A 55114-nucleotide genomic window follows, 5' to 3' on the forward strand; every position below is an offset into this window, starting at 1 on the left:
GTAACGTTAAGCATCATGGTCTCCTCGGACTCTTAGAGTCGTTTGATTAAGGTTTCAGTATTTGATAACCGGCGGCATTCAACTGCAGGATACGCGCCGCACCGGCTGGTACCACGGTCACGCCTTCGGTCAGTGCGGGTTTGCTTCCCAGTACCTTGGTAAAGTGTTTCAAAGTGTTGGCACAGCCGCTGAAACGCACGCCGGCGTTCATGAGCGCCTTAATGCGCGGCGTATTGACGTTGCCTTCCAGCATTAAGCGCAAGCCTGGGCCGAAGGCGACGATTTCCAGATCCAAGTCGCCGGCATCGTAGTGCTTCATCAGATTGTTGGCCACATTCAGCACCAAAGTCTGCTTGAATGGATTCGGGTCACTGATTTGCAGGACGACTTTGTGGGTGGCAAAAGTATCCGGCAATGGCGGTTCCTGTGCCGCCGCCATAATGTTGGCTGAGAACAACAAAGTGGCGAGCCAGCTAAGAATGAACAGTTTTGTTTTAGGTTTGAACACGTTTTATTTCCTCCAAAGTTTCATGCGTCTTCAAGAGCGCTCTCCCCAATAACGGAAAACCTTCCGGCTTTATTCCAACTTTCTGAGATGGTTATTTCTATGATGGGATAACGGCTCCTTATTTCATGAAACAGTTATATTCTGATAGGTAAAACAAAGGCTTGTCGCGGTCGAAAATTTTGCCTATGATGAAAAAAAGGGAGTTTGAATGATTAGCAATTGGATTAAATTAAAAACCAATCAGGTGAAGTTGAATGCGGTGCTGGAATCGCACTACGCCAATCTTTACCGAATTGCTTACGCCTGGAGTCAGGATGAGTCCTTGGCGCAAGATTTGGTTCAGGACACTATGTTGAAATCGTTGCAGAAAGCCGATCAACTGACGTGTTTTGAAAACGTGGACCGATGGTTGTGCAAAATCATGCATAACCTGTTTTACGATAACTGTCGGCAAAATGCCCGTTGGCATCAGGTGGACGTCGCCGAAGTGGGCGAGCAACTGAAAACGGAATCGATTGAATCCTTGTATATTCGCAAGCAGACGATTCAGAACATTCATGATGCCATCGGCAATCTGCCGATCGATCAACGGGAAGTCATCGTTCTGGTCGACCTACAAGGCTATTCCTATCAGGAAGTGGCAGGAATCACCGAAGTGCCGGTCGGCACGGTCATGAGCCGTCTTTCCCGAGCCCGGGAAAAGTTGAAGAAATTGGTCACCAGTGAGAAGCTGATTCCCAGTTATCCAGACAATGTGGTCGTTTTAAAGAAGAGTAGCGCGAAATGACGGAAAAATTGAAAACGACACCGCAGGAAATCCATGCCTACCTGGACGGCGAATTATCGTTGCAGGAACGCCAGCGATTTGAAGAAGCATTGAAGTTGGATCCGGCGTTGCGCCATGAGGTGTGCGAGCTGCGCAAAATCAAGCAGCAGATGCTGGAGCACTATCAAAAGGTGCCGGTGCCGCCGCGTCCGACGTTTGAATGCCAAGGGTCTAACCGAACTTACTGGGCCGCGGCCGCATCGGTTGCGCTGGTGGTGGCATTGGGCGTCTTTGCATTGCCTTATTCGCCCGCCGATTCGGGGATGCAAGGTGTGTCGGTGGTGCAGAATGAGGCGACCGACAGTCGGATTCTGTTGCATATCGATTCCAACCAGCCGGAAAAAACCCAAGCGCTTTTGCAAAAAGCCAGCACCCTGTTGGCGGAAAACAAAGCGCAGGAAGGTGTGCCACCGATGCAAATCGAAATCGTGGCCAATGACCATGGCATCGAGTTGTTCGAGCAGGATAATCAGAGCCGTGAAGCCATCATCAGCCTGTTGGCGCAATACGACAACCTCAAGTTGATTGCCTGTCAACGTGCTTTGGAACGTCGAGCCGCCAAAGGAGAGCCGGCCAAGTTGATTGACGGTGTCGAGTCGGATAAAACCGCGATCGACGAAATCGTCAACCGTATGCAAACAGGTTGGAAGTACTACAAGTTCTAGGGTCGTCTTGTTTAAGGCAGTACTTGAGACGGCGGTGAACCGGCTGGGCGGACGCGAAAGCCTTCCGACAGTAACAGGGTGTCGCCGTTTTGTGTGAAGGCGGATTGCCTTGCATAGACCGGTCTGGCCGGTTCAACCTCGGGCAAGTATGGCCAATCGGTCGATTGGGTGTGGGCGATTTCAAACGGCGTCCGTTGTACATTGGGAAGCTGAAACAGGATTTCGCCCAAAGGACGATTCCCCAGTTGACGCAGACGGTACCAGGCATTGCCCGGCACGCAGTCGGGAATCACGGTACGGCCGTACACTAAAGGCTCATCGCCGCATTTTAGCAATACACATCGTACCCAGGCCTTGCGGTTGTCGGCCAGTTTCAAACGTTCCGCCTCAAAGCGCAACGGCACTTCCCATCTTTCCGATAAAACCGTCACGTGCATTTCCGGGCAGGCCTGGCGGATTTTGGCGGTCAAGGAACCGGTTTCCAGCAACCATTCCCGGTAAGCGGGTTCGATGCCCAGGCGTCCGAACAGCGCGGCCGGGTACCAATGCAAACGGTCAGGCATGTTTGTAATCCATTCGTTCTCCTATCCAGCGGGTATGCAGGGCATCGACAATGTCCGGGTCGCTGACGGCCAGGGTTTCGGCCCAATGTTTTGCGACCGGAATCCATTCCTGATCCCGCTTCAAGTCGGCTATTCTAAATTGCAGGCCGCCGGTTTGTCGAGTGCCGAGAATTTCGCCCGGGCCGCGTAATTTCAAGTCTTCTTCCGCAATGCGGAAACCGTCGTTGGTGTCGCGCATGATGTTGAGGCGCGCTTTGCCGGTTTCGCCCAGTGGGGCCTGGTACAACAGCACACAGTGGCTTTTTTTGTGCCCCCGGCCTACGCGTCCGCGTAATTGGTGCAATTGCGCCAGACCGAGTCGTTCGGCGTTTTCGATAATCATCAAACTGGCATTCGGTACATTGACGCCCACCTCAATCACGGTGGTGGCGACCAGTAAATCCAGTTCATGGTTCTGGAAAGCCGCCATCATCTCGGCTTTTTTGTCGCCTTTCAAACGGCCGTGAATCAAGCCGACGCGTAAATCCGGCCAATGGTCTTTGAATTGTTGGGCGGTGACTTCCGCCGCCTGGGCGTGCAGTAATTCCGATTCTTCAATCAGCGGGCAGACCCAGTAGGCCTGCACGCCGGCTTTGCACTGTGCATACAGATGCTCCATCACCTCAAAGCGTTTTTGATTGTTCAATACCGCGGTGTCGATGGGCTGGCGGCCGGGTGGCAGTTCATCGATGATGGACAAATCCAGGTCGCCGTAAGCGGTCATCGCCAAGGTGCGTGGAATCGGCGTGGCCGTCATAATCAGCTGGTGCGGATGGGTGTCGTCGTCAAGCTGGCTTTTATCGTGCAACGCCAAGCGTTGGTGCACGCCGAAACGGTGTTGTTCGTCGATGATGACCAACCCGAGTCGGTTGAAGGTGACGCTTTCCTGAAACAGGGCGTGGGTGCCGATGATCACTTTGGCCTCGTTGGATTCGATTTGTGCCTGCATAAAGCGTTTTTCGGCGGCTTTCATGCGGCCGTTGAGCCAGGCGACCGGAATGCCGAGCGGTTCCAGCCATTCCTGAAAATGGTTGCGGTGCTGTTCCGCGAGAATTTCCGTCGGGGCCATAATGGCCACCTGGTAACCGGCATCGGCGGCTTGAATGGCGGCGAGCGCGGCAATGACGGTTTTGCCGGAGCCGACGTCCCCTTGCACCAGGCGCTGCATGGGGTGCGGTTGATTGACGTCCTGACGGATTTCATCCAGCACCCGTTGTTGGGCACCGGTGAGCTCAAACGGCAAAGAGGCCAGCAGTTGGTTGGCGATTTGGCTGGGTGGAAAGATCGGTGCCTGGCGTTGTTTTTCGGATTGCCGCAACAGTTGCAAGCTCAGTTGGCTGGTGAGCAATTCTTCCAGAATCAGGCGTTTTTGCGCCGGGTGCTGGAACTGTTTGATCAGAAACAGGTCGTCTTCCGGTTGCGGTTGATGCAGCCGCAACAAGGATTCGTTGATGGGTGGCAGTTGCAGTTCGTCCAATAAATGCGGGGGCAAGGCTTCCGCCAACGGATATTGCTTGAGTAACGTCAGCGCCTGCTGAATCAGTTTCAACAGGGTTGGTTGCCCCAGTCCTTCGGTGACCGGATAAACCGGCGTCAGGGTTTGTTCCAGCGGCGGTGTGTTATCGCGGGCGAAAAGTTGATACGCCGGGTGCACCATTTCCAGTCCACTGGGACCGGAGCGCACTTCGCCGTAACCGCGCAGTATTTGGCCGCGTTTGAATTGCTGGGCCTGCCGATAGTGGAAATGGAAGAAGCGGCAGCTTAGGGTTTGGCCGCTTTCGTCCACCAGTTTGACGATCAGGCTGCTGTTGCGGGTCTGCGTCATGTGGTGGCTGATGATTTCGCCTTCAATCAAGGCTTCCTGGCCAATGAACAGATTGGCGATGGGAGTGAGTTTGGTTTTGTCCTGATAGCGCAACGGCAGGTGGAATAACAAGTCCTGCACCACGAACAGTCCCAGGCGATTGAGCTTTTCCGCCAACTTATCGCCGACGCCTTTCAGGGACGTCAATTTTTGTTGTGCCAAAGGCTGGTTGTCGGTTGCGGGCATAAGGGCGGATTCGAAGCGTGTGAAATAAAATCAATTTTAGCAAAAATTCCGCAAAAACACCCAGGCCTGGGCGTTTTTAACATTTGGCCCCTAATTTATTCCAGCCAGACTTCGTCTTTGTATTGTTCGGTGTGGGCATCGATCAGGTGGTAGCCGGCCGAACCGATGTCGGTTTGGGTGTGCTGCAAAGTCAACTTGCCGGTGACGAGAAACGGAAAATCCACCTGATGCAGCTTGATGCCTTGTCCCGGCGCGGTGTCGACCAGAATGGTCTGGTTCACCGGCGGGGCGGGAACGTGGATGCAGGCGCCGAAATAGGGTACAAATAAAAAGCGGGTGACGGTGCCGTTTTTAATTGCCAGCGGCGCGATGAAGCCGGCCAGTGCAATGGTTTGGCCATCCAGTTTTTCATTCACGGGGGAGTTGGCGATGACGTCCTGCAGTTTTTCTAAAATCGCCAAGCCTTCCGGGCTGTTGTCCGGCAGATCGTTGAGCCGGTTGATGTCGTCTTCGTAGGCCTGCAACAGTTTTTCCGGTTCATAGCCCTCCGGAATCAAATCGCTCCACTTGATTTTACGGGGTTCTTCGGCGAGGGCCACCGAAGCGAGCAGCGCCCATAAAAAAGCGGGGAAAACAATCGTTATAACGGCTTTGAGCCACGCGGGTTGAGTCGTCAACGGCTGAGTCCTTTGGTTAAACTGGTTCGATACGCCATGATACCCGGAATCAGGCTGATAAGCACCCCCAGCAACCAGGCCAAGCCGATAAACAGCCATTGCTGGGTGTCGGGCCAGGGCAACTGGATGAAGAGGCCATAATGCTCCGCCAGATAGGGCGCCAGCCAGGCCAGGCCGCCGTAAAGTAACACGATGCCGAACAGGGTGCCGAGTATCAGGATGAACAGCGCTTCGAAAGCGAACAGCAACAAGACGTCGTAACCGTGAATGCCGATGGCGCGAAGCACGGCGATTTCATGTTGACGCTCCTTGAGCGTGCTGAGCAAGGTAATCAGCATTCCCACCAGGCCTGCCAGCAATACCATGCTGGCAATCGCCAGTAATCCGCGTTCAAACGGTGCCATGATTTGCCATAAGCTGGCCAGCGTGCTGCCCGGCAGAATCGCCAGCAGCGGTTCGTCTTTGAATTCATTGAGACGGCGTTGCATTTTGAAGGTGGTGAGTTTGTTTTTCAAACCGATCAACACCGCGGTGATGGCTTCCGGTTCCACGATGAGTTTTCGTGCCCGGTCGGCGGAAATCTTCAACGGCGATTGCATGCCGCCGCGCCAGTCGATGTGGATGGCTTCGATGGCGTCGAGCGAGACTTGCAAACTGTTGTCTACCGGTGTGCCGGTCGGCGCAAGAATGCCGCTGACGGTAAAGGGTTTGTCGTTATGCTGCGGTGCTAAGCGTCCGGAAGACAAGCCGTGCGACAACACGATGCGGTCGCCGAGTCGGTAACCGTATTTCTGGGCGACTTTCGCGCCGAGCACCACGTCGTATAAGTCCGAGAAGGCTTGCCCTTTCTGGAAAGCGAGCGGTTGTTCCTCACCGTAACGATAATGTTGGTAAAAGCTCGGCAAGGTGCCGATGACCCGAAAACCGCGATGCGAATCGCCCAACGACAAGGGCACGGTCCAGGCGACGTCCGGCATCTTTTGGAGTGTTAAATAGGTTTGGTAATCGATGTTGTTGGTGGCGTTGCCGATGTGGAACACGCTGTAGAGCAGCAGGTTCACCGGGCCGCTGCGAGCGCCGACAATCAGGTCGGTTTGCGACAAGGTGTTGAGGAAACTGTTTTTGGTTTCCTTGCGCAAGGTGTCCACGCCGAGCAGCAATACCACGCTGATGGTGATGGAAAACATCGCCAGCAATAAGCTGCCTTTGCGGCTCCAGGCGCTTTTGAGTGCGAGAGACAGCAAGGTCATGACTCCGCCTCCGAAATACCGGCTTGATTGAGTTGGGCCAGGTCGATTTCCTGTTGGAAGTGTTGTGCCAAATGGGCGTCGTGGCTGACGAATACGAGCGTGGCACCGGATTGCTCCGCCGCGGCGAACAGCCAGTCGATGAAACGGTCGCGATTGTCGGCGTCCAAAGCGGAGGTCGGTTCGTCGGCGATAATCAGTTCCGGCCGTCCCATCAATGCACGGGCAATCGCGACACGCTGTTGCTGGCCGATGCTGAGACGGTTGACGGGCTGGGCCAGGATGTTGTCCGGCAGTTGCAGCAATTTCAACCAGGCCTGCGCCTGGTGTTGCGGGTCGGGTTCCTGTTGACGGCGGTGTTTGGAAAAACTCAGCGGTAACAGAATATTGTCCAGCGTGGTCAGGTAGGGTAGCAAGTTGAATTGTTGGAAAATGACGCCGAGATGGTCGCCGCGAAACCGGTCGCGTTGCAGGGCCGATAAACTGGCCAGCTCGGTGCCCAACACGTTTAAATGCCCGCTTTGGGCGGTGAATACGCCCGCCAGCAAATTCAGTAAAGTGGTTTTGCCGCTGCCGCTCGGCCCTTTGATGAACAGGTGTTCGCCACGTCGGACATGGAGTTCAGGCAAGTTCAGCGTGTCTTGCGCTTGGCCGGGCCAGCGATAGCGAAGCTGTTCGATTTCAATCACGGCGGATGCATGCATGGCGGAACGACTCGGCGGTTATTGGAATGAAATGCTCGGTTGCTTGCGCGATAAGGTGCCGCCGGATTGCTGGTCACTGAGCAACCATTGCGCACGAACCGTTTCCAGTTGTGGCCAGTGTTGGAAAAGATTCTTCACATCCAGAGAGGACAGCGCCTGCGGATTCTGGCAACGGTAAGTGTATTCGATGTGGACATCTTTATGAGTGTGCGCAGACTTTTCATGCTCATGCTCATGCTCATGTTCATGTTCGGCATGAAACGGATTGCGGACTTCAACCGATTGACGCTGGCATTGCGCTTGCGGATTAAAGGCCACCAGCGGTTCGGTTTTGATTTGTTGAAGCCGTTGTTTGACGGTGTCTTTTTCCGTTTCGGAATGCGGCGGATGTTCAAAGCCGAAGACATTATGCGCCGGGCTGTTGATTTCCAATAAGATGTCCGACTCCACTTGAGCCAGATTGAGTTCGGCCACGCCGTGTTCGTGGGCGGCATGGGTTTCGGCTTGAACATTGGCCGCGAGCAGACCGGGGACGGCACAGATTAGAAGCGTGAGCGGGCGAAGTGTCATGTCATTTCCTTCGATAGGGTAACCGTGTTTAAAATTCGTTTTGAATGGCTTTGTAGCCGCTGACCAATTGATTATTGGCCTGAACGACCGATTCGGAAAACTCCGACAGTGTAGCGGTTTTGGCCGGGAAAAGGCTTAAATCAGTGTGACGGTCGATGTGTGCGGTGGACGGTACATAGAAGCCGTGCGGCAAGTCGCAGCCGTCAACCACGGAGTTATGGCGCACCACCACTTCGTCGGACACGGTGCAATTGAACAGCACGCTGTTGAAACCGATGAAAACGCCGGAACCGATTTGGCAAGGGCCGTGAATGATCGAGCGGTGAGCGATGGAGGTGCGTTCCCCGATGGTGACGGCGGCCCCCGCTTTGGAGTGAATGACCACGCCGTCCTGAATGTTGGAGTGGGCGCCGATGACGATGGGATCCATCTGGCCTTGTTCATTGACTTCGTCGGCGCGGATAACGGCGTAAGGGCCGATGAAAACGTTTTCGGCCACGACGATTTTACCGCACAGAATCGCGGTCGGGTCCACAAAGGCGGATGGATGAATTTGCGGCAAATCGCCGCTGGGGTTGTGTCGAATCATGAATTAGGCTCCGTGTTGCTGGCAGGTGCGGCAGGTGCCGTGAATTTCCAGGCTGGGTTGGTCAATGTGAAAATGAGTGAGTTCGGCATTGGCTTGAATCGCCTGCCAAAGCGCATCGGATAGCGGCGTTTCTTCGATGCCGCCGCAGTGGTCGCACATCAGAAACTGGGTGAGTTCGCTGTGTGGGGCTTCTTCATGCGCATGGTGGCACGCCACGTATTGGCGCGTCGAGGCCAGGCGGTGAATCAGCGATTGCGCTTCCAAAAAGCTCAGGGCGCGGTAGATGGTCATCGGCTGAGTGCCGCTTTGTTCGTCAAGTTTGTACTGCTCCAGCAGTTCGTAAGCGCTCATGGGTTTGTCGGCTTCCAGCAGCAAGCGCAACACCTTTTCGCGAATCGCCGTCAGGCGCTGGCCGCTGGCCTGGCAGGTTTCGTGGGCAAGTTTTAAGCGTGATTTGATATCGGTCATGGCGATCTCCTGTCAGGCAGTCGGTGCGACGGGGTCGGCAAACGGATCGTCCATTTGCATCCAATAGGTCACACCGGCGTAAAGTTCTTCATCGGTCAATAAACAGGATTCTAACTGTTTTCGAGTGGCTTGTTCATCCAAACCTTGTCCGATGAACACCAATTCCTGTCGCATGTCGCCGAAAGGTTCCACCCATTTGGCGCGGATGAAGTCACGGGATGCTTCATCGTCCGGCCAGCGCTCTTCCGGCACGGCTTTCCAGAACATGCCGGCCCAGTGGTGATGGGCGATGCCTCCGGCCTGGCTCCAGATGCCGGCCATTTGCGGTTGGCTGGCGAGCCAGAAATACCCTTTGGAACGGATGAGTTTGCCCGTTGGCCAAGGTTGGGTCAGAAAACGGTGGAACTTGACCGGGTGAAACGGTTTGCGGGCGGTGAAGGTGAAACTGCCGATGCCGTATTCTTCGGTTTCCGGCACGTGTTCGCCGCGCATTTCCTGCAACCAGCCCGGCGCTTGTTGGGCTTTTTCGAAATTGAATTTTTGGGTGTTGAGCACCGTTTCGAGCGGAATCTTTCCGTGTTGCAAGGTGTGGATGTCGGCTTGCGGATTCAGGGAGTGCAGAATGGCGCGCAGTTCTTCGATTTGGTCGTGTGTCATTAAATCGGTTTTGCTGATGAGCAGTACGTCGGCGAATTCGACCTGATCGATGAGAAGGTCGGCAACGCTGCGTTCGTCTTCATCCCCGAGGCTTTCCCCGGCTTCCTGCAAGGATTTGGCCTGACGGAAATCGGTGAGGAAATTGCCGCCGTCCACCACCGTGACCATGGTGTCGAGCCGTGCGACGTCGGACAGGGAGAGGCCGTTTTCGTCTTCGAAGGTGAAGGTTTCGGCGACCGGCAGCGGTTCGGAAATGCCGGTGGATTCGATGACCAGATAATCGAATTTATCGGCCTTTGCCAGAGCGGACACCTCCAGGAGCAAGTCTTCGCGCAGGGTACAGCAAATGCAGCCGTTGGACATTTCCACCATTTTTTCTTCGGAACGATTCAGGCTGACTTCACCTTCCACCAAACTGGCGTCGATGTTGATTTCGCTCATGTCGTTGACGATGACGGCGACGCGTAAATTTTGGCGGTTGTTCAGAATGTGATTGAGCAGGGTGGTTTTACCGGCGCCGAGAAAACCGGACAGCACGGTGACGGGAAGTTGTTTCATGGTGAGTCCTCTCGAATGGATGAATAATGATATGTTATAACATAACATATAAATTTCAAGCCCTGTTGAGCGTTATTTTTCAGTGGGTTCGATGGCGTCACTGGAAGGCGGAAAACCACCAGGCCTGGTGGGGTTGTGCCATCGGGCGTAAACCTTATTTTTTTCAAAATCCGGCATGGTCAACCGCGTATGATGATGAAAAACGGAGGAAAAGCCATGAAACGGGTATGGAAAGCATGGGTGTTCGGCAGTGTGTGGGTCTGGAGTTTGTTCGGGGCGCCGAGTTGGGCCGAGGGCTCTGGTGACGATTTCTGGGCGGCGTTGCAGGAAGGCGGCAAAGTGGTGTTGATTCGGCATGCGCAAATTGACCGCGAGTTCGGCGATGCGTTTTTGTTGGACAGCAGTTGTTTCAGTGAACGCAATTTAAATGAAGATGGTAAGGCGCAGGCAAAGAAGATTGGTGAAGAGTTTCGAGCGCACAGCATTCAAGTGGATCAGGTTCTGGCGAGCCCGCATTGCCGAACTCAGGACACCGCGCGTTTGGCGTTTGGCGAATTTGAAGTGATGCCCGAACTGCGCCTGATTCGGGCGTTGCCGGAAGAGAAAGCGAAAGCGAATTTGCGTGTCACACGCCAATGGATCAGTCAATTCAACGGTGAGGGAAATTTGATTCTGGTCACGCATCGCCCCAATATCGGTGAGCTGATTTACCAGCGATTGCAGCCGGGAGAAATGGCGGTGTTGGAACCGCTGGGCAGCGAGCCGGGTGATACGGTCTTTGATTTGATTGCGCGTTATTCCGTTGCGCCTTAGGCGTTCTTCAGGCTCAGTCGGTCACAGAATGACCGACCATTAAGCAATCACCCACTGTCCTTTGCCGCGGCGTTTCGCTTCGTACATGGCTTTGTCGGCCATGTTCAAAATATCGTCGACGTTCTTTTTCGAACCGCCGTCAAAGACCTTGAGGCCAATGGAAGCATTCACGCATCCGGTGACGTCGTTTGGCAGTTGAATCGGCTGTTTGATGGAGTGGATGATTTTGTCCGCAACTTGGGCGGCGAAGCTTTCATTCTGAATGTTTTCCAGCAGAATCACAAATTCGTCACCACCGAAACGCGCGGCCAAATCGGTTTTGCGGATAATGGTTTGGATGCGGTTGGCGGCTTCCTTCAGCAGGATGTCGCCGGCATTATGACCGTACTGGTCATTAATGGCTTTGAAGCCGTCCAGATCGATGAACAGAATCGCATTGGTCTGGTCCTGGCGATCCAGACGAAGAATGGAGCGTGACAGTTCGTTCACCAACAGGCGGCGTTTCGCCAACCCGGTCAACTGGTCATAATTGGCCATGTGATAGGACTCTTCGATCAGTGCTTCTTTTTCGTCGTTCAATTGATTGAAGGCTTGGGTCACGTGGTTGTAATAGGTAGCAATCAGGGAAGCGTCTGAATAAGGTTCCACCATGATTTTTTTGCTGAAATCCTGGTCTTGGGCCTGGGCGTTCATGGCGCGCGCCAAGTCGAACATGGACGTGGAAGCCTGGTGCTCGCTGATGTTCAAGCCGAGAATTTCTTTGGCTTCGGAGACGCGCAAGGCGTAAAAGTGGTTGATGATTTTCAGCATGATGTAGGTGACCGTGAAGGTCAGGAGGCCTACGAAAAAGATACCGATGGTTTGGGTTTTGAACTGCTGCCAGAACAGCGCTTCCTCCACCAGAAACGCCACGGCCAGGGTGCCCGCGATGCCGGCAAATAAATGGACCGGAACGGCCTCGATGGCGTCGTCAATCCGCCAGCGGATGAGTAGAATCTTGCCGACCAAATACGCCAGATAGCCGATGGCGCCGACCACCATGGCGCTGAACGGCGAGGCCAGATGAGCGCAGGCAGTGATGGCCACCAGTCCGGCCAGAATGCCGTTGATGATGTCGATGACCTGATAGTAACCGGTCATCAGGCGGCTGGCGATGAGCCCGGCAATGCCGCCGACCGCACCGGCAATCAAGGTGTTCAGCACCACTTTCCCGGTTTCGATATTCAAGGCCAGCACACTGCCGCCGTTGAAGCCGATCCACCCCAGCCAAATCAAAAAGACGCCGAGGGCGCTGTAAGCGAGGTTGGCCTGTTCAAACGGACGTTCGTTGTTTTCAAAGCGGCCTAATCGCGGGCCGATAATCAAAATGGCGGCCAGAGCCGCCCAACCGCCGACCGAGTGCACCACGGTGGAGCCGGCGAAATCGATGAAGCCCATCTGAGCGAGCCAACCATCGCTGTTCCAAATCCAGTGTGCTTGAACCGGGTAAATGAACAAGGAGACGATGATGGCGATGATCAGGTAAGAGGTGTATTTGGTGCGTTCGGCAATGGAACCGGAAATAATGGTGACGGCCGTGGAGGCGAACATGGCGTGGAACAAAGTCAGCACTAGGCCGGATAAAGAGTCTTCGTAAAAGAACAGCTTGTCCCAGCCGATCCAGCCGTTTTGGCTGCTGCCGAGCATAATGCTGGCACCGATGACGACGAAAATCATAAAGGCGATCAGGAAGTCACTGACATTTTTGATGGCGGTCGAAATCGAGTTTTTGGTTCGGGTGGCACCGGCTTCAAGGGCGGTAAAGCCAGGTTGCATCATGGCGACGAGAACGGCGCTGATGAGAACCCATAGAATATCAATCGGTTGTTCACTCATCGTTATCGATACCTACGCTCAGGGTAAATATCTTTGACAAGCAAATTTTATACCTTTATTAAAATGTGCTTGTAAAATAAAAGTGTTTGAAACAAAACGGGTTTCCGGTTGAAAAATGTGATGTCGGAGTGCGCTTTTTTGGTGTGGTATTGTTTTTTTTGAGTGCGAAAGTGCCCGGAAATCGACTTGTTTGAGGCCGATTTCCGTCTGATGCCTAGGGCTTTAGGAGGGTTCTACGTCTTTAGTAGGCGGATAAAATCATCACGCCGTCCATTTCGACGTCCGTGCCTTTGGGCAGTTCCTTGACGCCGACCGCGGCTCTGGCCGGATAAGGTTGTTCAAAATACTGCGCCATGATTTCGTTGACGGTGGCAAAGTGACTCAAGTCGGTCAGGAAAATATTCAGTTTGACGATGTCTTGCAGGGTGCCGCCCGCCGCTTCACAAACCGCCGACAGATTTTTGAAGACTTGATGGATGCGCTCGGAAATTTCACCCTCTTTCAGTTCCATGGTGTCGGGAATCAAAGCGATTTGACCGGAAAGATAAACGGTGTTGTCGACTTTGACGGCCTGGGAATAAGTGCCGATGGCTTGCGGAGCTTTGTCGGTGGCGATGATTTCTCGCATGGTGGTGTCCTCGTTGGATGTGTAAACAGTGGTTTGGATTTTAGCACAGAATGTCGGACCTGTGACCGACGAGAAAACCGGCGGCGGCCTCAAAAGCTTATAACGGTTTTGACCAGGCCTGGCGGTTTTGGTAATGGGCATTCAAGCTGTTTAAAGGGTTTTGTGGGTGTCTTGCTTTATGCTATACTTTGGGTATTTAAAATATTAGTCTAGGCTAAATTTTCAATAAGATGAGAAAAATATTGTGAAGACGTATTTGAGCAGATTGATCTTGGTGTGCATCGGTTTTATGGCGTTTCAGGTGCAGGCCAAGCCTTTGAATGTGGTGGTGACCACCGGCATGATCGGTGACTTGGTGACCAATATCGGGCAGGATAAAGTGACGATGACCGCCTTAATGGGTGCGGGGGTTGATCCGCACTTGTATAAAGCCACCCACGGTGATTTGCGGCGACTGCAACGAGCCGATGTGATTTTTTTCAATGGCTTACACCTGGAAGGCAAAATGCAGGAAGTCTTTGAAAAACTGGCGCGGAAAAAGCCGGTTTATGCGGTGACGTCGGAATTTCCAAAGGACGCGATTTTGCACTTTGGACAGGCGCCGGACCCGCACGTGTGGTTTGATGTCAGCCTGTGGGAGCAGGCCGGCCGTTTGGTGTTGGAAAAATTGATTCAGCACGATCCGGCCCACCAAGAATTTTATCGTCAAAATGCGAAAGTGTATTTGCAGCAGTTGATGGATTTGAATGCTTGGGTGAAAAATCAGGTGCAGACGATTCCGGCCGGGCAGCGCGTTTTGATTACCGCGCACGATGCTTTCGGGTATTTCGGGCGCGCCTACGGCATGGAAGTGCGAGGGCTGCAGGGTATCAGTACCGCCACGGAGTTCGGATTGCATGACATCAAACGTTTGAAGGATTTGATTCTGGAGCGTCATATCAAGGCTGTGTTTGTGGAATCGAGTGTGCCGAAAAAATTCCTGAAATCGTTGGTGGCGGGTGTGAATGAAGCCGATGGTCATCTCGCCATTGGCGGCGAATTGTATTCCGACGCCATGGGGTTGTCCGGTACGCCAGAGGGCACCTATATCGGTATGGTGAAACATAATGTGAATACCATTGTTGGGGCCTTGAAATAATATGGACGCTTGGAAAACCATTGAAAATCCACCGCTGATCGTCAACCAACTCAGCATGCGTTATCAGTATAAGCCGGTGTTGACGGATGTCAGCTTCGCCATTCCGGAAGGCCAGAACATCGCCATCGTCGGGCCAAACGGAGCGGGTAAGTCCACTTTGCTGAAAGGCATTATGGGCTTGGAGCCCTTGATGAGCGGACAAGTGCGTTTTTTTGGGCAGTCATTGAAGCAGAAGCAGTTGTCGGTGGCCTATGTGCCGCAGCGTGAGGAGTCGGATTGGGATTTTCCGATCAACGTCATGGATGTGGTGTTGATGGGGCGGCACGGCCATTTGAAGTTTTGGCAGCGTCCGTCGCGCGACGATGTGATGATTGCTGAGCAGGCGTTGGCGCGGGTCAGTATGTTGGATTTTAAAGACCGCCAAATCAGCCAGTTGTCCGGCGGTCAGCAGCAGCGTGTGTTTCTGGCGCGCGCCTTGGCGCAAAAAGCCAGCCTGTATCTGATGGACGAACCCTTTGCCGGAGTGGATGTCACCACCGAAAAAGCGATTATCGAATTGTTCCACGAACTGAAATCCCAGAACAAAACCATTGTTTGTGTGCATCATGATTTAAACACCGTCGGTGATTATTTCGATTGGGTGCTGCTGGTGAATGCGCGTTTGGTGGCGGCCGGCCCGGTGCAAGACGTGATGACGCCGGAAAACCTCAATAAAACCTACGGTGGCCGCTTGTCACTGTTGAGCGAAATGACCGAAAAGCTCTATCGTTCTAACCTGGATAAGGTGCACGATGACGAGTGATTTTGTCGCTTATTCGCCGGATTACTGGGGGTTGTTTCTGGAATTCTGGCGGTTTGAAGACGCCAACGCCGTTTGGGTGATGGTCGGTTCGATTTTGCTGGGCATCAGCGCGTCGGTGATCGGCGGATTTGCCTTTTTACGCAAGCGCTCCTTGATGGGCGATGCCTTGGCGCACGCCGCTTTGCCCGGCGTGATGACAGCCTTTATTCTGTTTCATGCCCATACGCCGCTGTTGATGTTTTTCGGTGCTTTGATCAGCAGTTTTTTCGGTTTGTTCCTGATGGACTGGATTCCCAAGCACACCAAAATCAAACCGGATGCGGCCATGGCCATTACCTTGTCGTTTTTCTTCGCGCTGGGGCTAATGGAGTTGTCGTACATTCAGGGCATGGAAGTGGCGGGCAAGTCAGGCCTGGACAAAATTCTGTTTGGGCAGGCGGCGGCCATGCTGCCGAGCGATATTTATCTGTTGTCGGCGGTGGCGTTGGTGGTGTTGCTGACCGTGGCGGTTTTCTTCCAAAAATTCCGTTTGATTGCTTTTAACCGAACCTATGCCCAATCGTTGGGGTTGAACATTGCGTTTTACGAGCTGGTGCTGGCGTTGCTGATTGTGATGTCGGTGGTCATTGGTTTGCAGATTGTCGGGGTGGTGTTGATGGCGGCGGTCTTGCTGACGCCGGTGGCGGCGGCCCGTTTTTGGGGGCACAGTCTGTCGGTGATGTTGCTGACCGCCGGGTTTATTGGCGGGATCAGCGGATTGTTCAGTGCCAATATTTCTTATATGGCACCGGCCATGCCAACCGGGCCTTGGATGGTGGTGGTCTTGTCGTTGGTGTTTGCGGTGTCATTTCTGTTCGCCCCGCAACGCGGTCTGATTTCCAGTGTGTTGAAGCAGCGTCGGCTGCGCCGTCAGGTGTGTGACGAAAATGTGCTGCGTACCTTGTATGTATTGAATGAGCGTCATCCCGCCAATCGCCATCATGCCCAAAACGCTTTGGCGTTGGACCTGCCGTTTGCTGAAGAAGATATTTTGGCGTTGCGCACCATGCCGTTGGCGGAATTGAAAGAGACCCTGGCGAGAATGAAAAAACAGGGGTGGTTGACCGCGACGGATACGGTGCGGGCCGTGGCCCTTTCACCGGAGGGTGCGGAACGGGCCGTGGCGTTGACACGTCGTCATCGCCTGTGGGAAAACTATTTGACTGAGCAGTTGGACTTGACGCCGGATCGGGTGCATTCTCAGGCCGAGCAGATCGAACATTTATTGACGGACGAGGAAACGCGGGCTTTGGAGCGGGAGTTACAAAGCGATCAGAACGGTTCATTGAAAGACCCGCATGGACGACGGATCCCGGCGGCGCAGGTTGTGTCGGAGCAGAAAGGGGCTGAATCATGATGGGGGATATTTGGATTCTGACCACGGCGAGTCTGGTGGCGGTCAGTTGTTCGATGGTGGGCGTTTTTCTGGTATTGCGCCGCATGAGTTTGTTGGGGGATGCCATCAGTCATTCGGTCTTGCTGGGTATCGTGTTGGCGTATTTGGCCGTTGGCAGCCGCTCGGTGGTGGCGATGATGATTGGTGCGACGGTCATCGGATTGTTGACGGCTTGGCTGTCCAACACCTTGCATCGGGTCAGTAAGTTACAGACCGATGCCAGCATCGGCATTATCTTCACTTGGTTTTTTGCCGTCGGGGTGATTTTGATTTCGGTGTACGCCGGTCAGGTGGATTTGGATCAAGAATGTGTGCTTTACGGCGAAATCGCTTTTGTACCGTTTGATACGGTTGTTTGGGGAGAGTCCGATATTGGGCCGCGCGCTTTTTGGTTGATTCTGGGGGTGTTCCTGTTGAATCTGTTGATGGTGTTGATTGGTTTTGAACGTTTTAAGCTGGTGGCGTTCCATCCGGCGCTGGCGGTATCCCTAGGTGTGAACGTGGTGTTCTGGCATTATCTGTTGATGACGATGGTGTCGTTGACGACAGTGGCGTCTTTCGACGCGGTGGGGGCGATTCTGGTGGTGGCCTTGTTGGTGATTCCGGCCAGTGCGGCTTATTTGTTGGCCAAGTCCTTAAAAGGCATGCTGTGGCTGGCGGCCGGCTATGCACAGCTTTCCGTGCTGGCAGGCTATGCGGTGGCCGTCTGGTTGGACAGTTCGATTGCGGCGTCGATTGCGGTGATGGCCGGACTGTTGTTGATGACGACGGTGTTGGTTTTGCAAGTTTTGAAAACACGTCGTCAAGGCCGTTTGGTCCGCGCCTGACCTCGGATATGAAAAAGCCTGCTCGTTAGCAGGCCTGGCGATTTTCAGTAGTCGTGCTGGTTTCCGGTTTGGAACCGGGTTTGGCTTTAAATGCCGGTAAAGACCAGTGACAATACGTTGTTGGTGTAACCGTCACCGTTCTTGTATTCCCGGTAACCTTCCGACATCTTGTATCCCATAATGTATTTGCACTCGCCAATGTCCCAGCGCAAAGAACCGGAATCGCCGTTGGCACTGTGTTTGACTTTGTCCGGCAGGATGATTTGCGTGCCGACCGGGTAAGTGTCCGTGGTACTGGCAATGATTTCACCATCCGGGGTGGTGAACAGACAGAAGGTCGATTCGTCGACGGTCTTGTTGATGTATTTCGGCTTGGTGTCTTCCAGCATGGCGAGGAATTCCGGCTCACTGTCGAACACCAGTGCGATGCCGCCGACGTTTTTATGCTCGCTGTGCCAGTGTTTGACGGCGGCGTGGTAAATGTAGGTGTAACGGCCATTGTAGAGTTCGGTTTTATGGAAGTCGGAGACTACATAGGCTTGGGTGTCCTGAATGCCCAGGCAGGCGGAAGTGTCTTGCGGTTGAGGTAAAATCGTGCCGATAAGGTGGGCTTCCGCCGGATTGGAAACGGCGAGAATCTTGCCTTTGCGGTCATACAGCATGATGTTGGTGTAGACGGTGTAAAGCTGGTTGATGTATTGGAGGATGTCGGTCAGCGTCTCGTTTTCTTCTTCCTCGATCGGAATCTGGTCTTGATGATCCGTCAAAACCTTTCGGAAGGTGCTGTTCAGTGCCCACCAGCGGCAATCGTTGGCTCGCTCATACAGGTTTCGGTCCATGATTTCGATGGCCAGGGTGGCGCTGAATTTGACCTTATTCTGAATGGTTTCCACCAAAACGGTGTGAATGTGGTGAATGAAGTCGCTGAAAATGGCTTGGATGTCACGGCTGATGTCTTGGAAGCTGTCGAGTACCGGCAAAAAGGATTTCACGTCTTTTTTCAGCGAGGTGATTTTGCCGTTGAGAATCACGATCAGTAGCAAGGTGCTGACTTTCAAGTTGGTCTCATCGAGGTCTCGGAGGTAAATCGGTGATTCTTCATTGATGGTCACGCCCAGGTCTTCGGTGGTTTTGCTGCTGGCAAAGGCGACGGAATGCGCCGCGTGAGTGTAGCAGAACCATGGTAGTCCCTTGAAACCTTGGTAACCGTGGGTTTGGGTGATGTAATTCAAGCCTTTGTCATCGCCTTTGGGAGTGCGCATCTGTTCCGGAACCGGGAATTTTTTGTCCAGCGGATGAATGACCGGGTTGTTGGTGGCGATGACACTGCCCTGGTCGTCCAGAATCATGATTTCATAGCCTTCTTCCGCGCTGCTCAGTTTGGGGAAGATGGATTCCATTTCTTCGTCGAACTCAAAGCTCAGGCACAGGACACCGACGGTTTGGCTTTCCCCGCTCACCGTCGCTTCGATGCGTTTGGCGTAAATCAAACTTTTCGGTTTGTTTGGAAATAAATCCGAATGACGATACACCTCGGTATAGGGTTCGTTGGTGGTCAAGGCTTCCTGGATAATCGGATCGCGACTCATGGTGACCGGGTTGTTTGGATTCAGCTTGGCGCGAACTTGACCGCGGGTGTCCAGTAAGAGAATGTCGTCGTAGACGCTGTATTTGGCAACGTACTCTTCAATACGGCGATGGATAAAATCGGCGTCGTTTTCAGTGGTTTCCGGGTTGGCGAGAAAGTCGACCAGATCGTCGTCGGTGGCGAGAAAGCCTACGTCAGCGGTTCGTTCGAACAGATTTCGAATCAAGATGTCGATCGTGGCCTGAGATTTCAATACGATTTCGCTGTTAGCTTGGTTCAGGTAACGGCTGACCAGAGCCTCAATCATCATGTTGCGCAGGCTTTGGAATTCTTTTTGGGTGTCGACAATCGATTCCAGCAATTGCGGGTCGATGTTTTCATTGTTGATTTTTCCGACCATGGCCACGGTCGTCCACCAGAGATCCTGGTGTTCCAGTTCGCCCAGATAGCGTTTTACTTCCGGCAGATACTGAGTGTATTGCTTAAGTTCTTGCATGAGTTACGTTCCATAATTTTTAAATCTATTCGTTCAGATCGAATCGGGTTGCCAACCGTTTGTTATGTGTTTGAAGTGGTTGGTCAATATATAATTATTTACTGAAGTTTAAGCAGTAATAATGCCATGTTATGGTTTTGTTTTTAAAACAAGCGTTAGGTACTATTTTGAACGGTTTTTCAGAAGGTTATGTTACGGAAGTGGAGCACTTTTTCAGGTGAGAATTGATTTGTTTTGGTGCGTGAAAGCTTCGTTAAATTACTTAACTTAACCTTTCTTTGGGTATGGTTTTAGAGGCGTTGGATTTTTTCGACGATGGAAAGGCGTTTGAGTTTGCGCATGACGTCCGCCAAGTGCTTGCGGGTGTGTACGCGAATGACGATATTCATCAAACTATAGGTTTCATCCTTGTCTTCGGAGCGCACGCGGTCTATGTCGGTTTTCATTTCCGCGATGTTGCTGGCAATCGTCGCCAGCGCCCCACGACGGTTGTGGACTTCAAGCTGCAATTCCACGTCAAAGGTCTGGGTGATGTTTTCTTCCCAGTTCACATCCAGCCATTTTTCAGGATGGTTTTTGAAGTGTTTGACGTTTTTGCATTCCTGACGGTGAATCACCAGCCCTTTTTCCGCACTGATGAAGCCGATGATTTCATCGCCGGGAATCGGATGACAGCAACCGGCGTAATTCACGGCCATGCCTTCGGTGCCGGTAATGACCAAGGGTTGCATGGATTGGTCAGGTTCCGGATGGCGTAACACCGAGTCTTCTTTTCCGAGTACCACGTCGTGAATTTGTTTGGCGACCAGTTTGGCAAGGCGTTTGCCAAGCCCGATTTCTTCCAATAAGTGGTCCCAGCTTTCCAGTTTCAGTTCAATGACGATGCCTTCGCGGATGGCATCGGTCAAGCCGTTATAGGACATATTGAAGTTACGCAGGCCTTTTTCCAGTAAGCGTTGCCCCAGTGCTTGGGCCGATTCGGATTGTTGGTTTTTCAAAAAAGCACGAATTTGCGAACGTGCTTTCGCCGTGGTGACAAAATGCAGCCAGGACGGGTTCGGCTGCAGCTCCTTGCTGCGGATGATTTCTACGGTTTGACCGCTTTCCAGATGGGTGCGTAATGGAATCAGTTTTTTGTCCACACGGCAGCCAACGGTGGCGTGACCGATATTGGTGTGAACCGCGTAGGCGAAATCCACGGCGGTCGCGCCGGCTGGGAGTGTGATGATGTCGCCTTTTGGGGTAAAGACGTAAATGACATTCGGGAACAGGTCGATTTTGACGTTTTCCAAAAAGTCCAGAGAGTTCCCGGCCCCTTGCTGGATTTCCAGCAGGTTCTTAACCCATTCCTGAGCGCGTACTTCCACGGCGGAAAGCGGGCGTTCGCCGTGGGTTTCATGTTCGTCGTCCAGGCTCTGTTTATACACCCAATGGGCGGCAATGCCATGCTCGGATACTTCATGCATCTCATTGGTGCGGATCTGGATTTCAATGTAGGCGCCGAAGGGACCGAATAACACCGTGTGCAATGATTGGTAGCCATTAGCTTTGGGGATGGCAATGTAATCCTTGAAGCGGCCTGGAAAGGGCTTGTAAAGCGAATGCACGGAACCGAGTACTCGATAGCATTCGTCGGCGCTGTTGACCACGACCCGGAAGGCGAAAATATCGAGAATCTCGTCAAAACTCAGCTGCTTATACTTCATTTTCTTGTAGAGGCTGTATAAGTGCTTTTCCCGGCCGATGACGTGGGCGGGAATATTGTCTTCCTGCAGTCGTTGTGTAATGGCTTCGTTGATTTGTTCGACGATTTCCGCGCGATTGCCGCGGGCTTTTTTTACGGCGTTTTCCAGCACGGCGAAGCGGAAAGGGTGCATGGCTTTGAAACCCAAGTCTTCAAGCTCGATCCGAATGGCGTTGATGCCTAGGCGAGCGGCGATAGGGGCATAGATTTCCAAGGTTTCGCGGGCGATGCGGCGTTGTTTGTCCGGGCGCATGACGCCGAGTGTGCGCATATTATGGAGACGGTCGGCCAGTTTGATGAGGATGACCCGAATGTCACGGGCCATCGCCAGTACCATTTTGCGGAAGTTTTCCGCTTGCGCTTCCTGCGGGTTGTCGAATTCGAGTTTCCCGAGTTTGGTGACGCCGTCGACGATTTCCGCGACGTTTTCGCCGAAACGATCAATAATGTCTTGTTTGGTGAAGGGGGTGTCTTCAATGACGTCGTGCAGGATGGCGGCAATCAAGCTTTCGTGATCCAGCTGGATTTCCGCAAGGATTTCGGCGACTGCTACTGGGTGCCAGATATAATCGCCACCCGATTTACGGGTTTGCCCTTGGTGGGCTTCCGCCCCAAATTCAAATGCGGCTCGGAGTTGTTTCAGGTGTTTTTTTTTGAGATAGACCGATGCTTTCTCAATTAAGCCGTCAAGTGAAGTTGGGGTGGGCATAAATAATAAAGGAGCTCCTGTGGATTAACCGAAGTATGGCGGTGTATCTGGGTCGGACATAACCACGTCTTTATTGATGGTGTTTTCCGCCAATTCGCGCAGGGCCATGACCGTCGGCTTGTCTTTGTCCCAATCCAAAGTCGGCTCGGCGCCGTTGGACAATTGACGCGCACGTTTGGCGCCTAAAATGACCAGTTCAAAACGGTTTTCAACTTGATCTAAACAATCTTCTACAGTAACGCGTGCCATGAGCGATATTCTTCCTTAAAATTCAGTAAATTATTATTTTACCGAATAACCCCGGTGACTTTCAATAAGTATTAAGAATAAGAGGGATTATTTGTCCCGATTGGCGGGGCGAAGGTGGGCTAAATAGTCGTCGAGAATGTGGCTTTTTTGCTGAATGACGTCAAAAGCGGCTTCGCCCATTGTCTGGCGTTTGTCGGCGTCGTCTAATAGTGGCGGCAGAGCCTGGTATAGATCATCCAGTTGGGTCAATTGAATTAAGCCGTTGTGATTGAGGAGTTCTTGCGTCTCTTCTTCAAAATCCGACATGTCAGGCCCGGTCAAAATACAGGCTTTCACTGACGCCGGTTCCAGTACATTGTGTCCGCCTTTGGGGGCGAAGCCTCCGCCCATAATCACCAGTTTGGCATGTTGATAGAGCGGCATCAGGGCACCAATTTTGTCGTAAAGGTAAAACCGGGTGTTTGTCGTGATGGGTTCGTTTAAACTCAGTACCGCGAGTTGTGACCGGTTTGCGGTCAGTGTTTTTAAAATGTGGTTGCGGCGCTTCGGGTGTCTGGGAACGATGACCAGCAGTTCCGGGCGTTGTAATGTTTGCCAGAGTTGGACCAGTGCTTCTTCTTCTCCGGCATGCGTGGAAGCGGCGAGCACATAGTCCGAATGTACGCTTGACGCTTTTTTAATGGGATTGGGGTAATCCGTTTGTGATGTTAATCCGGCGTACTTCAAGTTGCCGAGAACATGGAGTTTGTCGGCGTCGGCACCCAGTGAGCGAAAGCGTTCCGCTTCTGAAGCATTACGGGCATAAATATTTTGTACATAGCCGAGCGTTTCACGATAGAGGCGTTTCAGCCAAGCCGGACTATTGAGGGTTTTGACCGATAGGCGAGCATTAACCAGTTGGATGGGAATGCCTGCCTGGTGAGTCAGGCGGTATAGGTTGGGCCAGATTTCGGTTTCCACCACCCAGAGGGCGTGCGGTCGTTGTTTGTTTAAAAATCGGCGGATGGCGTAAGGATAGTCCAGTGGGAGATAATGATGTCGTACGGTTAGACGGAACAGGTTTTCGACCAATTGTGCGCCAGTGGGGGTATTGGTGGTGACGAGCAGGTTTTCGTCTGGCTGTAGGCGCCGAATCAGCGCTTCCGCCGCTTTGACTTCGCCGACCGATGCGCAATGAATCCAAAGGCTGCCCGGTTCCGAGGAGCGAGGTGATGAGAGGCCCAGCCGCTGTGCAAAATAACGCCAGCCACCGTGACGTTTGGTGGCTTCCAGGACCGTAATCAGGAAAACCAGCGGGCTGAGCAGGCGAATCAGAAGTTGGTACAGCATCTTGGAATCATCTTTGGGTGCAACAACGGGCTTTAATGGCCGGCGTTGAGCAGAGCTTCCATGATTTCGATATCGCCGGGCAAGTCCACTTCTGGTGAATCCCATTGGCTTTCGACCACTTTGATTTTATGACCGAATTCGAGCGCGCGTAATTGCTCCAGCTTTTCGATGTCCTCCAAACGTCCCATCGGTAAGGTGTTGAAGGTATCGACAAACCGTTTGGTGTAAGCGTAAACGCCCAGGTGTTTGAAAGAGTCGTGGTCCCAGTAGTCGCGACCATGCGGGATGGTGGCGCGTGAAAAATACAGTGCAAACCCATTGACGTCGGTGACGAGTTTGACGTCTTTCGGGCTGGTGATTTCGGCCTCGTTGACAATTTTGAAAGACAAAGTACTCATTTCGAAGGAGCCGTCGTAGTCCGCGGCTTTGAACGGCGCGATGACCGCTTCAATCGACCCTTGGTTGACCAGCGGTTGGTCGCCCTGCACATTGACAATCAAGTCGTCATCGCTTAACCCGACCTCTTTGGCGGCTTGGGCGATACGGTCCGTGCCCGATTCGGCCTCTGGTGGCGTCATGACAACTTGGCCGCCAAACCCTTCCACAACCGTTTTGATGCGTTCATCATCGGTGGCGACGTATACGGCTTCGATGCCGCGCGCTTTCGAAATACGCTCGAAAACGTGTTGAATCATGGGTTGGCCGTTAATGAGTTTTAATGGCTTGCCGGGTAGACGAGACGAGCCGTAACGGGCCGGAATAAAAACATAGGTTTTCATAGAGAATTCGTGTCCTTGAATCGGCCCGCTCGCATGGGGTCGGGCCTGTTAGGCGACAGGTTTTACATTTTCAGGTAAAGGGAACGTAACAATTCCGGTGTGACTTTTTCTTTCCAGTTCGGGCCGTAGACATTGTCCCAAAGCGGTGCCAAGCCGGATGCGACCTGAATCATCTTGTCCATTTGTTCGTCGGAAAGGTCCTGACAAATGCCGGTCGGCAAGTTGATGTTGTGTTTTTCCATCATTTGGCGGAAGATTTTCACGCCTTCCGGGTAGAAGTCGTCCAATACGTTGAAGACGATGCAGTTACCGATTCCGTGATGGTAGCCCAATACATACGCCAAACCGTAAGACAGGGCGTGACAGGCGCCTACCTGGCTGTAAGCAATGGATTGGCCGCCCATGTAGGAAGCCATCATCAATTTTTCGTCGGCTTCCGGGTGGTCCTTCAAGAACACTTCGTCGCACAGGTCGGATGATTTTTCACCGAAAGCACGGGCAAATTCGTTGATGTAAGTGCCGTTCAAAGCTTCGACATTGTGGATGTAGCAATCCATGCCGGTGTAGAACCATTGGTCTTTCGGTACACCGGCGACCAGGTCCGGGTCCATGATAATCTGGTCGAAAACCGTGTAATCGGAGTTCATGCCCAGTTTTTTGTCAGGCCCGGTCAAAACCGTGGTGCGAGACGCTTCGGCACCGGTACCGGAAATGGTTGGGATGCCGATGTGGTGAATGGCCGGGTTTTGGATCAAATCCCAACCTTGGTATTTCACGGCACCGCCCGGGTTTGTCAGCAGCAGAGCCACGGCTTTAGCGATGTCCATGGAGGAGCCGCCGCCGATCCCAACGACGCTGACCGGGTCTTTGCCGTTGCCGAATGCCTGAACCTGTTCGGTCAGTGCATCGACATAAGTGGTTTTCGGTTCGTCGGTGACGTCCAGCCAGATTACCAGGTCATGCGATTGATTCGGGATACGGTCTTTAAGCGGTTTGTCTTTGTGAACTTCGTCCACCAAAAAAACCACATAGTCGTCGGCATTTTGGCGTTCTTCCATCAAAACGTCATCCAGTTGATCGAAGGAGCCGCGTCCGAAAATCATTCTGGGCACGGTTTTAAAGTTGCGATGTTTCATTGGGTTATTCCTGTTGATAATTCGTGTTTAAGCGTTTATTTAAAGACTTTGGCAAAGGCATCAATGCGCATCTGGATGTCTTCATCCGACCAAGACAGGTTGATCAGCATGGAAAGTGTCCGGCTCATGATGTCGTCCGATTTTGGCGTCGAGACTTGGGTGTAGTCGGGACGGTCAGCGATTAGTTCAATCGGCAGTTTGGCTGGGCCCGTCATGTTTTGGATGTGGTCCCAGTTCTTGAAGTAATGCCAGTTGTTGGCATACCAATAGAACACGCCCGGTACGCCGGCTTCGCCCAAGGCTTTAACCACTTCGCGGGTACGTGTTTCCGATGGCAGGATGATGCTTAAGAATCCTGCGTTATCACCGGCTTCATCCGGGATCACCCGGAAAGCGACTTCGTCGTATTGCGACAAAGCGTTTTTTAAAGCTTGTTTGTTTTTGCGCTGGATGTCAAGAATGCGATCCAGCTTTTTCCATTGCGCCACACCGATGGCGGCATTCATCTCGGAGATGCGGTAGTTGGTCCCCATGATCGGGTGGCTTTCCGCACCGCGGTCTGCCCCGATGTGGTCGTGCCCATGATCCGAGTATTGGTGCGCATGAGTGTAAATCGTGTCGTCATTTGTCAGGATGGCGCCGCCTTCGCCGCAGGAAATGGTTTTGACCGAGTCAAAGGACAAGGCGCCGACTTGGCCGATGGTGCCCAGGGCTTGACCTTTATAGGTGCCGCCGGTCGCTTGGCAGGCGTCTTCCAGCAGCACCAGACTGTGTTTGTCGCAGATGGCTTTGATTTCGTCCATATGCCCCATGGAACCGCACATGTGGACGAAGTTCACGGCTTTGGTTTTTGGGGTAATGACCGCTTCGATGCCTTCCGGCGACAAGGTCAGGGTTTCGTCGATTTCCGCAAACACCGGAATGGCTCCGGCCAGTACAATGGCTTCCACTGAGGCGACGAAAGTGAACGGCGGTACGATGACTTCATCACCGGCTCCGATGCCGGCGGAAGCCAGCGCGGTTGACAACGCATTGGTGCCGCTGGACACCAAGTGAGCGTGTTTGACTTTCAAAGTGTCGCAAATCAAGCCTTCCAGTTCACGGGCTTTCCAGACATCGTTACGCATGCCGTCGAAGTTGTAACGAAAGGTGAATCCTTTCTCCATGACTTCGTTAATCTGTTGTTTTTCGGCATCATCAAAAAGTTCAAAACCGGGCATCGTTCGGGTCCTTTGGTTAGTTTTGTTGGGTCAATTCGTTAATCATATTGGCGTGTTCCGCATATTGTCGCTTCAGACGCTGGCGGGTGGCCATGAAAATACTGTGCAATTCGTTGAGGGCGATATCAAAATTGTTGTTGATCACCAGATAGTCGAATTCGTCGAAATGCTGCATTTCGCTGACGGCATCATCCATCCGGCGCTGGATAACTTCCTGGCTGTCGGTTCCGCGGCCGGTCAAACGGCGTTCCAGTTCTTTCAAGCTGGGTGGCAAGATGAAAATGCTGATGGCGTCCGGAATCAATTTTCGCACTTGTTGCGCGCCTTGCCAATCGATTTCCAGAATCACATCTTTCTCCGCCGCCAAGGTCGACTCGACCGCGCTCTTCGACGTGCCGTAATAATTGTCGAACACTTTGGCATGTTCCAGGAAATCGCCGTCGTCGATTTTCTGTTGGAAGGCTTCGGTCGTCAGAAAGTGGTAATTGACACCGTCTTCTTCGCCGGGACGAATCGGCCGGGTCGTGCTGGAAATGGACGCTTGGATGCGGCTGTCTCGTTCAATCAGCTTAGTTACTAATGACGTTTTACCGGCACCGGACGGTGCGGAGATAATAAAAAGCGTGCCAGCCATAAGAGTTTGATTCCTTAGCGTCTCGTCTGTTGCAATCGTTCTGAAAAGGATGCTGGACGGATAAGGCGCTTGATTCGGTAAGCGTATTGGCAGCATCGCTTATTTTAGACACGACATTTTAACAGAGTTTACCTAAATTTGTTGCGATTAGGCTACAATAAGAAATATGCAAAATAAAAGTATTTTTTTAGTGGGTCCGATGGGTGCGGGCAAGTCGACGGTCGGCCGTTTTCTGGCGGAAAAGCTCCGCTATGAATTCGTCGACAGCGACCATGAAATCGAAGCGAAAACCGGCGCCACCATTCCGATGATTTTCGATATCGAAGGCGAGTCCGGTTTTCGAGCGCGTGAGGCCGGCGTGATTGACGAGTTGACGCAGCGGCCGGAAATCGTGTTGGCGACCGGTGGCGGCGCGGTGCTGATGGCGGAAAACCGCAAGTGTCTTCGGACACGCGGGTTCGTGGTGTATTTGAAATCGTCGGTGGAAGCTTTGGTGCAGCGAACGCGTCACGACCGCAACCGTCCGTTATTGCAAACCGAAGACCCGAAGGCGGTGTTGCGTCAGGTTATCGAGGAGCGTGGTCCCCTGTACGAAGAAGTGGCCGATTTGGTGATTGAAACCGAGCAGGTGTCGGTGCATCGCGTGGTGAAACAGATTGTTGACCGCCTTCAGCAACAGCAAGTGATTTAAGGATGAGCAATTGAAAACTCTTACAGTCGATTTAGGGGATCGCAGTTACCCTATTTTCATCGGTCAAGGCCTGATTGACCAGCCGGAATTGATTCAACCCTATGTGACCGGCACGCAGGTGCTGATTGTCTCCAATACCACGGTAGCGCCGTTGTATCTGGAGCGGGTCAAACAAACTTTTTCCGATTACGATGTGCAAACGGTGGTGTTACCGGACGGCGAGCAGTATAAAAACCTGGAGATTTTGAACCGCATTTTCGACGTTGCCATTGAACATCATTTCGACCGAAAGTGTACCTTTGTCGCCTTGGGCGGCGGGGTCATCGGGGATATGACCGGGTTTGCCGCGGCGGCCTATCAGCGCGGGGTGAATTTCATTCAAATGCCGACGACATTGTTGTCTCAGGTGGACTCTTCGGTCGGCGGTAAAACCGGGGTGAACCACCCACAAGGCAAAAACATGATCGGCGCGTTTCATCAGCCCGAGTGTGTGGTCATCGACACCGATACCTTGAACACCTTGGAAGACCGCGAACTGTCCGCCGGCTTGGCGGAAGTCATCAAGTACGGCCTGATTGTCGATTATCCTTTCTTTGAATGGTTGGAGCAAAATCTACCAGGCCTGCTGGATCGTAAAGCGGATGTTTTGGCGGAAGCCATTGAGCGCTCCTGTCAGAACAAAGCGGACATTGTCGCCAAGGATGAAAAAGAGGCTGGGCTGCGAGCGCTGTTTAATTTGGGGCACACGTTCGGCCACGCCATCGAGGCCGGAATGGGCTACGGCGTCTGGCTGCACGGCGAAGGTGTGAGTGCCGGGATGATGCAGGCGATTTACATGTCCAAGTTGATGGGCGATTTGACCCAAGCCGACCAGGAACGTGCCGCCGCGATCTTAAGTGCCGCCCGCTTGCCGGTGTTGCCGCCGTCAACCGATGACATGCCCAATGAACGCTTTTTGGCATTGATGGCCGGGGATAAAAAAGTCCAGGCCGGCAAGATTCGTTTGGTGTTGCTGAAAGCCATTGGGCAAGCGTATGTCACCGGCGATTATCCGCCGGCACTTTTGGAAAGAACCCTGACCGAGTACCGTTGAGTCAATCAGACCTTTCCTAACCGTCCTTAAGGAGTGACCATGCAGAGTGTCGAAGCATTGCAACAAACGTTTTCCGTGGAAGGCGTACGCTTTTACCGCCAAGACGGTTTGGTGATGGTGGAAGTGAGGAATGCGGCTGCAAACGCTTTATTGACGACACACGGCGCCAGTGTGCTGAGCTTCACGCCTTTGTCGGAAGCAACCTCCCAGCAAGATTGGTTTTGGGTGTCGGAGTCCGCGGTTTACAGTGGCGAAAAGCCGGTCCGTGGCGGTATTCCAGTTTGCTGGCCGTGGTTCGGGCAGGCCGATAAACCGGGGTTGCCGGCCCACGGGTTCGTGCGTAACCAAGTCTGGGAGCTGGCATCGGTTTCCGCCGTGTCGCCGACACAAACCGAGCTGGTGTTGACTACAGCATCGTCGCCCGACACTTTGGCATTATGGCCGCACGCTTTTGAACTGCAATTGACGGTCACCATCGGGGAGTCTCTGGCATTGTCTTTGACGACGCATAATTTGAGCGACCAGCCGGTCGATATTACCGAAGCGCTGCATACTTATTTTTCGGTGTCGAATGCGCCGGAGGTTGTGGTTGACGGGCTACAGGGCAGTGAGTGTTTTGACAAGCTTACTTACGCCGAAAGTTATTTCCAAACCGCACCGCTTAAAATTCAGCCGCCGATTGACTCGGTCTTCATCGATCAGATGGAGCCGGTAATGATTCGGGATCCGGGTTATAACCGCTGCATACGCATTGAAAAAGAATCGGCCGTATCGTCGGTGGTGTGGAACCCGGGGCCGGAAATCATCAAAGGTTTTGCCGACATGAATGACCAGGCCTGGCCGAAAATGCTGTGTGTCGAAGCGGGGAATGTGTTGCAGAATGCGGTGACGGTACCGCCCAACGCCGAGCATGCTTTTCGGATGGTATTGACGGAACAGTCGTATGTCGCGGAGTTAAGCGATTGACTCGGCATTTGATATGGGGCGGCAATAAAAAACGGCGCTGAAAAGCGCCGTTTTGGTTTGTGGGTCTGAAGTGAATTTAGCCGAAGACCATATTGGAGCGCAGTTTTTTCATCGCCTGTTGTTCGATTTGGCGGATGCGTTCCATGGACACGCCGTATTTTTCCGACAATTCTTTTAGGCCGGTTTTGCTTTCGCTTAACCAGCGTTGTTGCAGAATGTCGCGGCTACGTTCGTCCAGGCTCAGCAACGCTTGTTTCATCTGGCTCAGCTCATAATCCGCTTGGGATTCGTTTACCAGTTGCGTTTCCGGATCCAGTTCCGGGCTGACCAGTACCGGATAATTCTTTGCCGGTGACTCGTCATCGTCGGACGGCAAATCAACGGACATGTCCTGTCCATACAGGCGGGTTTCCATTTCCAGTACGTCTTTACGGGTCACGCCGAGTTCTTCTGCCACGGCGTCGGCGTCTTTATCACCGAACCATTCCAACGATTTTTTCGTGCTGCGCAGTTTAAAGAACAGTTTGCGCTGCGCTTTGGTGGTGGCGGTTTTGACGATACGCCAGTTACGAATCACGTATTCATTGATTTCGGCGCGTACCCAATGTACGGCAAAGGTCATTAAGCGGACATTCTCAGCCGGATTAAAGCGTTTCACCGCTTTCATCAAGCCAATGTTGCCTTCTTGAATAATGTCACCCAGCGGCAAGCCGTACCCTTTGTACGAACGGGCAATCGGCACCACATAGCGTAGAGAGGACAGAATCAGCTGGCGAGCCGCTTCCAGGTCCTGCTGATAATACAATTGTTCCGCGAGCGTTCTTTCTTCCTCAGCCGACAATTGCGGTATGGTCTGAACGGTTCTCAAATAGCTTTCAAGGTTCTGGCCAGGAGTAAGATTATTCGCGAACGGAATCAGTTGATTTGTCATGCGCTTTCTCCTTGTGTATTCGGTTTAATCATTAATGTCATCATACTACACTTTTTTTAGCAGTCAAGTCAAGAGAGTGCTAATGTTTTTTGACAAAAAATGACCAAAATATTAAAAGATTAATATTCTTTAAAAACATAAACTTGTTTTTAACTATTAAAGTTATGTGTTGGGTGTGTATGGGCTGTTGGAGGCTGCCGTGCTTGGCGAGTGCTAAAGGGACATTAAAGTCGGTTTGGAAGGGTTAAAACGGCCGAATAAGACTTCGGCCGATGGGTGAAACTGGGGTTAGTCGTCCATCGCGACTTGACCGGATTGTTGCATCATTTCCAGCCAGGCGTCACGGACTTCAGTCAGAATTTCAATGGCACTGTCCAAATAAAAGGTGTCTTTTTCAAAAACCGCTTCTTGGATTGATTTGTCCGCATAGCGGTAAAGTTCATCCAGATCGAACGCCAGCGGGCTGTTTTGTGTCAAGCTTAAACGGTCACGCAGGGCGTCCAGGATGGTGGTCATGCGGCCCAGGTGGAACCCTTTTTCAACCAGAGCATTGCTCTGGTGGCAGACTTTGGCCAGGTTGCCTTTATCGACCACGCCTTGCAACAGCAATAGGATGGTTTTGCTCGGGTTGTCCGCCAAGTGGGATTCCGCATTTGGGTTTTTGTTGTATTCCTGAAGAATCGGGGCTTTTACTTCGGTCGCCATATTGTGGTTGGTTGTCATGGTTCAACTCCTGTGTGCAAATGAAAGTCACATCCGCCCTTATTCATATTGTGTTGCTGAGCGATGCGTTGTCGTGTTGGGAATTGTTCAGCAGAGAGCGTGCCACAAAAGTCATTTTTAACTTAACCGGTTGAATATTAACGTTATTTCGTTTTTTAAAAACGGCCAGGCCTGGCAATTTTTGTGGAAAAAAGTGGGGGTGAAAAGCGATTGCCAAAAAAATGGCAGGTTTTAGTTTAGGGTTCTGTCGGGACTAAAATGGAAGGCCGTGAACCGCCAAGGTTCACAGCGAGATTGAGATAACGGTTTGGTTGCTGGGGAGGGGGCGTTAAAAATCTACCTGCACCGCAGAGGCGGCCCGTTTGGCTTTTTCGATGGCCTCTTCAATGGTTTCGCCGCGTGCTAGGGCAACCCCCATGCGGCGGCGTCCGGCGATTTCCGGTTTGCCGAACAGACGCAGTTGGGTGTCCGGTTCCGCCAGCGCGTTTTCCAGACCGGAAAAGCGGGTTTGGGTGGATTGCCCGGTCGGCAAAATCACGCTGGAAGCCGATGGGCCGTGCTGAGTGATATTGGGAATCGGCAGGCCGAGAATGGCGCGTACGTGCAAGGCAAACTCGGAAACGTCTTGTGAAATCAATGTCACCAAGCCGGTATCGTGCGGGCGCGGAGAGACTTCACTGAAAATGACCTCGTCGCCTTTGATGAACAATTCCACGCCGAATAAGCCGAGTCCCCCTAAGGCATCGGTGATTTGAGTGGCAATGTCTTCGGCTTTGGCGATGGCGGTGTCGGACATCGGATGCGGCTGCCAAGATTGGCGGTAATCGCCGTCTTCCTGATGGTGGCCAATCGGTGCACAGAATGCAGTGCCATTTTTATGACGGATGGTCAGTAGCGTGATTTCATAATCGAAGTCGACAAAGCCTTCAACGATGACTTTGCCTTTTCCGGCACGGCCGCCTTCTTGGGCGTATTGCCAGGCCGATTCGATGTCATTGGCGGTTTTGATGACGCTCTGACCTTTACCGGAGGAGCTCATAATCGGCTTCACCACGCACGGCATGCCGATGCGTTCCACGGCGGCAAAAAAGTCCGCTTCGTTATCGGCAAACGCGTAAGGGCTGGTCGGCAAGGAAAGCGTTTCCGCAGCCAGGCGGCGGATGCCTTCGCGGTTCATGGTCAGCTGGGTGGCTTTGGCCGTGGGGACGACATTGTAGCCTTCCGCTTCCAACTCCGCCAAGGTGTCGGTGGCGATGGCTTCGATTTCCGGCACGATGTAATCCGGTTTTTCCGTTTCGATGATGGCGCGTAAAGCATCGCCATCCAGCATGCTCAGGGTGTAGCTGCGGTCCGCCACCTGCATGGCAGGGGCATTTTCATAGCGGTCCAAGGCGATGACTTCCAGGCCGAGACGCTGGGCTTCAATGGCCACTTCTTTGCCCAATTCGCCGGATCCGCAGAGCAGAATTTTAGTGGCGGTCGGTGAAAATGGTGTCCCAATCTGTAACATGGCATCCCCTTTGCTTATGAGAAGTTAACGAAAAAATAGCATTATATATCGGCCGCTAAAGCTGAAAGTTGAGAGCCAATTATAGAAGATTTCATGTTCCGCTAAAAACAAAATCCGTCAAAAGAACCGGGTTGATTATGCGGAGACAAGGGAAAGAGATTATGACTCAGTTAGCACACAATTTGACTCAGGAACCACGACTGGAGCAGTTGAAAACCGAACGCCGCAGTAAAAAAGCGCCGGGTGAGCCGGAACTGTGGGGGACGGAATCAACCGACGATAAAGCCAATTTTCATCGGCTGTTGGGTGAATTGCAGTCTCGCTTTTCCGATTCGGTGGATGTGGCTTATTTGATTGAATCGGAAGTGAATCAGCGCACGGCGGACTTGTACCGTAAAGCGAATTACGATTCCTTGACGCATTTGCCGAATCGCGGCTATTTTCATGACATTCTCGATAAGCTGGTTCAGGGCGCGACGGAAAAGGACACCATTTTTTCATTGCTGTTTTTGGATCTGGACGGCTTTAAGCAGGTCAATGATACGCTTGGTCACCACATTGGTGACGAGCTGTTGCGTTACGTCAGCGGCCGTTTGGTCTCGTCGGTGCGCGACGGCGATATTGTCAGTCGCTTAGGCGGTGACGAATTCGTGATTTTATTGTCGGATGTGTCGTCCCGCGAGGACATCGAAGTCATTTGTAACCGCATCGTGACCGAGATTTCCCGTCCTTATTGGTTTGACGGCGTCGAAGTGCTGACGTCCACCAGTATCGGGGTATCGCAATTCCCGCAGGATTCCAAACTGTCTTCCGAATTGATTGAACAGGCCGACGAAGCTTTATACGTGGCGAAATCGAAAGGCAAAAAAACCTTCCGTTTTTACGACGACGTGAAATTCGAAGTGCCGGTGAAGTCGCATGAGTTGCAACAGGCTTTCGAAGACGCGATTCAAGCATCGCAGTTTCAGACGTATGTCGAACCGCAGATTGACTTAAAACAAAGCCGTATTGTCGGCGGTTACATTTCATTGGAATGGGTCAAAGCGGATGGCAGTCGTCAGCCTTTTGAAGATTGGCAGGTGTTGCTGAAAAACAGTGGTTATGAAGAGACGCTGGGTTTGTGGCTGTTGGACACGGCCTGTTTTTACCTGAGACAGTGGTCGCAATGTGATGCGGAGCTGGTGGTGACCGTGCCGGTGTTGGATGCATTATGGCAAAAAGACGACTTTTTGACATTGTTGCTGCAACGTCTGGTGCAATATGGCATTACCGCCAATCAACTGCAATTGGCATTCGCCATGGACAAATTCGATCAGTTTGACGGTCAGTTGGTCGAGAAGCTGAAAGAGTTGTCCGAAGCCGGTTTTCAGATGACCTTGACCGGATTGGGCGCAACGCCGCTGAATTTGCCGGTGCTGTCCGGATTGAATGTGCAGGAATTCAAATTCGACCAGGCCTGGCTGAAAACGCAAATGGCTTCGGCCGCCGGTCGAAAATGGATTCAAGCGTTGATTCAGATGGGGCAGGGCTTGGATGCCTGCATGATTGCCACCGGGTTGGATGAGGAGTCTGAAGCCGTGGCCCTGAAACAATGGGGCTGCTCTCTCGGGCAAGGGCCTTATTGGACGCAACCCATCGATGCGCAATCCTTCGAGCAGCTTCTTACCTAAAACGTCGTTTTTCTTAACGATGAAGGCCGCCTGAAGCGTTCGCCGTTTAAGCGGCGGATTGCGTTTTCATTTCCTTTAACATTTCCAAAATCAAACGGGCCGAATGAGTCGCCGCCTGATCGAGATACTGTTCGAATGTCACCGCGTTTTCCTTGCCGGCAATGTCCGACAGTGAGCGGATAATAACAAACGGGACCTCGAAGGCATGGCAGGTTTGCGCCACGGCGGCGGCTTCCATTTCACAGGCAATCATGTCCGGAAAATGACCGCGAGTGGTTTCCACATCGTCCGGCAGGTGCATGAAGCGGTCGCCGGTGGCAATCAAGCCATGCATGTGGCTGACTTCCTGTAAGGCATCAATGCTGTTTTTGGCGATTTCCACCAGGCCAGGGTCGGCGGTGTAGTTTTCCGGGTGGCCCGGAACTTGGCCGCGGGCATAGCCGAAAGGCGTGACGTCCACATCGTGATGGCAGACGGCCGCGCTGATGACAATATCGCCCACCTCCAAGTCCGCATGAAAGCCGCCCGCCGAACCGGTGTTGATGACGTAATCCGGTTCGTACAACTTAATCAGCAAGGCGGTGCCGATGGCGGCGTTGACTTTGCCGATGCCGGAACGTAGCAACACCACGTCCAGTCCGTCAATTTGACCGAGATAATATTCAAACCCACCGTGGACTTCGGTGGTCAGGTTTTGAATCTGGTTGCGCAGCAACGCCACCTCTTCTTCCATGGCTCCGATAATGGCGACTTTCATGTGAATTACACCTCGTTGCCAAGCTTGCGCAAGGTGTCGGTGTCCATCGCCAGTTCGTCGTTTTTATTGATGCCGATGCCGTGGTCGATGATATTCTGGGCGATGGCTTTGGCTTCGTCCAGCGAGTGCATCTTGTAAGTGCCGCACTGGTATTCGTTCAGTTCCGGAATGTCTTCCATTTTGGCCACGTTCAAGACGTCTTGCATGGCTTTCATCCAAGCATCGGCCACGCGTTGCTCGTCCGGCGTACCAATCAAGCTCATGTAAAAACCGGTGCGGCAACCCATCGGCGATACGTCGATGATTTCGACATCATCGGCATTGAGGTGCGCACGGATAAAACCGGCAAACAGGTGTTCCAAGGTATGGATGCCTTTTTCGCCCATCATGTCGACATTCGGCTTGTTGAAGCGCAGATCGAACACGGTGATGGTGTCGCCGCCCGGGGTTGTCATGGTTTTGGCGACGCGAACCGCCGGGGCTTTCATGATTTTGTGGTCAACGGTGAAGCTGTCGAGTAGTGGCATAAGATTGTCCTTTCGTGTTTTGTGTTAAGTAACGTGCGCTTAACACCTTAATAATATTAAGGTTTTTGGTTGTATTGCGTGAGCTTATTGTAACGAATCATGCTCTGTAATTCTTTGACATATTCGTGTTTTCGGGCGGAATAGTTGACCAATCCTTCAGCCATTTCCAGACCGGTCAGGGGTTGGTTGTCGGCGCGGGTTTTCGCTCGGATGCTACGCAGCTTGGCATAAGTGCTGTGGCTGTTCAGATTGTGGATGTAACTGACCACCGAATCGTAAGGGTGCTTGAAAGCCCGGACTTCATGAATCGCGCCTTTGCTACGTTGTTTCGGGACCAAGCCGCAGCCTTCGGTAAAACACCATTGGCCGAAATAGTTATTGGCCTGGCGGGCAAAGCGGGAGGTTCCCCAGGCGCTTTCATTGGCGCCTTGCGCCAGCGCCAAAGCGGTTGGCACCTTGTCGATGCGTTTCAGCAGCGCGGTGCGGTCGGCGGCCTGGTTGAAATCAAACGGCTCCACGCCGTATAGGTCGGCCTGCGCTTTTAGCCAGGCCTGGTCGTTTTGGCTGGGGTCGTTTTTCAGAATAATCGATTGCAAGCGGTGGCGTTTTTCCAGTACCGCGTCATTGGCGCGGTGAACCAAAGGAGTCATGAAATCGAAAAACGCTTGCTTGCGCGGCGGACCGGCCGGGAAGTCGATGAATTCCGGAATCGCCGGCAGGGCTTGTTGTTTGACGTCGACTTTGGCCGGTGTCGGTGGTGCGATTGGCTTTTCGGGTGTGGCCGCCGGTTGTTCAGCGGGTTTCGCCGTTTGTGCTGTGTCGGTCGTGGGCGTTGGCGCGGGGGTGTCGGATTCGGAGCAGCCGCTGATGAGCAGACCGAAAGCAATGAAAGAAAGAGGGACAAGTCCGGGCGTGCGAATCATGAAAAGCGGCTCCTTAAAATGCGGTTGAAAACCGACATTATAAAAGAAAACCGCAGGTGAAGATATGACCCGAATGGTTTCGGGTCGTTTATTTAACGGTTATTTTTTGCTGTCGAAAGGACCGTATTTAGCTTTTTCCAGCGCGGCTTTGTCACCGTTGAAGTAGGCCGGAACCGGATAATCGGCCGGGCGGAAGTCCGGATTCGGGAAATCCTTGGCACGATCCGGATGGGTGGCGCGCGGCAGAGATTCCACATAGGCAGCAATATCATAAGCCTGGCCGACGCTCAGCACCGGCGATTTATACGTCGCACCCAGCGGCATATTGGCGTGAATGAACTTGGTGGCGGTGATGATGCGGCTCATGCCCGCGCCGTTATTGAAAGAGTCGTCACCGGCCAACGGCGGGAAGGTGTAACTGCCGTCTTTGCCGTAAGTCGCGGTTTTCAACCCTTGGCCGTTGGCTTGGTGGCAGGCGACGCAGTGTTCCGTATACAGAGCTTTGCCGGCTTTCGGGTCGGCGGCGCGGTTAGGTAGGTCAACGTTGGGTAGGCCGATGTATTGCATGGCGTCATGCGGATTGGTGCCCTTGGCCAGCCAGGTGAAATAAGCGATGATGGCTTTCATTTCGGTGGAATCGTTTGGCATGGCCTTGCCGCCGCCCTGGCTACGCGTCATACAGCCGTTGACTCGGTCTTCTGGCGAACCGATGGTCATGCTGCGTTTGCGAAAATTCGGGTAGTCGTTCATGACATTGACGAATGGAATGCCGAACGGCATGGTGCCCGGTAACCCATCGGAACCTTTGATGTGGCAGCTGGTACAGTTCAGGGAGTTGCCGGAGTAACGAAGGTTCGGGTTTGCAACTTTCGGACCGACGGTTTCCACGGTTTTATCAAGCAGCTGAATGCCGTAACGAATTTCCTTGGCGTTCGGCTCTTTGTCGATATCGGCGGCTTTCGGGACTTGCCAATCCTGTACCTGGCGTTCCTTGAAGCGCTTTTCCATTTCCTTGGCCTGTTCGGCATTGAGTTTTTCGCCCACTTTATAAGGACTGATGTCCATTGCGAACAGTGAGCCGGAAAAGCCGACGGCCGCAATGAGCGTAAGGGCTGTTTTCATGTATCTCTCCTCTTTGAGAGACCTTTGTACGAGTGAATGCACGAATTAAAATGGCTAAAATTCCACATCTTTCAGCCAAAAAACTACCTAATAGCTGGCTATTAGGCATGTTTTTTCACTAAAACCTGTGAAATTTTCTCTCATTTTCCTAACGCGCCTCACTCATACAAAGGTCTCTTGAAATAAACCTATCGTTTGAAAGGCTAAGGGTTTTGGGAAGCAAGTCAAGTGTAAAAAATTTCGCAGTGGTGTCGGCGGTGACGGTTTTTGGGTAGAATGGCGTCAGTGATCTCGGATAAACGGTGATGGAATGAAAGATGCGAAGCTGCGTTACGAAACGCTTTTAGAGTTGGTTGAAAATGCTCAGGACGGAATCGTCATCGCGGAAAAGGAAGACCAGGACACGGTGTTGATTTATGTGAACCCGGCGTTTGAAAAATTGACGGGGTACACGTCGGATGAAATCCTCTATCAGGATTGCCGATTCTTGCAAGGCGACGACACCGAACAAGTGCCGGTGCAACAAATCCGCCAAGCGATTGACGAGAGTGCGCCGGTGCGTACCATTCTGAAAAATTACCGTAAGGACGGCACGCCGTTTTGGAACGAGTTGAGCGTCACGCCGTTTTATGACAAGACCGATGGCTTGACCTATTACATTGGCATTCAGAAGGATGTGACCGAAATCGTCGAGTTGAAGCAGTCACTGGAGGCCGCGGAAGCGCGCATCGCTGAATTGGAAGCGCAGCTTTCGGCAAAGTAAGTGGAATCGGAAGTAAGCGGAACCGATTAATGCGTGCTTGTGCCGAGGTAGCTGACGCTGAAATCGGCCGTTTCGTTCGGCGCTTTTGAACCGGAAGGCATGAACATTTGTACGCTCAGGCCGGGGTGGGCTTCCGCCCATTTTTGCCAGGCCTGGGCATTTTGCCAATCGGCATCGCTGGCGCCCGTGATGACAGCGATGTCGGCGCAACGGTTGGCTTCGAGCTGCGTCGCGGCTTGCGCATCCGGATGCAACGTCCAAGAGCACAATAACGGGCGTCGCCCGGCCTGTTCCAGTTGCAGCGCGATGAGCGCTTTCAATACCGCATCCTGCGGTGCCAGATTCTGAACCCAAATCGATGTGCCGCTTCGCCGTCTGCGATGGCGTTGCGTCAAATACAGGCGGGAATACAATCTTGGTAGCACGGCACTTTCCCAGAAAACCACTATGGCCGTTTCCTCGTCACGCAGCATCAGATGGGTGTTGACCAGCGCTTCCCGCCAAAAATCGTCCGGAAAATCCGCCAGCAAGGTGTCGAGTAGTGCATTGAGGCTGTCCAAATCCTGCTGCTGTGCCGTGGTCTTCAATTGCGTTGCAATGTCACCGTTCTGGTCCGGTAAGGACGCTTTAGGCTCCGGAAGCAGCGCTTTGATTTGGCTGATGGGAATGCCCTGCTCGGTGAGCTTGATGGCTTCCTGCAACATTTCGATGTGTTCGGGAGTGTAAAGACGGTGGCCGGATTCGGTGCGTACTGGTTCGATCAAACCATAACGTCTTTCCCAGGCACGCAGGGTGATGGGGTTCAAGCCGGTGATTTTGGCCACTTCCCGGATGGGAACGAGGCGGGCGTCGGATGTCTTCGTATTCATAGATCGTATCTTATGCAAAACCTATACAAGCGTCAATTCAATCTTGCAGGCGCCGTTGTTTCAGCGCCTGAACCTTTTCCAGATGACGTTGACGGCTGGCCTCCAGATCCACGATGGGTTCGGGTGTCTCCGACCATAGATCGGGTTGTGCGCCGCTGATCCAGGGCGCGTGTATCCGTTTGCTAGGCCAATTTTTCAAGGCCGGTAACCACTGTCTGAGGTAGCGACCGTCGGCATCGAATTTCTCGCTTTGACGAACCGGGTTGAACAACCGGTAATAGGGCGCGGCATCCACGCCGCAACCGGCCACCCATTGCCAGCCCATCACATTATTGGCCGGGTCGGCATCCACCAACGTGTGGCGAAACCAGTGTTCGCCGGCCCGCCAATCGATGTCGGCGTTTTTGGTGAGCCAGGAAGCCACCAGCATCCGCACCCGGTTGTGCATCCAGCCGGTTTCCCAAAGTTGTTTCATGCCGGCGTCAATCATGGGCACGCCGGTTTCACCGCGGCACCAGGCCTGGTAGAAATCTTGATGTGCTTCATCCTGTTCCGATAACGGGGTGAAAAAGCCTTGGAATTTGGGTTGAAACGGTGTGGTTTCGGTGTCGGGAAAATGCCACAGGATGGCGCGAGCGAATTCGCGCCACGCCAACTGGCGAATCCAGCCCGCCGCCGCAGTGGGGGTGTCAGGGTTGAGCGGTGATAAGCTCAGTAAAACCGCCCGGCTATGGAGTTCGCCGAAATGCAGGTGCGGGGAGAGTTCGCTGGTGGCGGCCAAGGCCGGGAAATCGCGGTCATGGGCATAATGTGACAAACGGTTTTCAACGAAATCATCCACTTTTTGCCAGGCCTGGGCTTCGCCGATGCGCCAGTGTTTGAGCACCTTTTCCGCCCAGGGTTGATGGCGAAGCGCCGACAAATGTTGTGGCAGGCGGTCGTGTTCCGGCGGACAGTTAATGCGTGCTGTGGTATGGAAGTCCAACGGTGTTTCGTCGAAAGGCTCGACGTCACCGATGCGTTGCATCAGGGCGTTGTAAAAGGGGGTGAAGACTTTGTAAGGCTGACCGGATTGGTTGCGAACCGTTTCGTAAGGTAACCAGTTTTCGGTCTCGAAGGGCGTTAAGGTGACGTTCCGTTCTTTGCAGATGGTCAGCGCGGTTTGTTGCAGGGTTTTAAAGGGTTCGCCCAGTTGAAAGGTGTAATGCACCCGTTTGATTGAATAAGTGTCGAGCAGGGTTTGAAAGCGCTCGGCAAAGTCGCCCTCAATTAACCACAGCGCACCGCCTTGGGCGGCCAGACGTTGTTTCAGGTCGAGCAAGCTGTCCGCCAGCCAGGCCGAGTTGGCGTCTCCGACGGTGTGTTTCGGGTCGTGAAAATAGGCGACAATCACCGCATCGTCGTTTTTGGCGGCGGTGCTTAAAGCGGTTTCCAGCGCCGGATGATGCTGAAGCCGTAATTCGCGTTGGAGCCAAACCAATGTCGTCATAAGCGCCTCAATTGGATGTTGTTGGCAAGGCGTCGGTCAAGTCGGCTTTGACCGCTTCGGATAAGGGGTTGTCGCCCAGCCAGATGCCGAAATAAACCGCTTTGAAGCCTTGCGTGCGATCCTGGTATTTCAGTTCGTTGTTTAAACGTAATTGTACGCCGGTTTCCGGTTGATACGCCAATTCATAACAGTCCTTCGGTTGCACGGCTTCATAGTGCTGGTGCAAGCGTTCGGTTGCCAGACGCAGGGCGACCGGAAGTTGTTTGGGCAGGGCTTGGTCGGCGGCCTCGATGAATTCCTTTTCCGTCAGGCCAACGCGATAGCACAGTTCGAGTTTCAATGGAGTTTGGTCGGACAAAAGATCGGTTTGCGTGGTGCCGGGCTGGGCCCAGAGGGTGGCGTCGTAAACCGGAATCAGCCCGGCCCAGTAACCGGTGGCTTGGCCGACCGGCTGGAGCGCAACGGTTTGCGCCAGGCCTGAGGATAAGCCGAGGCCGCTAAAAACGAACACGAGTAGGCGTTTCATGCGCTGCCGCCTTTGCGGAAAAACAAGGTCACTTCCCCGACTTTGAAGCCCCATTTCGTCACTTCCGCCCGATTAATCAGCGTGGTGGCGTCTTGTAGGTACATCCAGTCGTCAAACTGAACGTGGAGGGTGCTGTCCTGATACGGTAAATCAAGGGTGTATTGCCAGTTCAGCGCCGGGCCGGCGGATTCCCCACGGGCGAACCCGATGACGTCACCGGCTTGCCCGCGATACTGGTTTGGGGCGGTTTCGACGATGGTCCAGATGCGGGTTTGGCGTTCCCCGTCGTCATAGACGAAACGTTCGTCGAGGATCAGTTGCGGCAAACCGTCTTCGGTTCGGGACACGGTCCCGGTAATGTCCACCGTGAAACGGCGTACCAGTTCGCCGCTGCGGTTCTGGAATTGTCCCCAGGCCTGGGTGTTTCCGGCAAAGTATTCAAACAAGTCGAACTTGGGTTCCAGCGATGCGTACTGGCTGACCGGTGTGTGACTGCAAGCGGTCAGGGTTAAGGGCATGAGGCACAACAGTATACGTTTCAACATGCGCACACCTCCTGTGGGGATTGTTTTTGTAAGGTGATTTGGTAGACGGAAATGTGTTCCTGCTCAAACCCAACCCGACAATAATCCAGGTAATAACGCCACAATCGGCGGAAATGCACGTCGTATCCGAGCGATTCGAGGGCGAGCGTGTGTTTATTGAATTCGGTTTGCCAGTGTTGCAGGGTGGTGGCGTAATCCTGACCGAAAGCGAAGTCGTCCAGCCAGTCAAAATGGTGACGCACCGCCAGCTGTTTCAGTTGTGTCAGGCTCGGAAGCAGTCCGCCCGGGAAAATGTAGGCCTGGATGAAATCGACGCTGTTTTGGTAGTCTTCCGCCACGGCTTCGTCGATGGTGATGATTTGCAACACCGCCTTGCCGCCCGGTTTAAGGTTTTGCTGCAGTTGCGTGAAGTAGGTGTCCCAATACTCACGACCGACGGCTTCGAACATTTCAATGCTCACGATGTGGTCGTATTGCCCGGTTTCGTGACGGTAATCCTGTAACACCGGTTGGGCAAAGACGGAGAGTTCCTGTTTGGCGAGGCGTTCTTCCGCGTATTGCCGTTGCTCTGTCGACAGGGTTAAGCCTTTGGTTCGCACATTGCGTTGCGCCGCGGCTTCCAGAAAACCGCCCCAGCCGCAACCGATTTCCAGAATCGTTTCGCCCGGTTGCAGGTCGAGTTGTTCGAAAATGCGTTGGTATTTGCGGCGTTGGCTTTGGGGCAAATCCGTCGAATCGTTTTCGAAAATACCGCTGGAATAGGTCACGCCCGAGTCCAGCCACAGGCGATAAAAATCGTTGCCGAGGTCGTAGTGGGAGGCGATGTTGCGGCGACTGTTTTGCAGGGAATTATGCCGACGGCGGTGTTGCCACAGATGCCACCAACCGAGCGGCTTTTGGGCGTTTAGCAGATGCGCCAGCGCTTGCCGGTTCTGGTGAGCGAAGGTCATCAGGTGGTACAGAGACGGGCTGTCGATGGTGTGTTCGACGTACGCCTGGGTGACGCCGAGTTCGCCCTGGGTTTTCAATAAAAACAGAAAACGCAACATGGCGGTGATGGTCAGATCGGCGTGGACGCCGTCTTCGGTGCCTTCAAAGCGATAGGCTTCATTGCGGTAACGGATGGTCAAGCTGCCGAATTGAATGCGGTCGAACGGCAGGCGTTTAATCAGCCGTTGCCAGACAAAGTTCGGCAGGAGTTGTTCGAGCGGATGAGTGATTATTTTGAACATAGCGTCATCTCCGAGTGGCTGTGTTGAATGTCGTTCAAGTGTTCCGGGGTGCGGTGAAATTTCCCGCCGCGTAGCCAGATTTTCAGCGCCCACCAGTGAATCAGTCCCAGCACTTTCAGAGCGTGGAACGGAAAGCGCAGGAAGGCTTTCAGTAACACGCTGTCTTTCAAGGGCAGTTGTTTGCCGGACTGGGTGGCGAGCAGGCGGGGCGTACCGCCTTCGAATTGTTTGATGCCGAGTCGATAGTGTTCACCCGGGGCGGCGAAGCGGAATTCGTAATGGCTGTTCATGCCGATAAACGGCGAAACGTGAAAACGTTTTTCCGCACAGCTTTGGATGGTGTGTGCCTGTTCATCCAGCGGTTGTCCCTGGTTGGCGAGCACGTAATGATGCCACTGCCCAAAGGTGTTGCTGACTTCGCCGATGATGGCGATGAGTCGGTTGTCGGCATCAAAGGCGTACCAGACCGCCAAGGGGTTGAAAGCCATTCCCAGTACCCGTGGGATGCAGACCAGTTCGACTCTGTTCGGTGGTGTTTCGATGGCGTATTGCTTTAACAGTTCATTTATCCATTCCCGCCAGGCCTGGCCGTTTCGTGCCCCGAAATCCGCGGTGTTGACTTGAATCAGGTTGAAGCGGTTCAGTGAGAGCCAGCGCAGTGGCCGCACTTCCTCTTCGAAACGGTCAATGTCGATTTTGAGGCCCAATACCCGGTATTTGAAACGATACGGCACATCGCCAAAGCGTTGGTGCATGACTTGGCCGTCGTAGAGGGCGCTAGGCATGGCGCACCTCTTTCGGTTCACCCGAAGTCGTTTGCCAGGGCGGAGTCACGCCGAAGGCTTTGGCAATGTTGACGGCGCTGCGCAGTCCGTCTTCGTGGAAACCGTAGCCGGTGTAAGCGCCGGCAAACCACAGGTTGTGGCGGCCTTGTAATTGTGCCAACGCGTCTTGTGCGGCCATGGCGGCCTGGTCGAACACCGGATGATCGTATTCGAAGATGGCCTGGGTCAAGTGCGGTTCGGGTATTTGCGTCGGGTTGAGGGTGACAAACACATCCTGCTGGGTGGGCAGGGATTGCAATTTGTTCATCCAGTAGGTGACGGCGACGCGGTTTTCGGCCACATCGGTGTTGCGCAGGTAATTCCAGGCGGCCCAGGTCATGCGGCGTTTCGGCATGAGTGCGCGGTCACTGTGCAGGTAAGCGATGTTTTTTTGATATTGGAAAGCGCTTAAGGCTTGGAATTCGGCTTGCAGCGTGTTCGGTATCAAGGCATAGCTTTCGTCGGCGTGGCTGGCGAACACCAGGTGATCAAAACCTTCGTACACGCCTTGCGGGGTTTGGATGCTGTAATGGTTTCCGTGCCGGGTGATGGCTTCGACTTGGGCGTTGGTGTGGGCGTTGAGAGCGCCGCTTGAAACCACCCTGTCGAAAATGGCGTGGATGTATTGGTGACTGCCGCCGCAGATGGTCTGCCATTGTGGCCGGTTTTCGATGTTCAGCAAACCGTGGTTTTCAAAAAACTGCAAAAAGCTGCGTACCGGGAATTTGAGCATGGTTTGGGTCGGGCACGACCAGATGGCCGCCGCCATCGGCAGCAGGTAATGATGAATCAGCGGGTCACTGAAGCTGTTGTCCGTCAGGAAGGTTTCCAGTGTTTGCTCGGGCGTGTAAGCCGGGTCGGCGGCCAGAGTTTGCTTGCCCAGTCGGTTGAAACGAATGATGTCGGTCAGCATTTGCCAGTGGGTGGGCGAAAACAGGTTGCGACGTTGGGCAAACAAGGTATTGAGGTTGTTGCCGGAATATTCGATTTCGCCCTGATTGATCGACACGGAAAAACTCATCTCGGTCGGTTGGGTGGCGATGTTCAGGAAATCCAGCATGTCGGTCAGCAACGGATAATTGGGTTCGTTATACACAATGAAACCGGTATCGACGGCCACCGGGCCGCAATCGGCCGTCTCCAGCGACACCGTATGAGTGTGTCCGCCGAAGTAATCGTTTTTTTCCAATAAGGTCACGTCGTATTGCTGGCTGAGCATCCAGGCGCTGGCCAGTCCGCTGATGCCGCTGCCGATGACGGCGATTCGAGGGGTTTGCGTTGTTCCGTTTGTCATAATCTTCGTGCCTCTTAGCAAGAAATCGCTTTAAAAAGCCTTTTGTATAACTTCTTGTATATATTTATACATAAGTTGTACAATGTGTGCAAGCCATTCAAGAATGTTTTTACAAATTCAATCGGATTAAGGAGGCGATTATGGCGGTAATATGGATTGTCGGGGCGTCGTCCGGTATCGGTTTGCAGCTCACGGAACGCCTGTTGCAGGCAGGTTATCAGGTGGTGGCATCGGCCCGGAATGCCGAGAAAAGTGCCGATTTGTCGGCATTGAAATCACGCTTTCCCGGGCAGTTGGCCTGTTTGGATGTGGATGTTTCGGTGCCGGAATCCTTGCCCGATAAAACCGCCCAGGCCTGGCGGATTTTCGGGCAGGTGGATGTGTGGTTCTACAATGCCGGAACCTATACGCCGTCGCCCTGGCAGGAAGCCAAATGGTCGGATTATCTGACGATGACGCAGGTCAATTACCTTGGTTGTGTGGCGTTGCAGCTGGCGGTGCGCGATATGTGGCTGCGCCACGATAAACCGCCGATGCGCTGGGTGTGGAACCTGAGCATCGCCAGTCAGGTAGGGTTGCCGTATGGTGGCGGTTACTCCGCGCCGAAGGCCGCTCTTTTCAATCTGGCGGAATCGCTTCAGCCGGAGTTGCAACAGGTCGGCATTCGGCTGCAAGTGGTGAATCATGGTTTTGTGAAAACCCGTCTGACGGCCAAGAATTCCTTTGAGATGCCGGGGCTGATGACACCGGAAGCGGCGGCGAAACGCATCGCCGATTGGCTGGCGAGCGACTCTCGTGGTTTTGAATTACATTTTCCGAAAAAATTGACGTGGGTGTTGAAGTTGTTGCGGTGTCTGCCCTCGCGTTGGGTGTTTGCCTTGACCCGGAGAATGTTGAAACATGCGTGACCATACAGCGGATTTGGACGCTTATGCGGCGGCGTTTGAAGCCTTGACGCCTCAAAATCTGGCCAGCGATTTGGGGCCGTTTTATGCCGAACAGGCCTATTTTGAAGACCCGTTCAATCAGGTTTATGGTTGGGAGGCGATCGAAGCGATTTTCGAACACATGTTTCACACCGTACATCACCCGAAGTTCGATGTGTTGACGCGTGCCTTGAGCAGCGATACGGCGTTTTTGGAATGGCAATTTACGTTTTTTGACCGCCAGTATCAAGGGCATAAAATCTACGGCACGTCGAAAGTGGTGTTTGATGCACAGGGTCGGGTATTGTCTCACGTCGATTATTGGGATACCGGCCTTTATATTTATCAGAAAGTGCCGGTGTTGGGTGCCATTATCCGTTGGATTAACCGCAAATTGAGACCCGCGACATGAAGTTTAAGACTCTGTCTGTCGGTCGGAAAACCGGGGCTTCCTGGTCGATGGACGTCGGTTATGGCTTGATGGGCTTACCGCTGGCGTTGTTGGGGTTGCCGTTTTATTTTTACATGCCGAATTACTGGTATGAAAACTGGGGCGTGAGCTTGGCGGCCATCGGTTTGGCGCTTTTCGTGACTCGAATCGCCGATATGGTCACCGATCCTTTGGTCGGGTTGTATTCCGACCGTTGGGAGTCGCGTTTCGGTTATTTGCGGCAAACGCAATTCGGTGCGGTGTTATTGATTGTGGGCACCTGGCCGTTGTTTTTTCCTTTAGCGTCTCTTTTTCAGCAGTATACGTTCGGCTATCTGGTGGTTTGGAGTTTCGTCGCTTTTCTGGGGTGGACCTGGCTTGCGGTGCCGTATCAAGCTGTGGTGTCCCGATTGACGCATGATCCTGACGTGAAGACCCGTTTGACGTCTTTTCGTGAAGGTTTCGGTCTGGTTGGGGTGATGTTGGCGTTGAGTCTGCCGGTTATTCTGTCGGAGACGCCGACGTCTCAGCCGGTCTTTGAGGTGTTGTTCGGGGTGTTGCTGGTGACCCTGCTGGTGGCGCTGGCTGTTCAGTCCGGGCGATTTCATGAGACCTTGAAACGGAAACGCCCCGATTCGGTTCGGGTGACGTCAATCCGGTCGTTGTGGCGTCATCATCGCTGGAGTTTTGGCATTATGCCGGCGTATTTTTTCAATGGGTTGGCCAATGCCTTCCCGGCGACGCTGTTCATGTTCTTTGTGAGCGATGCATTGCAGATGGAAGCGCAAGCAGGCGTGTTGCTGGCGGTGTTTTTCGTGTCCGGCGTGTTGGGGTTGCCTTTTTGGTTCTGGCTATCCACCAAGGTGGAAAAGTACCAGGCCTGGGCGTTTTCCATGTTGTTTTCCGCCATCAGTTTCACCGGCTTGATTTGGGTGGAGGTCGGCGATTTTTACGCTTATTTAGCCATCTGTGTGTTGACGGGTTGGAGTTTGGGTGCTGACTTGGCTTTGCCGTCTTCCTTGCAAGTCGATTTGGTGCACCGCTTGGAAAAACAGTCGGCTCAGGCGGCCGGTACCCTGTTCGGGTTCTGGGGCCTGCTGACAAAACTCGCCATCGCGTTGTCGTTGGGTATAGCCTTGCCGCTCCTGGATTTATTGGGATTGGAGCAGGGTTCCACATCGGCTATAACGGCCTTGTGGTGGATGTACGGGGTCATTCCGGTGTGTCTGAAGTTGTTCGCGGTTGGGTGGGTGTTGTGTTTCGGGCGCCAGTGGACATAAACCCGTTTTAAGGCATCAGTCGATCGAGAAAGACAATCAGCAGTAATAAAATAATGCTGGCTAAAATCGGCGGCCAATAACGGGGTTTGGTGATTGTGATTCTTCTGTGGGTTTTGGTCGGGGTTGGCAGGTCTCCCTTATAAATCCGCACGGCTTTAATGAACTCGGCGTCCATGGTTTTGCTTAAGCCTTTCACCATTTTTTTGGCATCGTTCAGTGGGTATTTTTTGGCCATCGCACGGGCGAGCGAATTCATATTGCATTGCTGCAATTCTTTCTGGCGTTGCTCCAGCGGAAGGGTGAGCAACCAGTCGATGATTTCGTAATCCAGCTCGGTTTTAAATTCTCGTTTGCCCATAGCGGCATACCCAGTGACAGGTTTTTCGGGGTTTCAATGAACCGGTTTGCGGTTCGGGGGAGTTATTTAACTTTATCACAAAATGTATCGGCAGGGGATAGCAGAAAATGACTAAAAAATGGATGGTGAGTGTCAAAGAGAGGGTGAAAGCGGTGAATCGCCTTCGAGGATAATGGTGCGGATGGGGAGACTTGAACTCCCACGGGTTTTATCCCACAGAGACCTGAACCCTGCGCGTCTACCAATTCCGCCACATCCGCATGATGTTTGGAAGGCGCATTATTATCAATGGCTGTGCGCTTGTCAAGCGGGAAAAGATGATTGAATAGGGGGGAGAGGTTTTTCCGGGGCCGGAAATGAAAAAGCCCGAGAAAACTCGGGCTTTAAAGGTGGTGCGAGCGGAGAGACTCGAACTCTCACACCAAAGGCACCAGAACCTAAATCTGGCGTGTCTACCAATTCCACCACGCTCGCAAAAATGTGGTGGCCACACCTGGAATCGAACCAGGGACACAAGGATTTTCAATCCTTTGCTCTACCGACTGAGCTATGTGGCCGTATTTTGATTTGGCGTATTATAGAGAGGGGGTTTCAGGCTGTCAAATCTTATTTTAAAATTCTTCAAAATATTCTCTTGTGACAAATCTGCGACAAATTTGTGCCAAATTTTTATTCCAAAACAAAAATTAGAGTAAAAGACTAATTTAACTTGAATCAACCGTCCTGAGCCAATCTAGAAAAGGCTATTCTTTTATAAATTCAAATAGCTCTTCAATACGGCAATCAAAAAATTCACATAATTTATTTATCACTTCAAGATCAACTCTTGTAGCGGTTTCTTTATATAAACGAGTAATAGTCCCTCTATTTATACCTGTCGACTCTGCAACATCAGATATTTTGAGCTTCCTATCCCCCATTAATCGAGACAAATGACACTTAATCATTAAAAAATGCTCTCCTGAAGATAAAAATGACTTGCAAATATGTTTTTCTATGCTAAATTATGTTCTACAGAAGATTGTTTATGTCTTCTGTAGAGCATTTATTATCTATTTAGCAACAAGAGGTAATCATACCATGAACTATACATACCTAACCACCGATGAATTAGCAGAACGTATTAAGTACAACGCAAGAACCATCCGTAATGAGTTAAAAGACAGCGTTCTTCTCGAAGGCCGTCATTACATTCGTCCATTCGGTCAACGCAAAATCCTGTTCATTTGGGAAAACATAGAAGAAGACATGGGGCAAGCTTCTAGCACATCAGCATACGCTATTCCTCTATCCTCCGGTGTTGTTCAACTATCTCACCATTAATTAAAGGAAATTTAAAATGGGACATATTAGACATCGAAAAGAAACTGGTACTTTGTACTTTGATTTCCAAGTTAATAAGCAACGTTGCCGAGAACAAACAACCCTTCCCGACACAAAAGCCAACCGTAAAAAGTTGACGATGATTATGGATCGTATCAAAACTGAGATTACTTTGGGCACTTTTGTTTATGGCAAGTATTTTCCGAACAGTCCAATGGTGGAGAAGCTGGCTAAGTTGGAAGCTAAACAGGCTGGGAATTATCGGAAAACACCTTTATTCAAGGACTTTTGTGAGGAGTGGTTTTCTGAGATGGAGCCTTCCTGGCGGCAATCGACTGCTTTGGGTTATCGGCAGTATTTGGATAAACGGCTAAAACCACATTTTGGAGAAATGGAGGTCAGCCAAATCACTAAGGCCGATATTCTTAAGTACCGTTCCAGCGTCGCCAAACAATCGGACGGTAGCTTAAAACCCAAAACCATTAATAAGTTCATCAAGTGCTTGAATATGATCATGAGTGAAGCGGCTGACCGTTTTAATTTTACGCCACCTCATTTGAATATCAAACCCCTTAAAGAAGAGAAGGTTCATATTGAACCTTTCTCTATTGATGAAGTGAACCTGATTCTGCAAAGAGTTCGTCCTGATTGGCGGGACTATTTATTGGTGCGGTTCTTTACGGGGATGCGTACCGGTGAGATTGATGGTCTGAAGTGGGAGAATGTGGATTTCACTCGTCGTGAGATATTGGTTAGAGAAACCTATTCTTTAGGTAAGTGGGAATACACCAAGAATGATGGTTCACAGCGAGAGATTGAGATGTCTTCATTGGTGTTCAACTGTCTATGGGAGCGATATAAAAAACGTGATCCTGATATTGAAATGGTATTCCATTCAAGAACCGGAGAGCCGGTCCATACCCCGAACTTTTTAAGACGAGTATGGAAACCTTTATTATCCCATTTGCATTTGAAATACCGTAAGCCTTATCAAACCAGACATACCGCAGCAACACTCTGGTTGGCTGCGGGAGAAAATCCGAACTGGATTGCCAAACAGATGGGACACAGCACCACCAATATGCTGTTTTCTGTCTATGCACGTTATGTGCCTAACCTGACTCGTAAAGACGGTTCAGCAATGGAGCGTATGTTAGCAGCGAAGGTAGAGGGCTTTCATGGCGAGATAAGCTCTCATCAAGAACCAGGTTCGGCTCAACCAGAGCTCGAATCACCCGAAGCTTCTGAGGCGGCTTTTTGGGATCAATTCATCACTGGACCTACATCTCATTCACGTAATCCTATCGGAGGTAGACAATGAATCGTTTATCAACTGATGTAAAAACAAATGCTGACAACTATTCAGCGATTGAGTTATTAAAAAGACAACACCCTGGTCTCACCACAGCTAGTGAAATGACCGTTTCTAGTACTTCGGGAAATGGAGAACGATCATTTGCTATTCATTCAGATATTGCTATTGAAGACCCCAGAGTGATCAAACGTTTGGTTCATAGCTTAATGGTGTGGTTCAAATTACCTTACAACGATGCCCTGCCTTTTATTCTGGGATATGGATATTGTTTAGATAATGAATCGGCTTTGACTTTATGGGTAGAAGAGCAGTTGAATGAATTACATATTAATTCACCAGAGGTGTTTTCAGATTTGTCACAACGTTTAGAAAAGCATTTGTCTTATTCAAATGGGGAGTGGTTGTCATAATGAATTTTTCTGTATTAGATAAACAATCGATTGCCACTCAGGGCAAACAATCATTGGGATACTTGGGCGTGTTGTCCAAAACACCCGATTATCCGTTTAAGGCTTATTGTTATGTTGGACAGGATATGCACAACGGCCAATCCAGACATTTTTTATTGGACGATTCGGTTTATAAGCAATTAGTCGATGAAGTGAAAAACACAGCGCTTGAGGATCATGAATATTTCTATCTTTGGGCACTAAGTGATGACCATGGGCATTTACTGCAACACAAGCTGTTTAAGCTGCCAATGCCCTTGCATGACTTTAATGCTATCTATCAGCACTGTTATAACGTTGAGCATTTATTGTTGTTGGTGCAGTTTGGGCATTCTATTAAGAACGATTCTTTGAAGACGTTCTTTTGGAAGCTATTTACCAATGTTGAGTTGATGAAGAAGTTTGTATCAATTCCAGCCAGTAGAGAACATCACCATAGTTTTCCTGGTGGGCTATTGGCTCATTCCTTGGAATGCATGATGATTGTGTATCGTAACCTGAAATCAATGAATATAGTTAGTCAAAATGAAGTGGAGGTGACGGCAGTATCAGCCTTGCTTCATGACATAGGCAAAACAGAAACAATCAATCAGATAGGACATACTTTAACCGGATTCATGCTAAATCATGAGCAACTGACCTTATCGATCATTGCAGAAGCGCTTGCTGGACTGAATCAGACATGGCATCAAGGGGCTTTAACCTTACAGTATTTACTGACGTGGCAACGCAAAGATAAGTTCAGTCGATATGTGGGGGGCAATTTGATTAAGATGGCAGACCAGTTGAGTACCCGTGGATCCCTGCATGAAATGGCGTTTGTGGATAAGCCTGAGTATTTTAGTTTTGCGACACTGGAAACATCCAATGCTCAACACAAAATCAACAGGCTTATTTGAAGCCTCCCCCCCTATAGTCAATCAACTATATAGTTGATTGACTATACAAACAATATCTACTAAATTAGTGTCTATTCACACTTTCATTGTCTCATCAAAAATCCAAAACACGCCAAAAAACAGAAATAAAATTACACAACTTAATGCCAAACCGAAATATTTCTGTGAGCTATCCATTGCGATTTTTTCAGGTATTGCATTGAATACTTTGGGGCGACAAGTGGTTCCTTCAAAAGGGAGATAACCCGAAAAAAAGGTCAAATTTCGATAATGCAAACGATGTTGATAGCAAACAATTGAGTCAGCAGTGTCCGGGTCAATCTTTACATGATAATTGGTATCGATAACGGCTGAAAACCGCTGTTTTTGTTGGTGTAAATCTTGATAAAAACCAACTGACAAAATAGACGAAATCACAATTATCATGACCGCGTAAAACAACGTGATATATTTGGGTATAGATGTGCCTTCCAATAAACTTTCAATATTTTCTTTCATCATGTTTACCTCATTAAATAGTATTAATCAACTTTGAAACAACCTATATAGGATTGCTCCGACACAAAACAACAACCCGGCATTGGCTATGCGATTAGGAATAAATTTCAGTTCCAATAAATCATTGGTACTAAAAATAAAAGGTAAAACTCAATATTAGGAATGCTCAGCATATAAGCAGCTTTTACGGCTCTGAATAATGCATCATTCATCAGTATTCTGTTTTTCATGTTCACCACAAGTTTTCTCCTTCTTTTTGCTTCGCATCTTGTCCACAACTTTCCAATAAAAATTTCCTGCTATGGCAAATAATGCAAGGCCTAGCATTGTCCAAGATAAAGGGATCATTTTGGTGCCTAACGTTTTTTGATCTGTTTTCGCTCGCTGAATGGCATCGAATTTTGTTTGAGAACACTTCAACTCAGGGGCATAAGGCAAATAGCCACCAAATACCCTAGGATTTGGATAAAACAATTTACCCTGATTACAAAGGCTCCTTTTTACTTAGTCTGTTGGCAGGGCGTGCTCTGTCTGTAACTGCTTGAAAAACACTGTCTGTAATTTCTGAACCTTCTCAGCATCTTGGTCATTCAAGGTCATTCCAGTCGCGAAAATAAAAATGCCCGTACCTGCAAATAAATAGGAAAGCCAATTCCCAGTTGGCGGGTTAATCAGGCGTTTAAATAGTGTGTTTTCTTTCATATATTTCCCCATATAAGTTCACGATGACCGTATTAAAAGTGCAGCCACGAGGCTTATTTGATAAGCATCAAAAAAACTCTTGATACCTATACAGGGTGGCGAATTGGATTAATCCGAAACTTTTTGAACTGAAATTTTCTATGTACAATAATTTATAAAATTTATCAAATATAACTTGTTGTTATTATTAACATTATGCTTTTTAAATTTAGCGCCAATTAAAGGTTTTTACATTCCTAATTTTCCATTCTCCCTTGTGTTGTTGAAACAACCGAAAAAGGAGAAGGAAATGTACATTTCACAGGCGTTACGAGAGATTCATCAGAGTGCTAATCTCTGGAAAGTCAAACATGCTATCGAGGAATCAACCACACACTCCAAAGATGAAATAAATAGGTTATTTCAAACGCTACAGGTCACGAATAACTGCGCTTTTCTCATCGATATACTTGAACGCACAGCACAAATGGATGAAGCAAAGACTCTATTAAGTGACTTACCGGTTGCAGAGGATTTTCAGGTGGCTGTTGAATTGGCCAAAGTCATCGTGGAAAATCACTATCTCGATGGATTACTGTCTGAGATGCCGATTCTAAAATTCGATCATTGGCTAAAGAAAGCGCTCGATATTCACAATCTGAAAAAGGCAGATAGAAGCATAATCGGAAAATGGGTATTCAATGCGCTACATTCTTATTTTGAAAAACACCCTGTTTATACGCTTCTTGCATACCCTTATATTTACTCTGACGTCAAAGAGGATTTTTCTCTAAGCCTTAAACAAAGGCTTATTATTAATGCTGTTGTCATTAACCTTTATCTTTCCTTCTTTAAAGATCAAGGGGAAACCCCGGAACAGTTCAAAGCGAGGACTGTTGAAATTCGTCGCATTGCTCTTGAAAGCAAATATGTGTCGTTAAATTTTTCTAATGTTACGAGTTTAAGTGACTTAAAAA

At 51.6% G+C, this 55114-nt stretch carries 60 protein-coding genes and 3 tRNA genes (2 of these 63 running past the window's edge); 20 read left to right on the forward strand and 43 right to left on the reverse strand.

The window, feature by feature from the left end:
- Together AYJ59_RS01015 and AYJ59_RS01020 are read right to left on the reverse strand one after the other, a co-directional pair.
- Positions 1-17 carry the 5' end (the start) of a DsrE family protein gene (locus AYJ59_RS01015; RefSeq protein WP_206197888.1) on the reverse strand. Its footprint begins 469 nt before the window's first position, so the window shows 17 of its 486 coding nt (coding positions 1-17); it begins with the start codon at positions 15-17; its stop codon lies beyond the left edge, outside the window.
- A 29-nt stretch (positions 18-46) separates the two neighbouring features.
- Positions 47-508 carry a DsrE family protein gene (locus AYJ59_RS01020; protein ID WP_127119068.1) on the reverse strand — a complete coding sequence of 154 codons (462 nt, stop codon included), beginning with the start codon at positions 506-508 and terminating at the stop codon, positions 47-49.
- A gap of 208 nt (positions 509-716) precedes the next feature.
- On the opposite strand from AYJ59_RS01020, the gene AYJ59_RS01025 reads away from it, so the two are divergent.
- The gene (locus tag AYJ59_RS01025; protein ID WP_051673471.1) at positions 717-1295 is read left to right on the forward strand and encodes an RNA polymerase sigma factor; all 579 of its coding nucleotides are present in this window, start codon (positions 717-719) and stop codon (positions 1293-1295) included.
- Positions 1292-1999, forward strand: coding sequence for a zf-HC2 domain-containing protein (locus AYJ59_RS01030; protein ID WP_029939150.1), 708 nt, complete (start codon positions 1292-1294; stop codon positions 1997-1999). Before AYJ59_RS01025 ends, AYJ59_RS01030 begins: the two co-directional genes overlap by 4 nt.
- 11 nt (positions 2000-2010) lie before the next feature.
- Here AYJ59_RS01030 and AYJ59_RS01035 read toward each other — a convergent pair whose 3' ends face one another.
- From AYJ59_RS01035 to zigA, 9 genes are all read right to left on the reverse strand, one after another.
- Positions 2011-2562, reverse strand: coding sequence for a chorismate--pyruvate lyase family protein (locus tag AYJ59_RS01035; protein WP_127119069.1), 552 nt, complete (start codon positions 2560-2562; stop codon positions 2011-2013).
- Positions 2555-4651 carry an ATP-dependent DNA helicase RecG gene (recG, locus tag AYJ59_RS01040; protein WP_029939148.1) on the reverse strand — a complete coding sequence of 699 codons (2097 nt, stop codon included), beginning with the start codon at positions 4649-4651 and terminating at the stop codon, positions 2555-2557. The genes AYJ59_RS01035 and recG overlap by 8 nt, the downstream gene beginning before the upstream one ends.
- A gap of 95 nt (positions 4652-4746) precedes the next feature.
- Complete coding sequence (locus tag AYJ59_RS01045; RefSeq protein WP_164730712.1) at positions 4747-5328, reverse strand: DUF3299 domain-containing protein; 582 nt, start codon at positions 5326-5328, stop codon at positions 4747-4749.
- A complete protein-coding gene (locus AYJ59_RS01050) occupies positions 5325-6578 on the reverse strand; it encodes an ABC transporter permease (RefSeq protein WP_127119071.1) in 1254 nt (417 codons plus the stop codon). Before AYJ59_RS01050 ends, AYJ59_RS01045 begins: the two co-directional genes overlap by 4 nt.
- Positions 6575-7279, reverse strand: a complete 705-nt coding sequence (locus AYJ59_RS01055; protein ID WP_127119072.1) for an ABC transporter ATP-binding protein — start codon at positions 7277-7279, stop codon at positions 6575-6577. The genes AYJ59_RS01050 and AYJ59_RS01055 overlap by 4 nt, the downstream gene beginning before the upstream one ends.
- Positions 7280-7297: 18 nt before the next feature.
- The gene (locus tag AYJ59_RS01060) at positions 7298-7849 is read right to left on the reverse strand and encodes a ZrgA family zinc uptake protein (RefSeq protein ID WP_127119073.1); all 552 of its coding nucleotides are present in this window, start codon (positions 7847-7849) and stop codon (positions 7298-7300) included.
- Between the two features lie 28 nt (positions 7850-7877).
- The gene (locus AYJ59_RS01065) at positions 7878-8438 is read right to left on the reverse strand and encodes a gamma carbonic anhydrase family protein (protein ID WP_029939143.1); all 561 of its coding nucleotides are present in this window, start codon (positions 8436-8438) and stop codon (positions 7878-7880) included.
- Positions 8439-8441: 3 nt separating this feature from the next.
- A complete protein-coding gene (locus AYJ59_RS01070) occupies positions 8442-8906 on the reverse strand; it encodes a Fur family transcriptional regulator (RefSeq protein WP_127119074.1) in 465 nt (154 codons plus the stop codon).
- Between the two features lie 12 nt (positions 8907-8918).
- On the reverse strand, positions 8919-10121 hold the full coding sequence (zigA, locus tag AYJ59_RS01075; protein ID WP_127119075.1) for a zinc metallochaperone GTPase ZigA: 1203 nt from the start codon (positions 10119-10121) through the stop codon (positions 8919-8921).
- Positions 10122-10337: 216 nt separating this feature from the next.
- Here zigA and AYJ59_RS01080 point away from each other — a divergent pair, with 216 nt between their 5' ends.
- Positions 10338-10934: a histidine phosphatase family protein gene (locus AYJ59_RS01080; RefSeq protein ID WP_164730713.1), complete on the forward strand. Its 597-nt coding sequence runs from the start codon at positions 10338-10340 to the stop codon at positions 10932-10934.
- A 39-nt stretch (positions 10935-10973) separates the two neighbouring features.
- Here the strand turns inward: AYJ59_RS01080 and amt are convergent, their stop codons facing one another.
- Together amt and AYJ59_RS01090 are read right to left on the reverse strand one after the other, a co-directional pair.
- Positions 10974-12809, reverse strand: a complete 1836-nt coding sequence (amt, locus tag AYJ59_RS01085; RefSeq protein WP_029939139.1) for an ammonium transporter — start codon at positions 12807-12809, stop codon at positions 10974-10976.
- A 241-nt stretch (positions 12810-13050) separates the two neighbouring features.
- A complete protein-coding gene (locus AYJ59_RS01090; RefSeq protein WP_029939138.1) occupies positions 13051-13437 on the reverse strand; it encodes a RidA family protein in 387 nt (128 codons plus the stop codon).
- 256 nt (positions 13438-13693) lie between these two features.
- Between AYJ59_RS01090 and AYJ59_RS01095 the strand changes: the two genes are divergently transcribed.
- The 4 genes from AYJ59_RS01095 to AYJ59_RS01110 are packed head-to-tail and all read left to right on the forward strand — an operon-like array spanning position 13694 to position 17639.
- Positions 13694-14575, forward strand: a complete 882-nt coding sequence (locus tag AYJ59_RS01095) for a metal ABC transporter solute-binding protein, Zn/Mn family (RefSeq protein WP_237260352.1) — start codon at positions 13694-13696, stop codon at positions 14573-14575.
- A gap of 1 nt (position 14576) precedes the next feature.
- Complete coding sequence (locus AYJ59_RS01100; protein ID WP_127119077.1) at positions 14577-15377, forward strand: metal ABC transporter ATP-binding protein; 801 nt, start codon at positions 14577-14579, stop codon at positions 15375-15377.
- On the forward strand, positions 15367-16773 hold the full coding sequence (locus tag AYJ59_RS01105; RefSeq protein WP_127119078.1) for a metal ABC transporter permease: 1407 nt from the start codon (positions 15367-15369) through the stop codon (positions 16771-16773). The genes AYJ59_RS01100 and AYJ59_RS01105 overlap by 11 nt, the downstream gene beginning before the upstream one ends.
- The gene (locus AYJ59_RS01110; RefSeq protein ID WP_127119079.1) at positions 16770-17639 is read left to right on the forward strand and encodes a metal ABC transporter permease; all 870 of its coding nucleotides are present in this window, start codon (positions 16770-16772) and stop codon (positions 17637-17639) included. The genes AYJ59_RS01105 and AYJ59_RS01110 overlap by 4 nt, the downstream gene beginning before the upstream one ends.
- 86 nt (positions 17640-17725) lie before the next feature.
- Here the strand turns inward: AYJ59_RS01110 and AYJ59_RS01115 are convergent, their stop codons facing one another.
- The 8 genes from AYJ59_RS01115 to gmk all read right to left on the reverse strand — a co-directional run bounded on the left by AYJ59_RS01115 (position 17726) and on the right by gmk (position 27523).
- Positions 17726-19723 carry a cache domain-containing protein gene (locus AYJ59_RS01115; RefSeq protein WP_127119080.1) on the reverse strand — a complete coding sequence of 666 codons (1998 nt, stop codon included), beginning with the start codon at positions 19721-19723 and terminating at the stop codon, positions 17726-17728.
- 290 nt (positions 19724-20013) lie between these two features.
- The gene (locus AYJ59_RS01120) at positions 20014-22176 is read right to left on the reverse strand and encodes a RelA/SpoT family protein (RefSeq protein WP_127119081.1); all 2163 of its coding nucleotides are present in this window, start codon (positions 22174-22176) and stop codon (positions 20014-20016) included.
- Between the two features lie 24 nt (positions 22177-22200).
- Positions 22201-22425, reverse strand: coding sequence for a DNA-directed RNA polymerase subunit omega (rpoZ, locus tag AYJ59_RS01125; RefSeq protein WP_029939131.1), 225 nt, complete (start codon positions 22423-22425; stop codon positions 22201-22203).
- A gap of 87 nt (positions 22426-22512) precedes the next feature.
- Positions 22513-23754: a 3-deoxy-D-manno-octulosonic acid transferase gene (locus tag AYJ59_RS01130; RefSeq protein ID WP_127119082.1), complete on the reverse strand. Its 1242-nt coding sequence runs from the start codon at positions 23752-23754 to the stop codon at positions 22513-22515.
- Positions 23755-23786: 32 nt separating this feature from the next.
- Positions 23787-24533: a 3-deoxy-manno-octulosonate cytidylyltransferase gene (gene kdsB / locus AYJ59_RS01135; protein ID WP_127119083.1), complete on the reverse strand. Its 747-nt coding sequence runs from the start codon at positions 24531-24533 to the stop codon at positions 23787-23789.
- Positions 24534-24595: 62 nt separating this feature from the next.
- Positions 24596-25669, reverse strand: a complete 1074-nt coding sequence (locus AYJ59_RS01140) for an iron-containing alcohol dehydrogenase family protein (RefSeq protein ID WP_029939128.1) — start codon at positions 25667-25669, stop codon at positions 24596-24598.
- A gap of 35 nt (positions 25670-25704) precedes the next feature.
- Positions 25705-26889: a DegT/DnrJ/EryC1/StrS family aminotransferase gene (locus AYJ59_RS01145; RefSeq protein WP_127119084.1), complete on the reverse strand. Its 1185-nt coding sequence runs from the start codon at positions 26887-26889 to the stop codon at positions 25705-25707.
- 16 nt (positions 26890-26905) lie between these two features.
- Positions 26906-27523 carry a guanylate kinase gene (gene gmk / locus AYJ59_RS01150; RefSeq protein ID WP_127119085.1) on the reverse strand — a complete coding sequence of 206 codons (618 nt, stop codon included), beginning with the start codon at positions 27521-27523 and terminating at the stop codon, positions 26906-26908.
- Between the two features lie 166 nt (positions 27524-27689).
- On the opposite strand from gmk, the gene aroK reads away from it, so the two are divergent.
- The 3 genes from aroK to AYJ59_RS01165 are packed head-to-tail and all read left to right on the forward strand — an operon-like array spanning position 27690 to position 30273.
- Entirely contained in the window at positions 27690-28214 is a 525-nt protein-coding gene (aroK, locus tag AYJ59_RS01155; protein WP_029939125.1) for a shikimate kinase AroK, read from the forward strand.
- Between the two features lie 10 nt (positions 28215-28224).
- Positions 28225-29307 carry a 3-dehydroquinate synthase gene (gene aroB / locus AYJ59_RS01160; protein WP_127119086.1) on the forward strand — a complete coding sequence of 361 codons (1083 nt, stop codon included), beginning with the start codon at positions 28225-28227 and terminating at the stop codon, positions 29305-29307.
- A gap of 39 nt (positions 29308-29346) precedes the next feature.
- Positions 29347-30273 carry a D-hexose-6-phosphate mutarotase gene (locus AYJ59_RS01165; RefSeq protein ID WP_127119087.1) on the forward strand — a complete coding sequence of 309 codons (927 nt, stop codon included), beginning with the start codon at positions 29347-29349 and terminating at the stop codon, positions 30271-30273.
- 76 nt (positions 30274-30349) lie between these two features.
- Here the strand turns inward: AYJ59_RS01165 and rpoH are convergent, their stop codons facing one another.
- The 3 genes from rpoH to purT all read right to left on the reverse strand — a co-directional run bounded on the left by rpoH (position 30350) and on the right by purT (position 33437).
- Entirely contained in the window at positions 30350-31204 is an 855-nt protein-coding gene (gene rpoH / locus AYJ59_RS01170; RefSeq protein ID WP_127119088.1) for an RNA polymerase sigma factor RpoH, read from the reverse strand.
- A gap of 288 nt (positions 31205-31492) precedes the next feature.
- On the reverse strand, positions 31493-31927 hold the full coding sequence (locus AYJ59_RS01175; RefSeq protein WP_029939121.1) for a flagellar export chaperone FliS: 435 nt from the start codon (positions 31925-31927) through the stop codon (positions 31493-31495).
- Positions 31928-32255: 328 nt separating this feature from the next.
- Positions 32256-33437, reverse strand: coding sequence for a formate-dependent phosphoribosylglycinamide formyltransferase (purT, locus tag AYJ59_RS01180; protein ID WP_127119089.1), 1182 nt, complete (start codon positions 33435-33437; stop codon positions 32256-32258).
- A gap of 161 nt (positions 33438-33598) precedes the next feature.
- Here purT and AYJ59_RS01185 point away from each other — a divergent pair, with 161 nt between their 5' ends.
- Entirely contained in the window at positions 33599-35107 is a 1509-nt protein-coding gene (locus tag AYJ59_RS01185; RefSeq protein ID WP_164730714.1) for a putative bifunctional diguanylate cyclase/phosphodiesterase, read from the forward strand.
- 46 nt (positions 35108-35153) lie between these two features.
- On the opposite strand, the gene mtnN is transcribed toward AYJ59_RS01185, so the two are convergent.
- From mtnN to AYJ59_RS01205, 4 genes are all read right to left on the reverse strand, one after another.
- The gene (mtnN, locus tag AYJ59_RS01190; protein ID WP_127119091.1) at positions 35154-35864 is read right to left on the reverse strand and encodes a 5'-methylthioadenosine/S-adenosylhomocysteine nucleosidase; all 711 of its coding nucleotides are present in this window, start codon (positions 35862-35864) and stop codon (positions 35154-35156) included.
- 5 nt (positions 35865-35869) lie between these two features.
- Entirely contained in the window at positions 35870-36391 is a 522-nt protein-coding gene (gene luxS, locus AYJ59_RS01195) for an S-ribosylhomocysteine lyase (RefSeq protein WP_029939117.1), read from the reverse strand.
- 56 nt (positions 36392-36447) lie between these two features.
- The gene (locus AYJ59_RS01200; protein ID WP_127119092.1) at positions 36448-37314 is read right to left on the reverse strand and encodes a glucosaminidase domain-containing protein; all 867 of its coding nucleotides are present in this window, start codon (positions 37312-37314) and stop codon (positions 36448-36450) included.
- A 99-nt stretch (positions 37315-37413) separates the two neighbouring features.
- Entirely contained in the window at positions 37414-38436 is a 1023-nt protein-coding gene (locus tag AYJ59_RS01205) for a c-type cytochrome (protein ID WP_127119093.1), read from the reverse strand.
- A 310-nt stretch (positions 38437-38746) separates the two neighbouring features.
- On the opposite strand from AYJ59_RS01205, the gene AYJ59_RS01210 reads away from it, so the two are divergent.
- Positions 38747-39199, forward strand: coding sequence for a PAS domain-containing protein (locus AYJ59_RS01210; RefSeq protein WP_127119094.1), 453 nt, complete (start codon positions 38747-38749; stop codon positions 39197-39199).
- A 26-nt stretch (positions 39200-39225) separates the two neighbouring features.
- Here AYJ59_RS01210 and AYJ59_RS01215 read toward each other — a convergent pair whose 3' ends face one another.
- From AYJ59_RS01215 to AYJ59_RS01245, 7 genes are read right to left on the reverse strand one after another with little or no spacing between them, the layout of a single operon-like run.
- The gene (locus AYJ59_RS01215) at positions 39226-40068 is read right to left on the reverse strand and encodes a MerR family transcriptional regulator (protein WP_051673462.1); all 843 of its coding nucleotides are present in this window, start codon (positions 40066-40068) and stop codon (positions 39226-39228) included.
- 37 nt (positions 40069-40105) lie between these two features.
- The gene (locus AYJ59_RS01220) at positions 40106-41557 is read right to left on the reverse strand and encodes a cryptochrome/photolyase family protein (RefSeq protein ID WP_127119095.1); all 1452 of its coding nucleotides are present in this window, start codon (positions 41555-41557) and stop codon (positions 40106-40108) included.
- 7 nt (positions 41558-41564) lie between these two features.
- Positions 41565-42083: a chalcone isomerase family protein gene (locus AYJ59_RS01225; RefSeq protein ID WP_164730715.1), complete on the reverse strand. Its 519-nt coding sequence runs from the start codon at positions 42081-42083 to the stop codon at positions 41565-41567.
- Positions 42080-42628, reverse strand: a complete 549-nt coding sequence (locus AYJ59_RS01230) for a DUF3833 domain-containing protein (RefSeq protein ID WP_127119097.1) — start codon at positions 42626-42628, stop codon at positions 42080-42082. The genes AYJ59_RS01225 and AYJ59_RS01230 overlap by 4 nt, the downstream gene beginning before the upstream one ends.
- Positions 42622-43860, reverse strand: a complete 1239-nt coding sequence (locus tag AYJ59_RS01235) for an SAM-dependent methyltransferase (protein ID WP_127119098.1) — start codon at positions 43858-43860, stop codon at positions 42622-42624. Before AYJ59_RS01235 ends, AYJ59_RS01230 begins: the two co-directional genes overlap by 7 nt.
- Positions 43848-44645: a DUF1365 domain-containing protein gene (locus tag AYJ59_RS01240; protein ID WP_127119099.1), complete on the reverse strand. Its 798-nt coding sequence runs from the start codon at positions 44643-44645 to the stop codon at positions 43848-43850. The genes AYJ59_RS01235 and AYJ59_RS01240 overlap by 13 nt, the downstream gene beginning before the upstream one ends.
- The gene (locus AYJ59_RS01245; protein WP_127119100.1) at positions 44638-45978 is read right to left on the reverse strand and encodes an NAD(P)/FAD-dependent oxidoreductase; all 1341 of its coding nucleotides are present in this window, start codon (positions 45976-45978) and stop codon (positions 44638-44640) included. The genes AYJ59_RS01240 and AYJ59_RS01245 overlap by 8 nt, the downstream gene beginning before the upstream one ends.
- Before the next feature lie 140 nt (positions 45979-46118).
- Between AYJ59_RS01245 and AYJ59_RS01250 the strand changes: the two genes are divergently transcribed.
- Genes AYJ59_RS01250 through AYJ59_RS01260 form a run of 3 tightly spaced genes read left to right on the forward strand, consistent with a single transcriptional unit; the run spans position 46119 to position 48614 of the window.
- Positions 46119-46886: an SDR family NAD(P)-dependent oxidoreductase gene (locus tag AYJ59_RS01250; RefSeq protein ID WP_127119101.1), complete on the forward strand. Its 768-nt coding sequence runs from the start codon at positions 46119-46121 to the stop codon at positions 46884-46886.
- Complete coding sequence (locus AYJ59_RS01255) at positions 46879-47316, forward strand: nuclear transport factor 2 family protein (protein ID WP_127119102.1); 438 nt, start codon at positions 46879-46881, stop codon at positions 47314-47316. Before AYJ59_RS01250 ends, AYJ59_RS01255 begins: the two co-directional genes overlap by 8 nt.
- Positions 47313-48614, forward strand: a complete 1302-nt coding sequence (locus AYJ59_RS01260; protein WP_127119103.1) for an MFS transporter — start codon at positions 47313-47315, stop codon at positions 48612-48614. The genes AYJ59_RS01255 and AYJ59_RS01260 overlap by 4 nt, the downstream gene beginning before the upstream one ends.
- Before the next feature lie 7 nt (positions 48615-48621).
- On the opposite strand, the gene AYJ59_RS01265 is transcribed toward AYJ59_RS01260, so the two are convergent.
- The 5 genes from AYJ59_RS01265 to AYJ59_RS01285 form a co-directional block, all read right to left on the reverse strand.
- On the reverse strand, positions 48622-48972 hold the full coding sequence (locus tag AYJ59_RS01265; RefSeq protein WP_127119104.1) for a hypothetical protein: 351 nt from the start codon (positions 48970-48972) through the stop codon (positions 48622-48624).
- 173 nt (positions 48973-49145) lie between these two features.
- Positions 49146-49232: transfer RNA gene (locus tag AYJ59_RS01270), tRNA-Leu, on the reverse strand.
- A gap of 130 nt (positions 49233-49362) precedes the next feature.
- Positions 49363-49446, reverse strand: a tRNA-Leu gene (locus AYJ59_RS01275).
- Positions 49447-49453: 7 nt separating this feature from the next.
- Positions 49454-49529, reverse strand: a tRNA-Phe gene (locus AYJ59_RS01280).
- A 186-nt stretch (positions 49530-49715) separates the two neighbouring features.
- Positions 49716-49919 (reverse strand): helix-turn-helix domain-containing protein, encoded by a 204-nt coding sequence (locus tag AYJ59_RS01285; protein WP_127119105.1) that lies wholly within the window; start codon positions 49917-49919, stop codon positions 49716-49718.
- 133 nt (positions 49920-50052) lie between these two features.
- On the opposite strand from AYJ59_RS01285, the gene AYJ59_RS01290 reads away from it, so the two are divergent.
- The 4 genes from AYJ59_RS01290 to AYJ59_RS01305 are packed head-to-tail and all read left to right on the forward strand — an operon-like array spanning position 50053 to position 52958.
- Positions 50053-50295, forward strand: a complete 243-nt coding sequence (locus AYJ59_RS01290; protein WP_081836923.1) for a hypothetical protein — start codon at positions 50053-50055, stop codon at positions 50293-50295.
- A gap of 16 nt (positions 50296-50311) precedes the next feature.
- Entirely contained in the window at positions 50312-51616 is a 1305-nt protein-coding gene (locus tag AYJ59_RS01295) for a site-specific integrase (protein WP_127119106.1), read from the forward strand.
- On the forward strand, positions 51613-52020 hold the full coding sequence (locus AYJ59_RS01300; protein ID WP_029939101.1) for a hypothetical protein: 408 nt from the start codon (positions 51613-51615) through the stop codon (positions 52018-52020). The genes AYJ59_RS01295 and AYJ59_RS01300 overlap by 4 nt, the downstream gene beginning before the upstream one ends.
- Positions 52020-52958 (forward strand): TraI domain-containing protein, encoded by a 939-nt coding sequence (locus tag AYJ59_RS01305; RefSeq protein ID WP_029939100.1) that lies wholly within the window; start codon positions 52020-52022, stop codon positions 52956-52958. Before AYJ59_RS01300 ends, AYJ59_RS01305 begins: the two co-directional genes overlap by 1 nt.
- Before the next feature lie 75 nt (positions 52959-53033).
- On the opposite strand, the gene AYJ59_RS01310 is transcribed toward AYJ59_RS01305, so the two are convergent.
- From AYJ59_RS01310 to AYJ59_RS01320, 3 genes are all read right to left on the reverse strand, one after another.
- The gene (locus AYJ59_RS01310; protein ID WP_029939099.1) at positions 53034-53459 is read right to left on the reverse strand and encodes a hypothetical protein; all 426 of its coding nucleotides are present in this window, start codon (positions 53457-53459) and stop codon (positions 53034-53036) included.
- Positions 53460-53660: 201 nt separating this feature from the next.
- Positions 53661-53930 (reverse strand): hypothetical protein, encoded by a 270-nt coding sequence (locus tag AYJ59_RS01315; protein WP_127119107.1) that lies wholly within the window; start codon positions 53928-53930, stop codon positions 53661-53663.
- Positions 53931-53960: 30 nt separating this feature from the next.
- Positions 53961-54158 carry a hypothetical protein gene (locus AYJ59_RS01320; protein ID WP_127119108.1) on the reverse strand — a complete coding sequence of 66 codons (198 nt, stop codon included), beginning with the start codon at positions 54156-54158 and terminating at the stop codon, positions 53961-53963.
- Positions 54159-54447: 289 nt separating this feature from the next.
- Here AYJ59_RS01320 and AYJ59_RS12910 point away from each other — a divergent pair, with 289 nt between their 5' ends.
- Positions 54448-55114, forward strand: the beginning of a protein-coding gene (locus AYJ59_RS12910) for a hypothetical protein (RefSeq protein WP_164730716.1). Its footprint extends 1865 nt past the window's final position; the window shows 667 of its 2532 coding nt (coding positions 1-667); it begins with the start codon at positions 54448-54450; its stop codon lies off the right edge, out of view.

The sequence above is a fragment of the Thiomicrospira sp. S5 genome (genome assembly GCF_003991075.1).
Taxonomy (GTDB): Bacteria; Pseudomonadota; Gammaproteobacteria; order Thiomicrospirales; family Thiomicrospiraceae; genus Hydrogenovibrio; species Hydrogenovibrio thermophilus.

Bases quoted from the DNA above. Each gene is read 5' to 3' on its own strand.
- AYJ59_RS01100 (WP_127119077.1), top strand. From the start codon at position 14,577: ATGGACGCTTGGAAAACCATTGAAAATCCACCGCTGATCGTCAACCAA.
- gmk (WP_127119085.1), bottom strand. From the start codon at position 27,523: ATGGCTGGCACGCTTTTTATTATCTCCGCACCGTCCGGTGCCGGTAAA.
- AYJ59_RS01215 (WP_051673462.1), bottom strand. From the start codon at position 40,068: ATGAATACGAAGACATCCGACGCCCGCCTCGTTCCCATCCGGGAAGTG.
- aroK (WP_029939125.1), top strand. From the start codon at position 27,690: ATGCAAAATAAAAGTATTTTTTTAGTGGGTCCGATGGGTGCGGGCAAG.
- AYJ59_RS01090 (WP_029939138.1), bottom strand. From the start codon at position 13,437: ATGCGAGAAATCATCGCCACCGACAAAGCTCCGCAAGCCATCGGCACT.
- AYJ59_RS01165 (WP_127119087.1), top strand. From the start codon at position 29,347: ATGCAGAGTGTCGAAGCATTGCAACAAACGTTTTCCGTGGAAGGCGTA.
- rpoH (WP_127119088.1), bottom strand. From the start codon at position 31,204: ATGACAAATCAACTGATTCCGTTCGCGAATAATCTTACTCCTGGCCAG.
- AYJ59_RS01035 (WP_127119069.1), bottom strand. From the start codon at position 2,562: ATGCCTGACCGTTTGCATTGGTACCCGGCCGCGCTGTTCGGACGCCTG.
- AYJ59_RS01295 (WP_127119106.1), top strand. From the start codon at position 50,312: ATGGGACATATTAGACATCGAAAAGAAACTGGTACTTTGTACTTTGAT.
- AYJ59_RS01065 (WP_029939143.1), bottom strand. From the start codon at position 8,438: ATGATTCGACACAACCCCAGCGGCGATTTGCCGCAAATTCATCCATCC.
- AYJ59_RS01105 (WP_127119078.1), top strand. From the start codon at position 15,367: ATGACGAGTGATTTTGTCGCTTATTCGCCGGATTACTGGGGGTTGTTT.
- AYJ59_RS01230 (WP_127119097.1), bottom strand. From the start codon at position 42,628: ATGTTGAAACGTATACTGTTGTGCCTCATGCCCTTAACCCTGACCGCT.
- AYJ59_RS01025 (WP_051673471.1), top strand. From the start codon at position 717: ATGATTAGCAATTGGATTAAATTAAAAACCAATCAGGTGAAGTTGAAT.
- AYJ59_RS01290 (WP_081836923.1), top strand. From the start codon at position 50,053: ATGAACTATACATACCTAACCACCGATGAATTAGCAGAACGTATTAAG.
- AYJ59_RS01250 (WP_127119101.1), top strand. From the start codon at position 46,119: ATGGCGGTAATATGGATTGTCGGGGCGTCGTCCGGTATCGGTTTGCAG.
- AYJ59_RS01200 (WP_127119092.1), bottom strand. From the start codon at position 37,314: ATGATTCGCACGCCCGGACTTGTCCCTCTTTCTTTCATTGCTTTCGGT.
- AYJ59_RS01305 (WP_029939100.1), top strand. From the start codon at position 52,020: ATGAATTTTTCTGTATTAGATAAACAATCGATTGCCACTCAGGGCAAA.
- AYJ59_RS01220 (WP_127119095.1), bottom strand. From the start codon at position 41,557: ATGACGACATTGGTTTGGCTCCAACGCGAATTACGGCTTCAGCATCAT.
- zigA (WP_127119075.1), bottom strand. From the start codon at position 10,121: ATGAAACAACTTCCCGTCACCGTGCTGTCCGGTTTTCTCGGCGCCGGT.
- AYJ59_RS01070 (WP_127119074.1), bottom strand. From the start codon at position 8,906: ATGACCGATATCAAATCACGCTTAAAACTTGCCCACGAAACCTGCCAG.
- AYJ59_RS01310 (WP_029939099.1), bottom strand. From the start codon at position 53,459: ATGATGAAAGAAAATATTGAAAGTTTATTGGAAGGCACATCTATACCC.
- AYJ59_RS01130 (WP_127119082.1), bottom strand. From the start codon at position 23,754: ATGCTGTACCAACTTCTGATTCGCCTGCTCAGCCCGCTGGTTTTCCTG.
- AYJ59_RS01110 (WP_127119079.1), top strand. From the start codon at position 16,770: ATGATGGGGGATATTTGGATTCTGACCACGGCGAGTCTGGTGGCGGTC.
- AYJ59_RS01030 (WP_029939150.1), top strand. From the start codon at position 1,292: ATGACGGAAAAATTGAAAACGACACCGCAGGAAATCCATGCCTACCTG.
- AYJ59_RS01145 (WP_127119084.1), bottom strand. From the start codon at position 26,889: ATGCCCGGTTTTGAACTTTTTGATGATGCCGAAAAACAACAGATTAAC.
- AYJ59_RS01120 (WP_127119081.1), bottom strand. From the start codon at position 22,176: ATGCCCACCCCAACTTCACTTGACGGCTTAATTGAGAAAGCATCGGTC.
- purT (WP_127119089.1), bottom strand. From the start codon at position 33,437: ATGTTACAGATTGGGACACCATTTTCACCGACCGCCACTAAAATTCTG.
- AYJ59_RS01050 (WP_127119071.1), bottom strand. From the start codon at position 6,578: ATGACCTTGCTGTCTCTCGCACTCAAAAGCGCCTGGAGCCGCAAAGGC.
- AYJ59_RS01255 (WP_127119102.1), top strand. From the start codon at position 46,879: ATGCGTGACCATACAGCGGATTTGGACGCTTATGCGGCGGCGTTTGAA.
- AYJ59_RS01320 (WP_127119108.1), bottom strand. From the start codon at position 54,158: ATGAAAGAAAACACACTATTTAAACGCCTGATTAACCCGCCAACTGGG.
- recG (WP_029939148.1), bottom strand. From the start codon at position 4,651: ATGCCCGCAACCGACAACCAGCCTTTGGCACAACAAAAATTGACGTCC.
- kdsB (WP_127119083.1), bottom strand. From the start codon at position 24,533: ATGAAAACCTATGTTTTTATTCCGGCCCGTTACGGCTCGTCTCGTCTA.
- AYJ59_RS01185 (WP_164730714.1), top strand. From the start codon at position 33,599: ATGACTCAGTTAGCACACAATTTGACTCAGGAACCACGACTGGAGCAG.
- AYJ59_RS01285 (WP_127119105.1), bottom strand. From the start codon at position 49,919: ATGATTAAGTGTCATTTGTCTCGATTAATGGGGGATAGGAAGCTCAAA.
- AYJ59_RS01080 (WP_164730713.1), top strand. From the start codon at position 10,338: ATGAAACGGGTATGGAAAGCATGGGTGTTCGGCAGTGTGTGGGTCTGG.
- AYJ59_RS01055 (WP_127119072.1), bottom strand. From the start codon at position 7,279: ATGCATGCATCCGCCGTGATTGAAATCGAACAGCTTCGCTATCGCTGG.
- AYJ59_RS01265 (WP_127119104.1), bottom strand. From the start codon at position 48,972: ATGGGCAAACGAGAATTTAAAACCGAGCTGGATTACGAAATCATCGAC.
- mtnN (WP_127119091.1), bottom strand. From the start codon at position 35,864: ATGAAAGTCGCCATTATCGGAGCCATGGAAGAAGAGGTGGCGTTGCTG.
- rpoZ (WP_029939131.1), bottom strand. From the start codon at position 22,425: ATGGCACGCGTTACTGTAGAAGATTGTTTAGATCAAGTTGAAAACCGT.
- AYJ59_RS01205 (WP_127119093.1), bottom strand. From the start codon at position 38,436: ATGAAAACAGCCCTTACGCTCATTGCGGCCGTCGGCTTTTCCGGCTCA.
- AYJ59_RS01300 (WP_029939101.1), top strand. From the start codon at position 51,613: ATGAATCGTTTATCAACTGATGTAAAAACAAATGCTGACAACTATTCA.
- luxS (WP_029939117.1), bottom strand. From the start codon at position 36,391: ATGCCACTACTCGACAGCTTCACCGTTGACCACAAAATCATGAAAGCC.
- AYJ59_RS01260 (WP_127119103.1), top strand. From the start codon at position 47,313: ATGAAGTTTAAGACTCTGTCTGTCGGTCGGAAAACCGGGGCTTCCTGG.
- AYJ59_RS01115 (WP_127119080.1), bottom strand. From the start codon at position 19,723: ATGCAAGAACTTAAGCAATACACTCAGTATCTGCCGGAAGTAAAACGC.
- AYJ59_RS01225 (WP_164730715.1), bottom strand. From the start codon at position 42,083: ATGAAACGCCTACTCGTGTTCGTTTTTAGCGGCCTCGGCTTATCCTCA.
- AYJ59_RS01210 (WP_127119094.1), top strand. From the start codon at position 38,747: ATGAAAGATGCGAAGCTGCGTTACGAAACGCTTTTAGAGTTGGTTGAA.
- AYJ59_RS01175 (WP_029939121.1), bottom strand. From the start codon at position 31,927: ATGACAACCAACCACAATATGGCGACCGAAGTAAAAGCCCCGATTCTT.
- AYJ59_RS01140 (WP_029939128.1), bottom strand. From the start codon at position 25,669: ATGAAACATCGCAACTTTAAAACCGTGCCCAGAATGATTTTCGGACGC.
- AYJ59_RS01245 (WP_127119100.1), bottom strand. From the start codon at position 45,978: ATGACAAACGGAACAACGCAAACCCCTCGAATCGCCGTCATCGGCAGC.
- AYJ59_RS01240 (WP_127119099.1), bottom strand. From the start codon at position 44,645: ATGCCTAGCGCCCTCTACGACGGCCAAGTCATGCACCAACGCTTTGGC.
- AYJ59_RS01235 (WP_127119098.1), bottom strand. From the start codon at position 43,860: ATGTTCAAAATAATCACTCATCCGCTCGAACAACTCCTGCCGAACTTT.
- AYJ59_RS01060 (WP_127119073.1), bottom strand. From the start codon at position 7,849: ATGACACTTCGCCCGCTCACGCTTCTAATCTGTGCCGTCCCCGGTCTG.
- amt (WP_029939139.1), bottom strand. From the start codon at position 12,809: ATGAGTGAACAACCGATTGATATTCTATGGGTTCTCATCAGCGCCGTT.